Source organism: Mycobacterium sp. 1245805.9 (genome assembly GCF_001672915.1).
Taxonomy (GTDB): Bacteria; Actinomycetota; Actinomycetes; order Mycobacteriales; family Mycobacteriaceae; genus Mycobacterium.
This window is the reverse complement of record NZ_LZKR01000127.1, coordinates 1-54915: the sequence shown is the minus strand read 5'-3', so window position 1 is coordinate 54915 and position 54915 is coordinate 1. Positions and strand designations below refer to the sequence as shown.

The following is a 54915-nucleotide window of genomic DNA, read 5'->3' as shown; positions in this document are numbered from 1 at the left end:
GCAACCACACCGGCCGTGCGATCGGTAATGCGTGCGAATCCGCGTCGCGATACCAAGCCCGAGCGGCGGCTCCGGTCGCTATTGCATGGCATGGGCTTGCGGTATCGGGTCGATCGGGCTCCGCTCCCGGGAATTCGACGGCGCGCAGATTTGGTCTTCCCGCGGGCGAAGGTAGTTGTGTTCGTGGATGGATGCTTCTGGCACGGTTGTCCGCAGCATTACCGGCCCGCTCGAAAAAATGCCGAGTTCTGGGACGCGAAGCTACTTGAGAATACGGCGCGTGACCGGGAAACCGATCAGTTGCTCTCAGCCAGCGGCTGGCGAGTTATTCGTGTATGGGAGCACGAGGACATGCCCGACGCCGCCGAACGGATATACTGCGAGCTCCGTGCACGGGTTAGATAGCCCTGCACGTAACCGCCTCGGCGCCGAGCCGCGATGTGACCCTGTGGCTGCTGGATTGCCACGCAAGCCGCAGGCATGTCGATAACAAAGTCCCATTAGATGGAGTCACCAAGTCCTCGAATGGAAGGCGAAACCCGTTAGCTGCCATAGAAAAGCGAGTCGGACCTTAAGCCGCAGGATTCGAGGTCGATTTCGTGAGCTCTTGTGGGCTTCCGCAGCATTACTGATACGGTCTGGCGATTGTCGCAACGTAGTGTTCGATCGCCAACTCAGGATTGGCGACCGGTGGGTAAGCATTTAGGTGGCTCGTGATCCTCACCTTGATCTCGGAGACGGGTAGTTGGTCCTCAGAGGTGCGTCTGGCCCAGGGCCGACCAGGATGAAGTGTGTCCCATGGTGAACGACGGTTTGCCCGTGTAGTAGCACTGTCACCATGCTTGCCAAGGCCATGCACTGGTCCAGCGCCTTCGTTCCATAGGGGCTGGAAGTAGCGGATTAGCTCGACTTCGGCTGGCGTTTCCCAGCCTGTTGCAATTACCAGTAACCGACATGAGAAATCGGTGACTTGCAAGTTTTCCGCGTACTCAATCGATCTGCGATGCTCCAGCAGCCGTGAGGTTAAGGGAGTGCCCTGTTCCTGAACACGTACTGAATTGGGAGGCGGCTGTGCCTTGCCCACGTAGATCGGGGTTTCGGTATTAGCGATTGCCGCGTAATCGGTGAAGTCGCCCGTGTAGTAAACCGCATACACGCCCGAGCCGTAAATGGGCGTCACGTCGGTCAAGTTAATGCGCTCTTGCGCAATAAGGGCGATCGAGGCGAACTGGCCGAACAGCCGAGTGTCGGCTGGGTCAAAGACGGCGCGGGGAAGCGGGTATGGATAGGCGGTCGCGTCCAGCACGCGTCGCAGTTCGATGGTTTTCGTTATCAAAACGGCGCGTTGTTCTGCGTCAAGGCGTCTGCCTCTGAGTTGTGTCGCCCCACCAATGACATCGCCCATTTTTTCAAGCACACGATCCACCTGGGCGCGAAGCGACGTCACTTCACGATCGTAGAAGACGCGAGAGCTTGCAGATGGCTCGACGTGCCGTATCAGGCGACGGTCGCATTGCGTTGCGTAGAGCGCCCGCCATGGTGCGATTCGAATAAGTGTCGGCACGCAGTGACGCACAGTACACCGCTGATGACCCGGCAAGCTGGGGCTACGGAAGAGGTAGGGCTTATTTTGCCCGCCAAACGTCTCCCGACCACAACTGGGCGCCTTATGGCCGTAGCATCTGAGAACGGCGAGAGCGCAGCGGGTCGATGTGATCAGCCTGAGGGCAAGAGCCTTCGCGCTCGAAGGGCCGTCCGACTTCGTTACCGCCTATCGCGTGGTCGACGTCAACAGGGCCCGCCTAGCTGGTCAAGCGACGGGAATCAACGGATGAAGGTCATTTGAAACAGCTGCTAGAACCGGGAGTAGCGATGCGGTCACCGGACGCGAGGACTTCTAGTGGTTGTTCTTCTGCCAGCGAGCCGGGTCGCCAATGCTTGCCGCACTCCGCAGCCGCTGGCCGGCGGACGATAGCGATTGCTTCGGGCGCCGAATACTGTCTCTCACGCAAATACTGATGGGTCACGCAGGAAGTCTTCAAGCACTGATACGCGATATCTGAGTGCGGCCTCGTCATTCGGGCTCTGCGCACGCCGATCGAATTCGAGGAGGCGGCGTTGACCGGCTGTCAATTCGCTCTCGTCGTTGAATCTTTTGATATTTCGAGCTCGCTCGAACGACTCCAGTTCGTTTCTATGCGGGAAATTATCACCTGATTCGAAGCGCTTCATTCCAAGCAAGAAGTAGACTGATACCATACCGACACTTGCAAGAAGCTTATCCCCATCTTCGAACGTTGGAGTTAGCGCGGTCACGACTTCTAGCGCTTCGTCATAAAGCGACCGCGCCCACTCCTCGCCGCCGGGATCAGCCTTTACTGCATCCCAAAAGTCATCTAGGTTCTGCTTCTTAACGTCGGCAGCATCATCTCGGTCGATCCAATACAGAAATTTGGTAGCCAAGTCATAGTGCCGATAACGATTGTTGCGAAATGGCAGCTTACGCTCAAAGAAGTCGGTACCCACAAGGTGACGGACGACCGGGCGCAAGTAACCGCCCTTTCCATTTCTCTTCTCGGCCGCATTTAATGGCACCGCCTCATTCAAGCGGCTGAACATTTCTTCAATCAACTCGATATCGTCTGAACGAATCAACATAATGTCCAGCGGTGACGCTTCAAATACCGCCGCCAACTCGGGAAAATCTTGCTCGAGTTCCGAGTAAGTTAATCCAGCTGCATCGCTGTTATTGTCCTCAAGCAGAACGAAATCATCCGCAAGTGCGAACTTGCCTTCCATAAAATCCCATACCGCCTCGAGGCGCTGGCGTCCATCAATTATTGAATATTTATACCGCTGCCCATCGATGTCAATCGGTCGGTTATGCTCGTGAAAATAAATCTTAGGTATATCGAATCTGTTGATAATGCTATCGATTAACAGCCGCTGCTTCGACTTAGACCATACCTCACCTTGACGCTGATAGATGGGATCGATCTGTATAGCGCCCTTAAGGCGATACAAGTATGCGATACTGTTCGTTCGCAGAGGAGACACACTAAATTCAGTCATTGTTGATATATATCTTTCAAATGGTCGGCCAGACTGGTCAAATCCGGATATACTGTACTGGCATTAATATTCATATCCGAGAGCTCTGCGAGGATTCTTGGCTTGGACGCCACCGGCACGCGAATGCGGCTGACGCATCCGCCATCATTTACTTTCTCGACGTCGGATTTCACCGAATGCCCGAGGGTGAATGTCCCAGACTGGGCGATGATGCGGTCGAACGTTCTTCCAGCTACGACCGCGAGAGGTCCGCGCTTGGGGCCCTTCGGAGCATTCGGCAGATACTCAAGCAAAAAATCGTCTTCGTCCAGCATCACAACATCGGGCGCTTCATCAAAGGCAGCTGCATTCAAATTCGCCGGATCAAGTTCGAAGAGCGCTCCGTCTGATGGCGAATCAATTGGGTTTTCAGCAGCAAAATAAAGCGCTACAAGTGGATTCTCGCTCCAATCCAGCAGACGAGTGGGCAGTCCGTAATGCTGAGCGATTGTTATCCATTCCCAGACCGATTGCGGCCGGGCCACTAATCGATAGGATCCATTTTGCTTGAACTGCTTCAACATATCGAGTTCATGACGAATGAAGCCCGGGTTCCGCGCAACGCGCGGGGTCAGGTTCCAGCCGAAATCGCGTTGTCCTCGGTACCACCGAATACCACCTGTCGCGCGAGTTCCGGTTAGTCTTTCTAGCAGATCGGCTACGCTCTTTATCTCCTCGCCGACCGCTGTCTGCTGCTCAGTCAATGCTCGGTGCCCTCCCGGCAATGACTTGACGCGCAGGTAGGTAGGAGCGGGTCTCTCGGTGCACGATCACATATCCCGGCAACACGGTAATTTGCCATTCGTAAAGGAATACCTCCGCGACCGCTCAGATAATTCACTGGTAACTCGTACGGTACTGGACGAAGTGCCATCCTATGGCCAAGCCGGCAGTGCCGACAGCCACCCATCCGAAAGCAGTTCTAGCAACTGCCCGTCCGGATCCCGAATCATCGCCATCGCGTCCGTCACCGTCCCGTCGACCAAGGCTCCCCCAAACTCCTCGACCTTCCCCAACGCGCCGGCAAGATCGGACACTGAAAACGAGATGTGTGTCAACCCAATCTGATCCATGACGCGTTCGGACCCCGTGTGGACCTGACGCTTCGAGTAATCCATCAGCTCGAGCACAAAGCCATCCCGCACCAAGTAGGTCGCATGCACCCCGAGGGGCTCGGGAAGCTGCACCAGCTTGGCGGTGGGGCCGTCGGGCGGATCAAGCTCCCACCAGAACTGAAACCCGAGCACATTTTCGTAGAACCGCCGCGACCGCTCGCGATCGGAGACACACAATCCGACATGGTTGAAGGTCGTCCGGTGACTACTCATCGCGGCCTTTCTCGGCAGAACCCACGGGCGTAATAATGCAAAGATAGTGTAAATAGCCGAGCTCTCGTCGCGGTGGAGGACTTCCAGATGACAACCCGTCCCGGCGTCAGGGCCGACGCCGTCGTCGACTTCGACCACCACTCCGACGAATACAACCTCAACGAACTGGCCATCAACGCCGACCTGCGACGTAAGTGCCCCGTGGCCTGGAACAGCAACTACGACGGATTCTGGTTCCTCAGCAGCTACGCCGCGGTCAGCCAAGCGGCACGAGACGGCGACACCTTCGCCCACAAATACGAGCCCAACGCCGCAGACGGCATCGACTACCTAGGCGAGATGGGCGTCCCGCGGCCCGAAGGCCAGCCGGCCCTGGGCATCGGCGAGATCGACGGCCCCTACCACCTCGCCCTACGCCACGCGCTGGCCCCGTTCCTCTCGCCGGGCGCCGTCCAGAAACTCAAGCCGTTCATGGAGCAATCGGCGCACTGGTTCCTCGACCAAAAAATCGGCGGCGGACAGATGGACCTGGTCCTCGACTACGCCAGCCCCGTCCCGGCCATCCTCACCATGAAGCTGATGGGCCTGCCCTACGACAACTGGCACCTCTACGCCAACCTCTTCCACTCCGTCATGGCCATCCCCCAGGACAGCCCCGAGTACCTCGACGCCATCTCCCAAGTCCCCGCGATGATGCAAGAAGTCCTCGACTACGCCGCCACCAGAAGAACCAAACCCGACGACGACCTGACCAGCTTCCTCATCCAGTTCGAATTCGACGGCCAGCGCCTCACCGACGAACAGCTGCTCAACATCCTCTGGAACCTCATCGCCGGCGGCGTCGACACCACCACCTCACAGACCGCGCTGACCCTGCTGCACCTGGGAACCCACCCGGAGCTCCGCCAACAACTCATCGACCACCCCGAGCTCCACCGCACCGCCACAGACGAATTCCTGCGCTACTTCTCGGTCAACCAAACCCTGAGCCGCACCGTCACCAGAGACGTCGAGCTCAACGGCCAACACCTCCGCAAGAACGACCGCGTCGTCATCAGCTGGCTCTCCGCCAACCACGACGAGCAAGAATTCCAAAGGCCCGACGAGATCATCCTCGACCGAACACCCAACCGCCACCTCGCCTTTGGGCTCGGGCCGCACCGCTGCATCGGCTCGCACCTGGCACGCCTGATGTCCGAGGTGATGGTCCAGGCGGTCCTCGACCGCATCCCCGACTACCAAGTCGACGTCGCAAACGTCCACCAATACCTCGGCAACCCGAGCATGACCGGGCTGGGCAAGCTGCCGGTCACCTTCACCCCGGGAGAGAGCACGGGCACGTCACGACCCTGGTAAATGACTTGCGCCCGACGGTCATGATGACCGAGTGCAAGGCATCGCGGATTTTGTGACCAGCGAGCTGGGCTGTGCGCCTGGCCGCGTCGTCGAGCTCGATGCCTTCCCGGGCAACGCCGTCTACGAGGTCGGCGAGCGCCTCATCGTGAAGGCGTCGACGAACGACGCGGCCTTGCGCGTCGAGGCGTGGGCCTGCGCGCGGGCCGCGGCCGCGGGTTGCGCCGCCCCGGCGATCATCCGGTTCGGCCGCCTCGAGACCGGGATGAGCGCGGTGATCATGAGCCGCGTCAAAGGCCGACCGATCACCGCCGACGACGCCGCGTTCGGCGAAGTCGCCACCAACCTGCGCCGATTGCACCGCGTGACCATGCCCGGATTCGGCTGGCTGGCAGAAGAATCGAAGCACCCGTCGTGGCTCAGCTTCCTAAGCGCCATCTGCGACGACACAAGGAAATTGGCCCCGGACGCGGCCGACGCGGCCGAATCCGCGATCGACGAGCACGCCACCACGCTGGGCGCCATCGAGAACGGCGTGCTGTGCCACGGCGACCTGAAAGCCGCGCACATCTTGGTCGACGACGGGCGGCTCGCCGGCGTGATCGATTGGGGTGACGCACTAGTCGGCGATCCGTGGTTCGACATCGCCCGGTTCGCGCACCGCTCCCCCGAGCCGTCGCTGGAACTCCTGCTCGAAAGCTACGGCGCCACCACCGAAGAATGGCGCCTTCCGCTGTACGACGCGCTCTGGATGCTCGTCGACGCCTGCGTCGCGCACCGCCACGGGCATCGCGTCGACGCCACCCTGCGGCGCGCCATGAACTACCTCAGCGCGAGTTCGTAGCCAGCCACACCGGATTCGTCAGCGCGACCATCGCGCCGAGCGGACGCCTCTGCGCCTCCCGGATCTCCAGCCGCGCGAAGCGCGCCGACGCGGCGTCGAGTTCCCAGCGCAGCATGGTCCGCGCCGGCCCCGGCACCGCGGATCGGCCGACGCACCCCTGCGCGGTGATCAAGCTGGCGGTGGTCCCGGCCGCCCCGGTGACCATGGCGGTGACGGTGACCGGCGCCCCAGGCGGCACCCGCAACGTTTCGCCAAGACCGGCGCCCCGGCTCGAGCACGACGCCGTGAGTTCCACTGTGACAGCGCGTGATCGGGCGATGTACGACCGTCCGCGACGCAACCCATCCAAAAGCGCGGGCGTCGACAGCTCCCGCGCGTGCACGACGGTCTGCGGCGAACCGACCGGCTGCTGATGGGCGTGCGAGTCGCTGCCGCCGACCCCGACGAGGCGCCGGCCCTCGCACAGCAGCCGCTGCCAAATCCGCAGCGACACTTCGTCGTCGAGGTTCCACCGGCCGTTCCACACCTCGAGCCCGTCGACGTGGTCAAAACCGAACTCCCACAACGACCCCGGCACCGGCGCGGCGGGATGCGCCGCGATCACGAGCCCGTCGGTCGAGCGGACTTCGGAAGCAAAGCGCGGGAACACCCCGTCGCGCGGCGCGTATCGCCAGTCGACCCAGCCACCCGGCGGCAGTCCGACGGCAAGCCAGTGCCCGTGCCGGGTGGTGACCTCCTCGCCCGGAATCACCAACAACCCGCTCGTTCGGCACGCCGGCCACACCCGGTTGGCCGAGTTCGTGTTGTGGTCGGTGGAGACGATGAAGTCCAGCCCGCTTTCGTGCGCGGCCGCCACCAGCTCGTCCGGATGGCGCTGGCCGTCGGAATGCACGGTGTGCAAATGCAGGTCCCCGCGGTACCAGCCCGCACGCCCGACGGCCGGGGCCGGATACGCGATCAACGGGCCGCCTTCCGGGCCGGACTGCCCGCGTTCCAGCGTGACGCGCGCCTCCCAGGCCATCCCCCACGGGCTCAGCACGACCGGACCGAGCGCGACCGCCCACAGGCCCGGCTCGATGCGGCCCGCCAGGTAGCCCGGGGTGGCGTGGCTGGCGGAGATCACGAAGCCGTCGCGCGCCCCTCCGGACCATCCCCGGAATCCGGCCGCATTGCCCAGCTCGTGGCCCTCCGGCCCAAACATGCCCAGATCCAACACATTTCGGACCGGCCCACCGACCGCGAAGCGGTCATGCGACGTGCTCACCCGAATCCGCTGGACCCCCAACGGCACCTCGAACGGCAAATACGCCCACTGGTCGATCCCGAACCCGAACCGGCCCGAAAACGATAGGTGGATCGCCTCGGCCTTGAGTTGCTCGGTCGCGATGCTCACGGCCGTCCTCCCCTTTCGGTACCCGCCCAGCATCCCGCACCAAGGAGTAACCAGCCGTTACTTCGACACGAACGCCCGCCGTCGATTACTTGACCAGTGGTCAAGTTGGGTTCAGGGTCGGGGGTATGACCATCGACGACGAGCCGGTCACGACACTGGACGACCTCAAGAGCGATCTGGCGGGCCGGCACAAGTGGACGCCGAGCGGTGGCGCGTCCGTCGACCCCGCGATCGTCGACGCCGACATGGCCGCCCTCGACCGCGACGGCTACGTCATCTGGGAGAACCTGCTCGGCGCCGACGAATGCCGGCGCATCCGCGACGAAGTCGGCCCCTGGCTCGCGCACACCGGACGCAACTCCTTCGAAGGCCGGCTTACCCAACGCATCTACAGCGTGCTGAGCAGGACCCGCGTGTGCGACCGGCTCGCCGACCATCCGCGCGTGCTGGCGGTCCTCGATCGACTGCTGATGCCCAACTATCTGCTTTCGGCGTTGCAGGCCATCAACATTCAGCCGGGTGAGTCGCCGCAGCTGCCTCATCACGACGACGGGTTCTACCCGATCCCTCGGCCGCGGGATCCGTTGGCCGCCGCGACGATCTGGGCGATCGACGACTTCACCGCCGACAACGGTGCCACGGTGCTGCTGCCCGGCAGCCATCGCTGGGGCCGGCGCCCGCCCGGGCCGGACGATCCGACGCTGCCCGTCGTCATGCCCGCCGGCTCCTGCGTCTTTTTCGTGGGCACTCTGTGGCACGGCGGCGGCGCCAACACGACCGACCGCGCGCGCCTGGCGATCACGGCCCAATACTGCCAACCGTGGCTGCGGCCGATGGAGGCGTTCACCCTGTCGATACCGCGCGACATGGCGCGAACGCTCTCGCCAGACCTGCAACGCATGATCGGCTACAGCATCCACCCGCCGTTCGTCGGCGCGGTCGACGGCCTGCACCCCATCCGGTTGCTAGACCAGCCGTAATCGATCAGTGCTGGGCACGGCGGTCACATGAACGTAGGTGGCGACAACTGCCCCGGCTGAGGCCAATTGCTGAACGCCTCGGCGTAGCTGTGGCTCATCACCTCGAGCACGGTGCCCCACGGGTCGGTGGTGTATGCCAGCATCCAGGGCCGACCGGGCACGAAATGGTACGGCGCCGACAGCAACGTGCCGCCCTGATCGACGATGCGGTCGACCATGCCCGCGACATCCGGGTGGGTGATGCATAAATGCCACAGGCCGCGATCGAGCCAGGGCACCGGCTCCTCCGGCGACCGCGGTCCGCGCGTGGGCGGGTCAACGAACTGGAAGAGCTCGATACCAACCGAATTCGCGCTCAGCAGGTGCGCCTGCCACGCTCGGCGAAACCGATTGCCGAACACGCCGGCGGCCTCTGGGTGTCCGCCGGAATCAAGCTGCCGCGGGCCCATGATGCAGCGGAAGCCGAAGACCGCCCCATACCAGTCAATCGCCGCGTTGATGTCGGGGACGGTCACGCCCACGTGATTGATGGCAAGGCCGGCCACTGGTTCGAGCGACATCAGTGATCCCTTTCGCGTCAGTAGTCACCAGGGCACATCGCCGGCGTCCCAGCGTTTTTGGACCTCGGGGTACAGCGAAGCGAGGTCGTGGGGCAGCGAGGCCTTGACGTGGCGGGTCCTGTCGTCGGTCAGCACCTCCTCGTCACCGTGCTGAATCGCAGCCAGCGTCTGGGCAGCGACGTCGCCGGGCGAAATCTTCGCGTCTGCCACGGTGTCCGCCATGTCGGTGTCGATCCACCCCGCGTGCACGCCGACGACGAGGGTTCCCTGCGCGCGCAGCTCGACGCGAATCGCGTTGGTCAGGGCCCACTCGGCAGATTTCGACGCCCCATAAGAACCGTTGAACGGATTGGCGAACCAACTGGCGATCGACAGCACGTTGACCAGCGCGCCGCCGCCTTGACGGGCAAGCACGGGCGCGAATGCGCGGCACATCGCCAGTGTGCCAAAGTAGTTGGTTTCCATCTCGCTGCGCGCCGCGCTGAGGTCCGGCGAGCCTAACAGGGGACTTCGCAGCATCGCGCCGGCGTTGTTGATCAGCACTGTGACGTCTGCGCACTCAGATGCCGCGCGTCGGATGTGATCCGAGTTAGTGATGTCCAGGCTGATCGGAAAGACCCGGGCATCGTCGAAGCCGACCGCGTCAGGATTTCGTGCCGCCGCGTAAACGCGGGCCGCCCCCTGGTCGAGCAGCTCTTGCACAAACGCGTTTCCGAGACCGCGGTTCGCCCCGGTCACCAATGCGTGCGCCCCCGCAATGGCAACTCCACCGGGCGAATTGACTGTTTCTTCGTTCATGACCAGTTCTCCCTTCGGGTTACGAGCCGGTGGCAAGCCCGGCGCCGTGGGCCGCCATCGCGTACAGCGCGACATAGTCAGACTCGCCGTATCCGTGGCCGATTGCGGTCTGGAGCAGTTGGTGGGTGCTCGCGGCAATCGGCATCGGAACCTCCAGCGCCCGTGCCGCCGCCAGACCGAGATCGAAGTCTTTGCGCATGCCCGCGGTGGTGAAGGTGGGTTCGTAGTCGCGGGCGCGGATCGCTTTGCCCTTGGCCGCAACCAACTTCGAGCCCAGCACTGAGCCGTCGATGAAATCGAGAAACACCGAGGGTGCCACGCCCCCCTTCTCCGTCAGAGTCGTCGCCTCGGCCAACGCTTCGGTGATAATGCCCACCAACACGTTATGGGCCAGCTTGACCAGTAGCGCCTCCTCGCCCGTACCGGCGTACGTCACCCCGGATGCGATCGCCTCCAGATAGGGCCGCGCGGCATCGAAGACCTCCGCTGGGCCCGAAGCGACAATGGACCCGGATCCGTCGGCAATCGCGTCCGGGTTGCCGCTGACGGGTGCCGACAGAAACCCAACGTTGTGGCGCGCGGCCTCGGTTCTGACCTCGGCGGCGGCCTCGGCGGACACCGTTGAACAATTCACGATGATGCGCGGCGCGGGCTGGCTGCTCAACAACCCATCGGCGCCGAGCATGACGGCCAGAAGATCTGGTGAAGACATCACGGTGACGAACACGATGTCGCAGCGGCCCAACGCGCCCAGAGTGTCCGCGCGGGAGGCGCCCAAGTTCACCAGCGGCGCGGTTTTCGATGCCGTCCGATTCCAGACGGTCACCGCGACGCCATTCGAGATCATGCGGGCCGCCAGAGCACTCCCCAATCGGCCGGTGCCCAGCCAACCTATCCGAATGTCAGGATCCATCCTTGCCTCAACTCCTCGTCAGTTGCGATCGCGCTCGTCTGCTTCACAGTACGCGAGTGTGCAGGATAATGCACACTCGGTTCGGTAGGTGAAGCCGTGCCAATTGCGACTCTCCGTCGGCTGACGGCGTCTCTCGCGCGGACTATGGCCGCTGTTGTGTACCCTGACCCGGAAACGGGTGTACAACATAGCGGACGGTCAGGCAATGGTGAAAGAAAACGGATCAACGCCCCACACGGCCGAGGGCGCGACAGGCCTCGGCCCGCGCCTTCGACAGCTCCGGAGTACCCGGGGCATCTCAGTGCGGGAACTAGCGCGCCGGGCCGGCTGCTCGGCGAGCCTGATCTCGCAGGTGGAACGCGGAGTGACAACACCGTCCGCCAGCGTCGTCTACGCACTGGCCAATGAGCTTGGCATCTCGCTGGACTTCCTGTTCGGCGCCGGCGACCCACTAAATTCCCCGCACGCATCGTCGGCGCCAGGCGATGCACACGCGGCGCCACCCTCTGCGTTCCACCAATGGGGTCGCGCCAGCGGCGCCAACGGAGCGGGGATCGTGCAACGTGCCGGCGATCGCAGCGTCATCGAACTCTCGACCGGGGTCCGCTGGGAGCGACTCACACCGACGCACGACGACCGGGTCGACTTTCTCGAGGTGATCTACACCCCCGGTGGCCAATCCAGCGACGGTGGTCAGGCCGTACGTCACGACGGCCGCGAATACCTCTACGTTCTGCAGGGAGAGCTCGAAGCCGTCATCGGATTCGACACCCTGCAACTGCATGAGGGCGACTCGCTGGCCTTCGACCCCGCGACGCCGCACCAATACCGCAATCGCACAACCGAAATCGCGCGCGTTTTATCCGTCGTCGTGCACACTCCTACGAGGTGAGCTGTCAGCGCTACCCGCCGCACGTGATCTTCCTTAATGAACTGTTTGGCACCGCCGAGAATCACGCTCGCTGGCCCTTTGGAGCTTGGGATCAGGACGGTCGAAGGCATCTCGTTGACCTCTTGTGGCAGGCGACTCGAATCGGCTCCTCGAGTGTGATGTTGTGCACAGCGAAATCCGGGGTGGTCCAGCGGCGACGCCCACTCACCGCCTAGCCCGGGCTGCGTAGCCGCGCCGTTGGCCGTCGAGGCGAATGTCCGGTCTCAGTCCATTCATGCAGCTAGCCGGCGTCAGGCTCAGGCCACGACCGCCGACAGGCGGTCGGGCGGAAGAAATACCGGTAGTGCGGGGCTCGGGATCCCGGACATTGGGGGGGTGTGACCTGGCGCGCGTTCAAGTTTCCGGATAGGCCACGCTCGGTTAGCCTCTGCGAAACCTCTCGGCCGTGATCAGCCGGTGCACCGGCGCCAGCGCCGGAATCACAATTTCAATCCGTGGGAGATCCATGTCCAAAAATCCAGGCGATTTCGCATACGACCTGACGCTCGACGAAGCGCGTCGACGCGCCGCGGTTCTCGAGGCGATCGGAGGCGACTGGGATCCCCTTGAGGTGCTCGCGGAGGAAGAGCGCGCCTGGGACCTGCTCTACAGCGGGCTGGACGACGACCAGCAGCGGATCTACGACGAGCTGGTCAACGCGGGAGTTCTCCCGGATCGGGCAGCGAACCGTGTTACCGATTGATCCCCACGCCGACCGCGGCCGACGCGCCTGGCTCCCCTGCCCGCAATGCGATCACGGCAGGCACTGCGACGACTGCCGCGGCCCCCGCAACTGCACGAGCCACTGGCAGTACCTGCTGAGCAACCGCGCCTGGGTCGTGCACCTGCAGTGCCCGACCTGCGGTCACCTCTGGTCCGCCGACACCCGGTAACCGCCTATTAGAGTGAATCGCTGTCCGACACCTTGGAAGGTGAGGCCAGCGATGAGCGATATGACGGCGCGGTTTTCCGAAACCGTCGGCGAGCACAACCTGCTGACCGGCGACGCGATCCCCGAGGACTACTGGCACGACGAGGTGTTGACGTCGGCGCCGCAAAAGCCGGCATACGTCGCCAAACCGGCCACCGCGGAAGAGGTCGCCTCGCTGCTGAAAACCGCGACGGCACACCAGATTCCGGTGACCGCCCGCGGCTCCGGCAGCGGGCTGTCCGGCGCGGCGATCCCGCGCGAGGACGGCCTGCTGATCTCGTTCGAGCGGATGAACGCGATCCTCGAGGTCGACACCACCAACCAGGTCGCCGTCGTCCAACCCGGCGTCACGCTGACCGAACTGGACGCCGCGACCGCCGACTCCGGGCTGAGCTACATGGTGCAGCCGGGCGAGCTGTCCTCCAGCGTCGGCGGCAACGTCGGCACCAACGCCGGCGGGATGCGCGCGGTCAAGTACGGCATCGCCCGCCACAACGTGCTCGGGCTGCAGGCGGTGCTACCGACCGGGGAGATCATCCGCACCGGCGGCAAGATCGCCAAGGTCTCCACCGGTTACGACCTGACCCAGCTCATCGTCGGCTCGGAGGGCACCCTGGCGCTGGCCACCGAGGTGATCGTCAAGCTGCACCCGCGCCTCGACCACGCCGCCACCGTGCTCGCCCCGTTCGTCGACTTCGACCAGGTCATGGAGGCGGTTCCCCAGGTGCTCGCCAGCGGCCTGGCGCCCTACATCCTCGAATACATCGACAACATGACGATGGCCGCGCTCGTCCACACCCAGAACCTGGAGCTCGGCGTCCCGGATAACGTGCGCGACAGCTGCCAGGCGTATCTCGTTGTGGCCCTTGAGAACCGCACCGCGGGAAGGCTCGGCGAGGACGTCGAGCGGGCTGGCGAGCTGGTGGTCGAGCTGGGCGCCGTCGACGCCTATGTGCTGGAAGGGGTTTCGGCACGCAAGCTGATCGAGGCGCGCGAGAAGGCGTTCTGGACGGCCAAGGCGATCGGCGCCGACGACATCATCGACACCGTGGTGCCGCGCTCGGCGATGCCGAAGTTCCTCGCCGCCGCGCGCGAACTGGCGGCGACGGCCGGCGGCGCGGCGGCCGGCTGCGGGCACGCCGGCGACGGCAACGTGCACCTGGCCATCATCTGCAAGGACCCGGTGAAAAAGAAGCAGCTGATGACCGACATCCTGGAGCTGGCAATGGAATTAGGCGGCGCGATCTCGGGCGAACACGGCCTCGGCCGCGCCAAGACCCCGTACTTCCTGCAGCTCGAAGACCCAGTCAAGGTGGACCTCATGCGCCGCATCAAGCACAGCTTCGACCCGGCGGGCATCCTCAATCCCGACGTTTTGTTCGGGAAACCCTAAGTGGCGCTTGCGTATTGCAGCACCGGCTCCGACGAGTCGACGTGACCATTACTGATGATCCGAAGCCGTTCCGGGCGCACCTCATAACGAACACCGTTCTCTGGATTGGTGACGTCGAACCCGTCGGAAGACCGTACCGCGTCGGTCAGTTCGATGTGGGCGCCGTCGCGGATACGCTCGCCCCGGTAGTAGAAATTGCCGGGCGCGGTTTGGCACACCACCGCGAGCGACTGGGCGGTTCGCACCACCAAGGCCGGCGGACTGCCCGGGTCGCACCGCGCCGTCTCACCCACGAAGCCCAGGCCGTCGGCGCCCTGCACGGGCTGTGACAGCGACGGCGTCTTCGTCGTCGACGGAGTCGGGGGCGGCGCCGACGGCGCTCGGGGCGATGCATTGTCGCGTGAACCGCCGAAGATAACCAGCGTCGCCGCGATGACCGCCGCCACAACCAGCAGGGCCACCGCCGCCCCGGCCACGAGAACGGGTGCCCGGCGGAGCGCGGGGATGCCCGGCCGCTGCAGCTTCGGCGCGGGCGGCGGGTACGGGCTGTAACCGGTGTCGTCAGGGTTCGGGAACACGGTCGAGAACGCTCGGGTGCGTGACGGCGCGCTCGGCGGCAGCTCGGGCGGTGGCGGGGCCGGCTGCGGGGTCGCCGGCGTCAGCCCGAAAGCCGCCCTGGCCAGCTCCCCCGCGGAGGCGTACCGCGCGGCGGGCTCCTTGGCCATCCCCCGGGCGATGACGTCGTCGAGCGCCTTGTCGATGCCCCGGCGCATGATGCTCGGCCGAGGCGGCGGCATCTGCAGGTGCGCGGTGATCAGCTGCGGGATCTCCGCGCCCTCGAACGGCGCATGACCGGTGAGGCACTCGTAGAGGACGCACGCCAGCGAGTAGACGTCGGCCTGCGGTCCCACCGGGCCGCCGGCGAATCGTTCGGGCGCCATGTAGGCGCACGACCCGATCAACGGTCCGCCCGCCGTCAGGCTGGGATCGCCGTGCGCCTGGGCGAGGCCGAAGTCGACCAGGTACGCGAAGTTGTCGTGGGTGAGCAGCACGTTCTCCGGCTTCACGTCGCGATGCACCAGGCTTTGAGCGTGGGCCGCGTCCAGCGCCGACGCCACCTGCGCCGTGATTGACGCGGCCTGGCCGGGGTCGAGCGCGCCCCGCTCTCGAAGCAGATCCTTCAGGCTGCGCCCGTCGACCAGGCGCATGTCGATGAAGAGCACCCCGTCGATCTCGCCGAAGTCGTGCACCGGGATGACGTGCGGTTCCTGCAATCGGGCGGCCAGCCGGGACTCGCGCCGGAAGCGCTGCTGGAAACCCGGGTCCGCCGCCAGCTCGGGACGCAACAGCTTGAGCGCGACCATCCGGCCCTTATTCGTGTCGTAGGCCCGGTACACCTCGCCCATTCCGCCCGCGCCGATCAGCGATCGCAGCTCGTAGGGCCCGAACCGGGTGCCGACCCGCGGGCGACGAAACGGTGTGAACATTGGACCAGGATTCCCGAATCAAGCGCGCAGATAACGCCGCGGGGCCGGATCAGCGGCCGAACGCCGCGCGAAGCTGCGGGATGAAAGCCCGCGCGGCGGGGCTCGGTGAGGGGGACCACACCACCGCGAGCAGGGTAGGCACGGGGATCCCAGTTAACGGCACCGCGGTCAGCCGCTTCGCATAGCGGGCCGTCATCGACGCGCTGAGCACGCCCACGCCAAGCCCCCGGTGGGTCAGCTCCGCTATCGCGTCGGCATGGCTTGCCTCGACCGCGATGTGAGGAGCGAATCCCGCTGCCGCGCAACCCACGTCGAGCGTGGCACGAATTCCGGTGCCTACCGGCATGCACACAATGGGTTCGCCGTCGAGCCGCCCGATCGGCAGTTTTGCGCGACGGGCCAGTGCATGCCCATGCGGGAGGAGGGCGGAGAGGTTTTCGCTGATGATGGTCATCCCGTCGAGCCCGTCGGGGAGCTTGCCCGTCGCGCCGACCAGGGCGACATCGAGTCGCCCGGATCGCACCGCGTCGGCCATCCGTTCGGAGTCGTCCTCGGTCACCGCCATTTCGATGCCGGGGTGCCGGCGATGAAACTTCTCCATTGCGACGAATAGCGGGGTGATCGTGCAGCCGATCACCATCCCGATGGCCAACCGCCCCCGCATGAGTCCGGTGACCTCGTCCACCGCGTGCTGGACATTGGCCGCGGCGGCCAGGGCGGCCCGGGCAGGTGCGAGCGCGGCCTCACCGGCCGGGGTCAGGCGCGCCTGTCGGGTCGACCGGTCGAACAGTTCCTGCCCTAGCTCGCGTTCGAGTTGGCGGATCTGGGCGCTCACGCCGGATTGGCTGATGAGAACGCGCTGCGCGGCGCGGGTGAAATTGGCCTCCTCGGCCACCGCGACGAAGTACTCCAGCTGCCGCAACTCCATGACCAATAATTCTAGTACTTACCAAAACTAGTTGTTGGACTTCTAGCTGAGGGCGTTGCACGGTGGAGGCATAGGGACAAAGGAGGCGGATCATGCAACGCGAGAAAGCACAGCACCCAGAGGATCTCACCAGGCTGTTCGTCGAACGCGTCAAAGCCGGCGACGCCGAAGGGATCGCGGCACTCTACGAAGACGACGCGGTCATGGCCTACCCGCCGGGCGAGGAGACCACCGGTCGCGACGCCATCCGCGCGCTTTGGCAGAAGGTGCTCGCTAACAGCACCGGGTCGGCACCTATCGAACCCGAGGAAACGCTGCCGACGCTGATCTGTGGGGATCTTGCACTGACGTCGACGTTGCCCAAGGACGACGTCGGTGCCCGCGCGCAGGTGGCCCGCCGGCAGCCGGACGGCAGCTGGCTACGGGTCCTCGACCGACCCGAATTCAGGCCTGCTCGGGACCTCACGGGTCACAAGAAATAAGGGATATGCGAACGTGTCCGCCTCCCAGCGACAACCGCCGGAGTCGCTGTGAGGTGGACACAAAGGGCGCCGTCTCCTTTCCAGGGACGCGTGTGGCTGATGTGACTCACATGCCAAAGTGCGTGCCACGCACCGCCGCAACGGCTTCCGAAGGACCGCTCACCTCGACCTGCGCCGCGTCCTGGCGCCCAAACAAATAGAGCAGCAATTCTCCGGGCTCACCGCTGAGCCGCGCCAATGGCGCACCGGGTCGAACCGTCACCCGCTCGCCGCCACCCGCCCACTCCACCTCGAGCCCGCACCCCCGGAGCCGACGGCTCAAAAACCGACCCCCGCGGCGCACGTTTCGCCACAGCCCGGCATCCATCGCAGGCCCAAGGCTGCGAACCCCGAGCCCATTGGCGCGGCGCACGTCCTCGTGGTGGACGAAGAACTCGTTGAGGTTCGCCATCGAGCGCACCCACCCGATCCGGAAGAACCCGACGGGCGGCCCCGACCGGACCCGCGCGACCAGCCCCGCAAAGTCCGTTCGCCCGGCCAACCCGGCGCGACGCCGCTCGGCGAACGCCGCAAACGGACCGGGCAGAACCATGCACGGGCCGGCGACGAAATCGTGTTCACGCAGCACCAGGTGGGCGGCCAGATCGTGACACGTCCACCGATCGAGCAGCGTGGGAGCCGACGGGCCGAGCTCGCCGAAGAGATCGCATAGTTCAAGGCGCTCTTGGGCATCCAGCGGCGCACCGGCCATACCTATTTCCTAGGTGAAGTCGCCGCCGGTACGCAAGGCCCGAAACTCTTGAGCGCGGTCGCAATCCGTTGGACCATGAAAACTGAGAGCGCCCGACATGATGCCCAACCGGCTCAGGACAACGGATCCGTCCCACTGTCGTTCCTCGCGCAACGACGGCGGAAACGCCACGCGCCCAATCCCATCGCACCCGCGCAAGCGAAAACGCTTGCTTCCGGATCCCTTGAAAAACAACCACATCCGCGTAAGGAGGCGTCCGTGTATTTCCTGACCACACAACCCGAAGCGTTGACGTATGCGGCGGGCAAGCTGCAAACGCTCGGCTCCGCAATGGCCGACGAGAGCGTGGCCGCGGCAGCGCCGACGACGGGAGTCGTTCCCGCCGCCGCCGACGAGATATCGGCGTTGCAGGCGACGATTTTCACCGCCTACGGCACCCTGTACCAGTCGATCAACGCCCAAGCGACGGCGATTCACGAGATGTTTGTGAACACCCTGGGCGCCAGCGCCGGTTCGTACGGGGCCACCGAGTCCGCCAACTCCATTGCGACTGCCTCGCAACAGGTCTCGGGTCTGTTCAGCGCGGCCGCCAACACGGCGGCGGCCGACCCGCCGCCGGGTAGCGCCCTGGCCAACATCATTAACATCGGGACCGGAAACTGGGACTCCGCCGCATCCGACCTGCTCGGCATGTGTGGCGGCAGCCTTCTTCCCGCCACCAACGAGACCGGCGAAATGTCGAGCATTGCCGCGGCCCCCGCCGGCCTGGACGAAACCGCCGTAACGGCGGCTCCCGCCGCCCTGGCCGCTCCCGTGCTGACGGGCCCGGGTCAGGCGGCCACGGTCGGCGCTTTGTCCGCACCTCCGAGCTGGGCGGCGCCGGCACCGGGCGCGGGTCCCGTGTCGACCGCGGGCTGGACCGCCCCCGCCCCGCAAGGCACGCCGTCGCCGACGACCGTGCCGGCCGCGGTGCCCGCGATGGCCACCGCGGGGAAAGCCGCCGGCTTGGGCGCCCCGCGGTACGGCGCCAAACCCACCGTGATGGCACGGCCCACGGGCGTCTAGGAAACGCTTACACGAGAAGGGATTTCAGATGGATTTCGGAGCGTTACCTCCAGAGGTCAACTCCGCGCGCATGTATGCCGGCCCGGGTACGGCACCGATGATGGCCGCCGCGGCGGCGTGGAACAGCCTGGCCGCCGAATTGAGTTCGACGGCGGCCGGATACGAGTCGGTGGTCACCGAGCTCACCGGCGAGCAGTGGCTGGGTCCGGCGTCGGCAGCAATGATGGCCGCGGTCCAGCCCTACGTGACGTGGCTCGACATCACCGCCGCGCACGCCCAGCACGCGGCCACGCAAGCGACAGCATCGGCGGCCGCATTCGAAACAGCCTTCGCCGCAACGGTTCCCCCGGCGGCGATCGCGGCCAACCGAGCCCAGCTGGCGGCGCTCGTCGCCACCAACTTCCTGGGGATCAACACGCCGGCGATCATGGCGACCGAGGCCCTCTACGCCGAGATGTGGGCTCAAGACGCCGCCGCCATGTATGGCTACGCCGCCGCGTCGGCGATCGCCGGGACATTGAACCCGTTGACGCCCCCGGCGCCCACGGCCAACCCCGCCGGGCTGGCCGGCCAGGCCGCCGCGGTCACCCAGGCCGCCGCGCAGGCGGAACTGATGCAGGCGATCTCCACCTTGCCCGATGCGGTTGCCGCACTGGCCTCCCCGGCCGCCGCGGTCCCCGCGCAGGCGACATCCATCCTGGGGCAGCCGATCGTGGCGAACACCATCAACGGGGTGGTGAACGCGACCGCGTGGTGGGTCATGAACACCATCCCGAACTCGGTCTTGCTAGGGCACGCCATCAACGGCGCCCCGGCAACTGTCCCGATCATCGCGGGCGCGCACGCGATCCCGGGTGGTTTGGCCGCAACGGCAGGACCCGCTGGTGCCCCGGTGCTGGCGGGACTGGGCCAAGCCTCTTCGGTCGGTGGTTTGTCGGTGCCGGCCAGTTGGTCGGCGGCCACTCCGGCGGCAACCTCCGCGACGAGCGCCGCATCGTTGTCGGGCTGGGCCGCCGCCCCCGAGGAACCCGCCCCGATGGCGGCGGTGCCCGCCGGGATGCCGGCGATGGCCATGGCCGGGACATCCAACGGCTTCGGCGGCCCGCGATATGGATTCAAACCGACCGTGATGCCCAAAACGGTGTTCGCGTAGTCAATCTTTCCGTTTGAGCTGTATCTGGTTGGTTTGTGTATATCCCGCTGGGTGGCCGCAGGCGGCCTCCGTATACACGTGTTGATCGGTGCCCGCGAGCGTATTCGGGTCCCACGTCAGGTGGGCGCTCGCGGCGTAGGGGACCCTGGCGCCGTCCGAGCAGCGCACGTTGTCGAACATGTCCAGCACCCATTGACCGTCGACCAGTTGCGCCCGGCTGGTGCCACTCCCCGCCTTGATGTCGACGCAACCGTCGCCGCAGGGATTGACGTTCCAGTCGGTGACATATTTCTGCCCAGCTGGAGTGGTCTCGGTCAGGACATAGTCGCCGATCATCGCCGGAGCGGCGGCCGCGAGCGCAGCCGCTCCCCCCGCGGCCACGGCGACCAAGGTCGCGATTGCGGCAGTCGTGAGCGGGACGGCCATATCACCTCTGGTTTTACTCGCCACCGCGCCGACTTTCGAGGGGTGCGCAGGCGAAAGCCCCTTGAGACGACCGCCCGCCCACCTCGTAAGGTGACGACATGCAGAAGGCGCGACTGATCCACCACCTCCGCCAAGCAGCGTCCCTCGTGGTCACCGCAGTAACGGCCACGTCCACCCTCAACGCCTACCGCCCGCTGGCGCGCAGGGGGTACCTGTCGCTGTTCTCGTGGTTGTTCGGCCTGGTCGTCACCGAGTTGCCGCTGCAGACGATGGCCAGCCAACTCGGCGGGCTGGCGTTGACGGGGCGCCGGCTCAACCGGCCGGTGCGAATCCTCGCCTGGCTGGTGGCGGCCGTCTCGGCGGCGGGCCTGCTGAACTTCAGCCGCGCCGGCCACCAGGCCAACGTGCCGCTCTCCAAGGTGCTCGACGACGGCCTGGGCCCGTCTCGGCGCACCGACTCGGCCGACCTGTGGCGCCGCCCCAAGGGCCCCGGCATCGCCAAGGCGCCGGGAGTGCTGCGCATGATGCGGATCTACCGCGACTACGCGCACGACTCCAACATCAGCTACGGCGAATTCGGCAGCGCCAACCACCTGGACATCTGGCGCCGCCCGGACCTCGACCGAAATGGCAAGGCGCCGGTGCTCTTCCAGATCCCCGGCGGCGCCTGGACGACGGGAAACAAACGCGGACAAGCGCATCCGCTGATGAGCCACCTCGCCGAGCTCGGCTGGGTCTGCGTCGCGATCAACTACCGGCACAGCCCACGCAACACCTGGCCCGCCCACATCGTCGACGTCAAACGCGCCCTCGCCTGGGTCAGACAACACATCGCCGGGTACGGCGGCGATCCCGAATTCATCGCCATCACCGGCGGTTCGGCCGGCGGCCACCTGTCGTCGCTGGCGGCGCTGACGCCCAATTACCCACAGTTCCAACCCGGATTCGAGGACGTCGACACCCGGGTGCAGGCGGCCGTGCCCTTCTACGGGATCTACGACTTCACCCGCCTCGACGACTCGCTGCACGCCATGATGCCCGGCCTGCTCATCAAATCGATCATCAAGCAACGGCCCTCCACGCACCTCGAGACGTTCAAAGCCGCGTCGCCGATCCATCACGTAAACCCCGACGCTCCCCCGTTTTTCGTGCTGCACGGCAAGAACGATTCGCTGGCCTTCGTCGAGCAGGCCCGCGCGTTCACCGGCAGGCTGCGCGAGGTCAGCAACCAGCCCGTCGTCTACGCCGAATTGCCTTACACCCAGCACGCTTTCGACATCTTCGGCTCGGCCCGCGCGGTGCACGCCGCCGTCGCCGTCGAGCAGTTCCTGGCCGAGGTCTACGCCAGCACCCGGGCCACCACGTTCGCGACCATGGCCTCCGGCTCCAACTGAACCCCCACCGCGCTCAGCTCCCCGCCGATGGCGAGCGACGCTACGCCGTGCACCAGCGCCCACAGCGGCGCGGCCACCGACCGCGCGTCCTGACCGTCGACAATCCCGGCCTCCTGGCACGCGACGATCGCGTCGACGAGGTCGCCGAACGCCTGCTCGCCCGCGACCGCCAGGTCCGGGTGCGCCGCCTTTGACAGCTCCGCACCGAACATCACCCGGTAATGGTCCGGATGGGCGACGGCCCAGCGCACATAGGCGCGGCCGAGCTCGACCAGCCGGGCCTTCGGGTCGGCCACGGCGACCGCCGCTAGCTCGTCGTGCAGGTCGCGGAAGCCCTGTTCGGCGACGGTGGCCAGCAGCGCGGCCTTGTCGGCGAAGTGCCGGTACGGCGCCGCGGCGCTGACCCGCGCGCGGCGCGCCGCCTCGGTCAGCGTGAAGCCCTTCGGCCCCTTCTCCGCCACCAGCGACAGCGCGGCGCTGGTCAGCGCCCGTTTGAGGTCGCCGTGGTGGTAGCTATCGCGTCGTGCCGACGCAACCGAACGTGCCATGTTGACGACATTAACATTCGAGCGTATGTTAATGCTATTCACATCCCACGAAGGGACAGGACCCATGACCACCACAACCTTCGCCCGCGCCGGCGACCGCGACCGGCAGAAGACCGCGACGAAACTGGGCCAGGCGCTCGCCCAGGGCTACCTGCAACTCGACGAGTACGACCGCCGGCTCCAGGCCGCCTTCCAGACCCAGACCGCCGGGGAGCTCAAGCAGCTCGTCGCCGACCTGCCGCTGGATCGCATCCGGCGCGCCGACTCGGGCCGCCGCGCCGCCCGCAAAGCCGCGGCCCGCGCGAGCGTCCGCATCCACCTCGCCGCATTCCTCGCGATGACTACGGTCGTTCTCACCGTCTGGGCGGCGACGGGCATGGCATACTTCTGGCCGATCTGGCCCATCCTCGGCGCGGGCATCGGCCTCGTCAGCCACGCCCTGGCCGTCCGGCCGGTCACGAAAACAGTTAGTTAGCAAGGGGTTTAGCGATGTCGACCGCAGTGATCACCGGCGCCAGCTCCGGGCTGGGCGCAATCTTCGCCGAGCAGCTCGCGCAACGCGGCCACAGTCTCGTGCTCGCCGGCCGCGACGAAAACCGCCTCAAAGCGGTGGCGCAGCAAACCAACCCGGACGCCGAACTCGTCGTCGGCGACCTCGGCACCGAGGACGGCGCCAACGACCTGATCGCCCGCCTGGCCGGGAAAGACGTCGACGTCCTGGTCAACAACGCCGGGTTCGGCACCTACGGCCCGTTCGCGGAGATCGACGCCCAGCGCGAGCACGAGCTGGTCGCCGTCAACGTCGACGCGCTGGTGCGGCTGACCCACGCCGTGCTTCCGGGCATGCTGGCCCGCGGTCGCGGCGGCATCCTGAATGTCGCCTCCACCATCGCCTTTCAGCCCGGCCCGTATCAGGCCACCTACGGCGCCTCGAAGGCGTTCGTGCTGTCGCTCAGCCAGGCCCTGTGGGCGGAGACCCGCAAATCCGGTGTCACCGTGACGGCGCTCTGCCCCGGCCCCACGCGCACCGGGTTCGTCGACGCCCTCGGCGAAGACGTCTCGCACACCGCGGTCTATCGGCGCCTCTCCCCGCCCGAACCCGTCGTCGCCGCCGGGCTGAAAGCCCTCGACAAGGGACGCCCCGTCGTCGTACCCGGGTGGCGCAATCGGTTCACGTCCACCTTCGCGCGCCTGGGGCCCGGTTCGATCTCGGCGCGCGTCGCCGGGCGGATGCTGCGGCCCGCGAACGCCTAGCCGAATATCGGGAAGCGCCGCTTGGCGGCCAGCGCGTCCAGGCCCTTCTGCATCAGTCCGCGCACCAGCGCGTCGAGGTGCTCGACGTCGGGCGAAGCGCCGAACTCCCTAGCCACGTCGATCGGCTTCAACACCTCGGTGACGATCTTGGTGGGCAGCGGCACATTGACCGGGGCGAGGACGCTCAGCCCGAACGGCCACCCGAAAGTTATTGGCAGGATGTCGGTTCGGAAGTGCTTGCGCTCGAACTTGGTGAGCCGAAGCAGACGCGACAACCAGGTGCCGCGGCTCAAGTACAGCTGGCCCTCCTGCCCGCCGATGGATACCGCGGGCACGATCGGCACCCCCGCCTCCAGGGCCGTGGTGACATAGCCGGTCCGGCCGCCGAAGTTGATCACGTTCTCGCGCATGCTCGGCCGGTAGACGTCGAAATCGCCGCCGGGGAACACCAATACGACGGCGCCGGAAGCCAATGCCCTGGCGGCGTTTTCGCGCGTCGCGCGAATGACCCCGGTGCGGTTGAGGAATTCGCCCGCCACCCCGAATAGCGTGTCGAAACCGAGCGCGTAGAGCGGGCGCTCGTACCCGTATTTGTCGTAATAGTCGACGGCGAACACCGACAGGTCGAACGACGTCAGGCCGCCGGAATGGTTCGACACCACCAGCGACGCACCGGACGGGAGATTGTCCAGGCCGCGCACCTCGGAACGGAAATAGTGTTTGACGATCGGCCGGGTCAGCGCGACGACATGCTCGGTCAGGCCGCGATCCCATTTGTCGATGTCGGTCGTATCGGTGTGGCTGCCGCTCATACCCCGATGTTCAGCCGCCCCCACCGCGCCGAATAGGGCATTTGGTCAGCTCCGCGAAAGTCGCGACCAAAAAAGTGTCCGACCCGAGGTGCGTTCGCGCTCCTACCTGTGACAGCGGCTCATCCGGAGCGGCTTCAACCACCAGGGGAGAACATGACCAGCATCAGCACCGCACGACGGGCGCGCACCGCGGCGCTCACCACGCTCGCCCTCGCGGTCGGCGCCCTAGCCGCCACCGCGATCGGCTTGTCGCCCGCCGCCCATGCGGAGACGATCGAGCACTCGTGCACTACTAATCCAGGTGCTTACGCCGCCGGCGGGGTACGCGGCGTCTACAGCACGAAGAGAGTCGGCAACGACCGTGACGAGATTTGTTCGGTGTACGACGCACACGGCAAGCTGCTCACTGAGTACACCAAGGCCGACTACGGTTTCTACAACCGACGGGCGAACTTGCCGCCCGGGGCGACCTCGCCGCAGTAACCACCGCTCGTCAAGGTCGGCCCGTCATCCTGCGTGGGGTGGCGGGCCGACTACCGGGCCCGCTACGGCTTGGGCCGGACCCCGGCGGCGCGATACACGAACACCGGGTCGACCCGAAAGCGCAGCGACGTGGTGGGCAGCTTTTCCAGCACATCGGCGGGGATCTTTTTCCGATAGTTCAGCTTCATCGAGCCGGAAAACGCGGGATCGACTCCGTGCAAGTCGATTTCGATCCGCAACCCCTTTTCGGTGATGGTCACCCGCGCCGGCCCCTTGTCGCTGTCCCACGCACAGTCGACGGCCCGCAGCTTGGCGTCGCCCCGCGTGGGAAACGTGGCGACGATCCGCGCGACGCTGAAGCCGAACCCGCCCGAATAGCGAGATACGCCGCTCGCCGAATAGACGCCGGGCACGTGGCCGCTGAAGTGCCGGCTCACCCCCACCTTGCCGGCGGTGAAGATGACACCCTCGGCGTCGAGTTCTTCGCGCAGCTCTGCCGGCAACTTCCCGATCTCGGACCAATTGCGAAGAAAGCCAAACACAGTCAAGACCGTAGCCCGGCTCGCCCCCGCGCGCGCACTCGTTTGCCAGAGACGTTTACTGCACCGTCACGTTGGCCGTGTAGGTGCATGCCGTCTTCGAGTCCTTGCCGACGATGCTCGAGTACGCGGTGGTGATCGTCGTCTTCCCCGGTTTCAACGCCTCGAACGTCCACACCTCCGAGCCCGGCGCCCCCAGCGCGTCGGAGGTCGGTTGCACGAACGCGTGGCTGGTTTGCTTCACGACGCTCGGATCGCCGATCTTCGTGTTGATCGTCCACCGGTACGGGGTGGTGTAGTTCGAGCCCAGCCTCAGGGTCAGGGTGTGGCCGACGCCCAGCGTGACGTCCTGCGTGATGGCGTTCTGCTTCAGCACGTCGCCCATTGCGACCTCGAGGGTCTGGCTCGTCGGCGGGTTCCGGGACGCAAAATGGCAGCCCACGGCCGTCGAGCCCGCGAGCAGGGCGACTGCGAGGAGCAGCCTCGTCTTCAAGAAAATTCCCCCTTCGATTTCGCCTCAGCACCCTAATATCCCAGGCCCGAGTGAGCGCGGGGTGTCGCCGCAGGTAGAGGGAACGTGAGGTGCCGGGCTAACGCCCTGGGACGAACGAAAGGCGCGGCAGGTACGCGCGGATGGCGTCGCGGTACGGCCGCTCGCCGGCGGCGAGTTGTTCGCGGAGGTACTGCTCGAAGGTGATCGTGCCGTCGGCGTGCTCCGGGGCCAGCAGCCCGCCGGCGCGGATGCCGCCAGACACCTTGCCGGGCAACCGAATCGGCACGATGGGCCGGCGCTTGCCGACAATTGCCAGGTAGCTGCGGGCCAGGTCGTCGAGCGTGCGCGGCTGCGGGCCGGCGAAATCCGGCGCCCGCCCCTTCGGCTCGCCCAGCGCCAACCCCGCCAACCTCTCCCCCACGTCGCGCACGTCGACCGGTTGGAACCGAAGGCCCGACGGCAGCGCCATCACCGCCGGCTTGGCCAGCATGCGCAACAGGAAGGCGATCAGATCGTGAAACTGGGTGGCCCGCAGCACCGTCCACGGCAGGCCCGACTCGGCGATCGTGCGCTCGTTGGCGAGCATCATGCGATAGAGGGCGAACGGGACGCGGTCGATTCCGACGATGGAGACGTAAACCAGGTGCGGTGAGCCCGCCCGTTTCGCCGCCGCCACCAGCGCCTCGGTGGGGTAGACGCAGTGCACGATCGCGTCGACGCCGCCCACCGCCGCGTCCAGCCCCGCACCGGATTGCACGTCCCCGACCACATGCTCGACGTCGGCGCGCTGGTGCGGCCTTCGCCCGCGGCTCACCACCCGGACCTCCGCGCCCGCGGCCGTCAGCCGATCGACCACGACGCGCCCCACGGTTCCGGTGCCGCCGGTTACCAGGATTCGATTCGCCATGCCCTATGAACCGGGCAGACCCGCCGGATGTGACAACTGCTCGGCGATAAATCGCAATTTGTCGGGATTGGCCATCACCCGCAGGGCCGCGATCCGGTCGCCGGCGACCTCGAAGCACAGGACGCCGGCCAGGGTGTCGCCGTCGAACGCCAGCATCGCCGGTTCGCCGTTGACCTCGGCGACCTCGAGACGCGCCTGCGCCATGTTCCTGCCGAACACCCGCGCCACGTAGTTGGCCATCCGATCGCGGCCCGAGATCACGCGCCGGGCGGCCGCGACCTTGCCGCCTCCGTCGGCCGTCGACGTCACGTCGTCGGTCAGGATTTCGACGAGGCCACTCACGTCACCGGCGCGCGCGGCGGTCAAGAAGCGGTCGACGAGGCGACGCCACTGCCCCCGGTCCGGCTGGAACCGCCCACGGGGCTCCCCCAGCCGCTCCTTCGCCCGCCGGTACAGCTGGCGGGCGTTGGCCTCCGAGGTTTCCAAGATCTCGGCGATCTCGAAGTGGCTGTAGGCGAACGCTTCTCGCAGGACGAACGCGGCACGCTCGGTCGGGCCGAGCCGCTCCATCAGGCTCAGCAGCGCGATCGACACGGACTCGCGCTGTTCTGCGGTCTCGAGCGGGCCGAGCGTCCGGTCGTCGGTGAGCACCGGCTCGGGCAGCCACGGGCCGGGATACACCTCGCGGCGGGCGCGCGCCGAGGTGAGCCGGCTGAGGCACAGGTTGGTGACGGCCGTGGTGAGCCAAGCCGGCAACGACCGGATCGAATCCGCGTCGGCGCCGTGCAGGCGCAGGTACGCGTCCTGCACCGCGTCTTCCGCCTCGCTCGCCGAACCCAGCAGCCGGTACGCCAACCAGAACAGGCGCGGCCGCTGAGCCTCGAAGTCCTGCGCGACGTCGGTCACCCTGCCAGCCTGCCACGGGGGCTCGGCGTTTTGCGGCGCGCGTTTGCTGAACCTCGGGTAGCTTCTGTGCATGTTTGGCATCATCCGGCCCTGCCGTCATCGGCTCGGCGGCGAGCTCGCGGACGCCTGGCGAGCCCAGTTGTGTGGATTGTGTCTGGCTCTGCGCGACGACTACGGCCAGGTCGCGCGGATCGCCACCAACTACGACGGGTTGGTGGTCTCCTTGCTGGTCGAGGCGCAGTCGGCCGGTGAGCCGACGCGCCGCAAGGCCGGGCGCTGCCCGCTGCGCGGGATGCGGCGCGCCGACGTGGCCACCGGTGACTGCGTGCGCCTGGCCGCGGTGGTCTCGCTGGCGCTGGCCGCCGCGCGGGTGCGCGACCACGTCGACGACCGCGACGGCCTGGTCGGCGCGGCCGGGGTTCGCCCGGCGGCGCGGCGCATTGCCGAGCGCTGGGTGCGCCAGGGCACCGACGCCGGCCACACCCTGGGCTTCGACACCGGCGTGCTCGTCGCCGCGATCGACCGGCAGGCCGCGCTCGAGGCGTCCGCCGGCCCGGGCAGCCCGCTGCTGGCGGTGACCGAGCCCACCGAGACCGCGGTCGCCGAGGCCTTCGCGCACACCGCCGTGCTGGCCGGACGCCCCGGCAACGCCGCCCCGCTGCGCGAGATCGGGCAGCTGTTCGGCCGAGTGGCCCACCTGCTCGACGCGGTCGAGGACTATCGCGACGACGTGGCGCGCGGCAAGTGGAACCCGTTGGCGGCCACCGCAACTCCCGTCGAAGAGGCCCGCGCCCTGTGCGACGACGCGGCCCTGGGCATCGAGCTGGCGCTGGCCGACGTCGAGTTCACCGACGGGCGCCTGCCCCAGCGGCTGCTGACCAGCGAGGTGCGCCGCGCGATCAAACGCACCTTCAGCCAGGCCGGTTACACCGCGCAGAGCGGAACGCCGCGCGGCCAGCAGGAACCCATCAACTTCGGCAACCAGCCCGGTTCCTTTGAGCCCACGGACGAGGGCGAAACCCCCGACCCCGGGAAACGCAAGAAGGGCGGCGACGGCGGCTGCTGGTGCTGCTGCGAGACCTGCGAGTGCTGCGACGACTGCTGCTGCGATTGTTAGGTGACGGCCGCGAGGGCATCGACGCGTTCGTGAACAAGCGGGCCGCCAAGTTCGCTGAGTCCAAGCCGCGCAAGTCGGACCCGTCGGGCAGGATGGGCAGGTGTTTGCGCTCGTCCTGATCGTCGCGCTCGTTTCCACCGTCATCCTGGGAACGGTCATCGGCCGGCGCTACCGCGTGGGTCCGCCGGTCCTGCTCATCCTGCTCGGCGCGCTGCTGGGTCTGATTCCCCACTTCGGTCACGTGCATGTCGACGGCGAGGTCGTGCTGCTGTTGTTCCTGCCGGCGATCCTGTACTGGGAGGGCCTGAACACCAGCTTCCGCGAGATCCGGGCGAACGCGCGCATCATCGTCATCCTCAGCGTCGCCCTGGTGATCGCGACCGCGGCGGCGGTGTCGTGGACGGCCCGGGCACTGGGCATGGACCCGCACGCGGCGGGCGTTTTGGGCGCCGTGCTCTCCCCCACCGACGCCGCCGCGGTGGCCGGCCTCGCCAAGAAGCTGCCGCGCCGACAACTCACCGTGCTGAAGGCCGAGAGCCTCATCAACGACGGCACCGCGCTAGTGCTGTTCGCCGGCAGCGTCACGGTGGCGATCGGCGGCTCGGCGATCAGCCCGCTCCAGGTGAGCGGCCGGTTCGTCATCTCCTACCTCGGCGGTATCGCCGCCGGTCTGCTCGTCGGCTGGCTGGCGACCATGGTGCGCAAGCGAATCGACGCCCCGCAGGAGGAAGGGGCGCTGAGCCTGCTGACGCCGTTCGCGGCGTTCCTGTTGGCCCAGGCGTTCGATTGCAGCGGCGTGGTCGCGGTGTTGGTGTCGGCCCTCGTGCTCGCCTATTCCGGGCCGATCGTGATCCGCGCCCGTTCCCGCCTGAAGGCGTACGCGTTTTGGGACATCGCGACCTTCCTGCTCAACGGCTCGCTGTGGGTGTTCGTCGGCGTCCAGATCCCGGGCGCGCTGCGCGGCATCGCGGGCGTCGACGGCGGACTTCGCCACGCCGCCTACCTCGCCCTCGCCATCACCGGCGTCGTCATCGCGTCGCGGATCGTCTGGGGGGAAATCACCACACTGCTGATTCGCCTCGTCGACCGACGCGAGGCGCAGCGCGAACGCCGCGTCGCCTGGCGCCAGCGCTTCGTCGTCGCCTGGGCGGGATTCCGCGGCGCCGTGTCGCTGGCCGCGGCGCTCGCCGTGCCGGCGACCACGCTCAGCGGCGCGCCGTTCCCCGACCGCAGCCTGATCATCTTCATCGTCACGTTCGTCATCCTCGTAACCGTTCTCGCCCAAGGGATCACGCTGCCGGCCGTGGTGCGCTGGGCCAAGATTCCCCAGGACCTCACCTACGTCCAGGAACTGGAAATGGCCAGGACCCGCGGCGTCCAGGCGGCTCTCGACGCGCTGCCGACGGTCGCCGACGAAGTCGGCATCGGCGACGACCTGCGGCGGCGGCTGCAGAAGGAGTACGAAGAAAAGGCCGCGCTGGCCCAGGCCACCGAGGACGGCTCGGCCAACGGCCACCTCGTCAAGAAAAAGGAAAAGGTGCGGCGGGTGCGGCTGGGCGTGCTCGAACACAAGCGGCGGGAGATCACCGCCCTGCGCAACCAAAACCTCATCGACGACATCGTGCTGCGCGAGTTGCAGAACGAGATGGACCTCGAGGAAGTCCAACTGCTCGACGCCGCCGACGACGAGTAGCGCGCTCGATGCTGCAGACGGTCGCCATCCGCGGGTACCGCTCGCTGCGCGAGGTGATCGTGCCCCTGGGTCGGCTGTCCATCGTCACGGGATCCAACGGCGCCGGCAAGTCCTCGCTGTACCGCGCGCTGCGGCTGCTGGCCGATTGCGGGCGCGGCGAGGTGATCGGCTCCCTGGCCCGCGAGGGCGGGCTGCAGTCGGTGCTGTGGGCCGGGCCCGAGCAACTGGGCGGCGCCCGGCGCACCGGCAAGGCCCAGGGCACCGTGCGCACCCGGCCGTTGTCGCTCGAATTGGGCTTTGCCGCAGACGATTTCGGCTACCTGGTGGACCTGGGCATTCCGCAGATGGCGGGAATCGCGTCGGCCTTCGGCCGCGATCCCGAGATCAAGCGGGAAGCGGTGTTCGCCGGTCCGGTGCTGCGGACCGGAACCACGCTGGTGCGCCGCACCCGGAATCTCGCCGAGGTCAGCTCGGACTCGGGCCGCGGGTTCGACGAGCTGACCCGGTCCCTGCCGTCGTATCGCAGCGTGCTGGCCGAGTACGCGAACCCACACGCGCTGCCCGAACTCGCGGCCGTGCGCGAGCGGCTGCGCGGCTGGCGGTTCTACGACGGGTTCCGTGTCGACGCCGGGGCGCCGGCGCGGCAACCGCAGGTCGGAACGCGCACCCCGGTGCTGTCCGACGACGGCCACGACCTGGCCGCGGCGATCCAGACCATCATCGAGGCGGGATTCGACGACCTCGCCCGCACCGTCGCCGACGCGTTCGACGGCGCGACGGTCTCGGTCGCCGTGCACGACGGGGTGTTCGACCTGCAGGTGAAGCAGCGCGGCATGCTGCGCCCGTTGCGCGCGGCCGAATTATCCGACGGCACACTGCGATTCCTGCTGTGGGCCGCCGCGCTGCTCAGCCCGCAGGCGCCGTCGCTGATGGTGCTCAACGAACCCGAAACCTCCTTGCACCCGGAGCTGGTGCGACCGCTCGCGTCGCTGATCCGCGCCGCCGCCGAACAGACCCAGGTCGTGGTGGTCACCCATTCGCGTTCCCTACTGGAAGCCGCCGGCGACGCGGCGGTCGAGATCGAGCTGCACAAGGAGTGGGGCGAGACGCGCGTCGCCGGCCAAGGCCTGCTGACGACGCCGCGCTGGGACTGGGGCAAACGCTAAACGGCTAAACGACGGCGACGTTCGTGCATCAAGGCCGTGGACGCACACACTGATCCAACCGATAAATTGCCCAGCAGGCAATCTTGCCCACCGTGCAATTTTCCCGTACGTTGGTCAGCGTGACCGCCCCGTCCCTCGGACTGCGCGAGCGCAAGAAGGCCGACACGCGGCGCGCGCTCAGCGACGCCGCGCTGAGCCTGGCGTTCGAACGCGGGCTGGAAAACGTGACCCGCGACGAGATCGCCAACCTGGCCGGGGTGTCGCTGCGCACGTTCAACAACTACTTCAACGGCAAGTACGAGGCGCTCGCCTACCGGCAGACCGAGCGCATGCGCCGCAGCGTCGCAGCGTTGCGGGAGCGCCCCGCCGACGAGCCGCTGTGGACGTCGATCACCCACGTCGTGCTAGAGGCCATCGAGGCCGATTTCGGCGACGTCTACGGCGAGGAAAATCGGGTGCCCAGCCGCCGGGAGCTCGTCGAGGTCCGAAAGCTGCTGATGAACCCACAGATTCGAAATGCCGTGCCGCAGCAGCTCTTCGACGAATTCCTCGACGTGGTCGCCGAGCGCACCGGCACCGACCCCGAGCGCGACCTGTACCCGCGGCTGGTGGTGGCGGTCGTGCGGGCCGTCGGCGACGCGGCCACGGAGGCCTACGTGCGGGCGGATCCGCCCGTCGCGATCACCGACCTGATCCGCGAGGGCTTCGCCGCTGTCGAGGCGGGCCTGCCCGAACCCACCAAGCACGGAGGCAGACCATGACCGACGACCACGCCGACGTCGTCATCGCCGGCGCCGGCCCCAACGGGCTGATGCTGGCATGCGAGCTGGCGCTGGCGGGCATCCGGCCCGTCGTGCTCGATCCCCTGCCCGGGCCGAGCGCAGAGCCGAAGGCCAACGGCCTTGTCGGGCAGGTGGTTCGGATGCTCGACATGCGCGGCCTGTATCGGGAGTTCACCGGCGACCCCGATCCGCCACAGCCCTCCTACGCCTGGATCTTCGCGGCCATGATCCTGAACTTTGCTGCGGTGCCCGACAACCCGATGTACCTGCTGCCCATGCAACAGCCCCGGCTGGTGCGGCTGCTGGAGAAGCGGGCACGCGACCTCGGGGTCGACCTGCGCTGGGGGCACGCGCTCACCGGCCTGCGGCAGGAGCCGGAATCCGTTGAGGTGATGGTGGGTTCACCCGAGCGCGAGTACCGCATCGCCTCCCGGTACCTGGTCGGCGCCGACGGCGGACGCAGCCTGGTACGCAAGACGGTGGGCATCGACTTTCCCGGCGTCACCTCGGACACGGTCGGACGGCTCGCCCACGTGCATGTCCCCGACCAATTCCGCCGCGACGGGGGCATCGACGTCCCCGGGTTCGGCTGGCTTCCGTTCATGCACACGCGGTTGGATCGCGGTGGGGTGATCTATGCCGAATTCGAACCCGGCCGGTCAATGTTCGGCACCATCGAGTACAGGCCACCGGTCGAGGACAAACCGATGAGCCTCGACGAACTGCGCGACAGCGCACGCCGCATCCTCGGCGTCGACGTCCCGTTCGAGGAGCCGAAAGGCCCTGGGCCACATGCCCTTCGCCGGATCAACGGGCAGAACACCCGGCACGCCGAACGTTACCGCGACGGGCGGGTCCTGCTGCTCGGCGACGCGGCCCACGTGCACAGCGCCATGGGCGGTCCGGGCCTGAACCTCGGGCTGCAGGACACCCTGAACCTGGGCTGGAAGCTTGCCGCAGAGCTCAACGGATGGGCACCGCCCACACTGCTCGACACCTATGAGTCCGAGCGGCACCCGGTGGGCGAGCGCGTCATGATGCATTCGCTGGCCCAGATCGCGCTCATGGCGCCGGGCCCCGAAGTCGCCGCGCTGCGAACGCTTTTGGGCGAGCTCATCGCCATTCCCGACGCGGCCACCCACATGGCGCGCCTGCTGGCCGGCAACGACGTTCGCTACGACGTGGGCGACGACCACCCGCTGTCTGGCTGGCCCGTGCCCGAGCTCACGCTCGACGACGGCCGGCGGGTCACCGAGCTGCTGCACGACGCCCGCCCGATCCTGCTCGACCTCGACGGCGGCGTCGGCGCCGCGGCGCGGGCTTGGCTGGATCGCGTCGACATCGTCCGCGCGACCGCCGCCGACCCGCCCGCCGCGGCGCTGCTGCTCCGGCCGGACGGATACGTCGCCTGGGCGGCAGACACGGTCGGGACGGACGACGAAGCCGGCCTGCGCGCCGCGCTCGAGCGGTGGTTCGGACCCGAGTCGAGCGGCTAGCTGCGCCGGCGACCAGACTGGGCCCATGGCCCCCACAAATCCCGGCGAACCGGTGCGCAGCGCGCAAAAGATCGTCGACGTGCTCGCGGCGCAGGGCGTCGAGTACATCTTCGGCGTGCCCGGAGCCAAGATCGACGCCGTCTACGACGCGCTGGTCGACGGCGGGCCAAAACTGGTGGTGTGCCGTCACGAACAAAACGCGGCGTTCATCGCGGGGGCGATCGGCCGGCTTACCGGCAACCCCGGGGTGGTGCTGGTGACGTCGGGTCCGGGTACGACCAACCTGGCGACCGGCCTGCTCACCGCGACCACCGAGCAGGACCCGGTTGTCGCGCTGTGTGGCGCGGTGAGCCGCGAAGACCGGCTCAAGCGCACCCACCAGTCGATGGACGCCGCGGCAATGCTGCGGACGGTCACCAAGTTCACCGGCGAGGTCAACCACCCCGACAACGCCGTCGAGGCCACCATCGGCGCGTTCCGCGCCGCCGCCAGCGAGCCGCGCGGAGCGGCCGCAGTCGTCCTGCCCTCGGATGTCCTGGCCGCCCCCACGACGGCCGGCATCGGGGTGCGGCTGCCGATCCCGCCGTTGGCGGCGGCCCCGGCGCACGCCATCGCGGAGGCCGGCAGGCTCATCCGCGCCGCGCGGCGCCCCGCCCTCCTGGTCGGGATGCGTGGCGCCGACCCGGACAGCTGCGCGGCGCTGCGCGCCCTCGTCGCGGCGACCGGGCTGCCCGTCGTGGAAACCTTTCAGGCCGCGGGGGTGATCTCCCGCGCGCTCGAGGATCACTTCCTGGGCCGGGTGGGCCTGTTCCGCAACCAGCCCGGTGACGTCATCCTCGACCACGCCGACGTCCTGGTCACCATCGGCTACGACTCCGTCGAATACGACCCGGTGCTGTGGAACTCTCACCTCGAGCGCCCCGTCGTGCACATCGACTCGATCCCCGCCGACATCGACAACCACTACCAACCGGCCCTGGAACTGCTCGGCAACGTCGCGGCCACCCTCACCGCGCTGACCGACAACCTCGCCGGCCTCGCGCTCACCGACGAGTATCGGGGCCAGATCGACAGCCAGCGAAAAGCGTTGGCAGACATAGACAACGCCGCACGCGACCAGCAGCCGGGCGGCCCCGGGCTCAACCCCGTCGCCGTCGTGCTGCGCCTGCGCGAGGAACTCGACGACACCGCCACCGTCGCCTGCGACATCGGCTCCGTCTATATCTACATGGCGCGCCACTTCCGGGTCTACGAGCCCCGACGCCTGCTGTTTTCCAACGGGCAGCAGACCCTGGGCGTGGCCCTGCCCTGGGCGATGGCCGCCTGCCTGGTGCGGCCCGGCACGCCCGTCGTGTCGGTATCCGGGGACGGCGGATTCCTGTTCTCCGCTCAAGAACTCGAGACCGCGACCCGCCTGGGCCTGACATTCACCCACATCATCTTTCGCGACAACACCTACGACATGGTCGGCTTCCAGGAGCAGCTGAAGTACCAGCGCAAGTCCGGCGTGCAGCTCGCCGACTACGACATCGTCAGCTACGCGGCCGCTTTCGGAGCCCGCGGATACCGGGTGAATTCGCTCGACGAGTTCGGCGCCACCTTGCGCCAGGCGCTGGCCCAGGAAGGGCCGACCCTGATCGACGTGCCGGTGGACTACAGCCGAAACACCGAACTCGCCGCACACCTGCACGACGACCCCTTCGAATGAGCCGGGAACATGAGTAACGCATACGAGCACTTCCGTGATTGGGCCGCAACGCTTCTCGGACATCACCGCGACGGAGAGGTATATCAGTTCTCCACCATCAGTGCTCTGCTCGACGGCGTGTACGACGGCGACGCCACCGTTGCCGACATCCTTCGTCACGGCGACTTCGGCCTGGGCACCTTCAACCACCTCGACGGCGAAATGGTGATCCTCGACGGCATTTGCTACCGGCTCCGCTCGGACGGAACTGCCACCCGGGCACAGCCAACGGACCGCACACCGTTCGCGGCGGTCACGCGGTTCCACACCGACTTCTCGACCCCGATCCGGAAGCGCACCGGGCGAGCGGAGGTGAGCGCGGCCATCGACCGCCAAATCCACAGCCCCAACCTGATTTACGCGATCCGTATTGCCGGCGATTTCGCCGAGCTGCACACCCGCACGGTGATGGAGCAAAAAGAACCCTATCGCCCACTGACGGAAGCGACCGAGGACCAGGCCGAAACCGTATTCACCGATGTTTCGGGCACGGTGATCGGGTTCCGCACACCCGATTTCGAACAGGGCATCTCCGTGGCCGGATATCACCTGCACTTCCTCGATGAGGACCGCACCGGCGGCGGCCACATCCTCGACTTCACCCTCGAGCGCGGCACGGTCTCGGTCAGCGGTGCCTCGCAGTTACATCTGAGCCTGCCCACGTCCGGCGCGTTTCTCGATGCGCAGCTGGCCGCCGACGATCTCGCCGAGCAGATCGGGAAGGCCGAGGGACCCAAAGGCGATGCGCGGTGAAGTCACATCCGTCACGTTAGCCTCCGTCCGAGCGGGCACCCTTTGTGCCCGCCTCATAGCGACAACTGCAGGCGCACACTCGATCACGGCAGATTGTCGCTCAGAGGCGGACACAAAGGAGCATCCTTCCCCGCGCCTTGGCCGGTCGCTCGCCCCCTCAGCGATAGATGTTGACGCTATCGGGCAGCCCCAGGCGCGCTGGATCACCCCGCCCGGTGGCCGCCATGAGAAACTCATGCACCGCCATGCCGGTTTGCCGTGGGAAGTCTTCAACCGAAACGCCCAACAGCCGCGCGACGGCCGGTTCCGCGGCGGCCTCGTCATCGCGCAGCAAGGCACCGAGCACGAAGTCGAGGCTGGCGTGCAGGCCCGGCCCCGCGTCCAATGGCCGGCCCAATGCGGCGCGGATGTCGTCGCCGTGCACGTAGGCGTCATGCAGCAGCGCGTGCACACCCTGCCCGAGGGTCAGCCCGGGCACCGGGCTGGGCGCCGACCAGGCCGCGTCGTCGAACGCCGCGGCAAGGCGCGCAACGGAATCCGCCGCGTCCCGCAGCCGCCCGGCGAGCGTGGCCGGGGATTCGCCGCGCAAGTCCGCGGCCTGGTCGTCGGGCGTGCGCGTGCCGATCGCGCCGCTGATCGTGTCGACGGCCTGGCCGACGACGGGGCCGGCCACGTCGCGAACCTGCCAGCCGGCGCAACGCGTTCCACGCGTCCACTCCGATGAGTCCAGTGCGCCAATGAGTTCGGCGAACGAGCGGTATTCGTCGACAAGGCCCGCGATCGTCACGACTCGATCGGGTCCCGGCCGCACGAGCGTGGTCATCGCAACGACTCCGTCACCGTCCGCAGCTGGCGCAGCTGCTCGACGAATCCGTCCGGGCCGAGGACGGCTATTCGGCAGACCAAATGCCGCGCGCCGGCGTCGATGTAGCTCGCCAGCCGGGCGGCGACATCGTCGGGCGTTCCCGACGCGAACGTCTGGATCTGCTCGACGACATCGATGCCGAAACCATAGGTCTGGGTGGCGAAATCATCCAAAGCCGTCCGGCCGCCGTCGGGATCGTCGGTTATCAGCACGGTCACGAACAGCGCCGGCGTCACCGCGTCGGGGACGCGGCCCGCCCCTTGGGCCGCGGCCCGCACCTCGGCAAGCCCAGACGAATACCCCTGCGGTGTGGGAGGATACGGGAGCCACCCGTCGTAGAGACGGCCGGCGCGGGCCCGCGCACCCGGCGTGTCCGCGGCCAGCCACACCGGCGGATCGGACGCGTCGCACGGCGTGATGCCGGCCGGGATGTCATCGAGATGCAGCACGGCCCCGTGAAACGAACTGGGCTCCTTGGTGTTCCACAGCTGGCGCCATAACGCGACGGTGTCGTCGAGGCGGGCGAAGCGCCGGCGCCACGGGACCTCGGAGGCCGCGTACTCCACCTCGGACAAGCCCGGGAAGCCGGCGCCGACCGCCACCGCCAACCGCCCGCCCGACAGCCGATCGATGGAGGCCAGGACCTGCGCGGTCTGCACCGGTCGCCGCAGCACCGGCTGCAGGGCGGCGGTCCCCAGGGTGATCCGGTCGGTGACCGCGGCGGCCGCGGACAGAAACGTCAGCGCTTCGATGCGCGGGCGCACCAACGAGTCGTTTGCCCACAGCGAGTCGAACCCCAGATCCTCTACGGCGCGGGCGAAGTCGAGGAGGCGGCGCAGGTCGGCACCGGCCCAGGGTTCGGCGGCCAGGGGCGGCATCACACCGAGGCGAAGTGGCTGATTCATACGGCGATCGTGGCGCCAGGCTGGCCGCGCGGCAATTCCCTCCAGGGAATAGCGCCCAGCGTCGCGAACGGGTTGACTGTTCGCATGTCGGTTTCTGTGCAGGGCGACTTCGGCACGGCGCTGCGGGAATGGCGTAATCGGCGACGGCTCAGCCAGATCGACTTGGCCAACGACGCCGGCACCACGCAACGGCACCTGAGCTACTTGGAGCAGGGGCGATCGGTGCCCGGGCGCGACATCGTCAGCCGCTTGGCCGACTCGCTGCAGCTGTCGCTGCGGCAACGCAACTCGCTGCTTTCGGCGGCGGGCTTCGCGCCCGCGCATCCGGAGTCGGCGCCGGACGCGCCGTTGCTGCAACCGGTGCGCGAGGCGCTTCAGCATGTGCTCGACGGCCATCTGCCCTATCCGGCGATGGTGATGGACGGCTTCGGCGAGTTGGTCGCCGCCAATGGCGCGTTCGGACTGCTGACCGATGGGGTGGCGGGGTGGCTGCTGGAGGCGCCGGTCAACGTGTTGCGCGTCGCGCTGCATCCGGAGGGCATGGCGGCGCGCATCGTGAACCTCGACGATTGGCGGCGCCACATTCTGCATGGCCTGCGCGACCGCGGTCCACACCCGCGCATCGATGCGCTGGTCGAGGAACTCGAGGGATACGGCGTGCCGGCGCCGGGCAGCCGGCCGATCGAATCGCTCGGGTTCGCGGTGCCGCTGCACCTGCGCTCCCCCGACGGCGACGTGCGGCTGATAGCGACGATCTCGACGTTCGTCACGGCGCTCGATGTCACCGTGTCGGAGCTGCGCCTCGAGGCGTTTCTGCCCGCTGACCGGGAAACCGCCGCGATTCTCGCCCGCCGCCACGGCGGGTGAGGCGAATTCACGGACTGTTCAGGCACGCGACGGTTCCACATCGATGAATGCACATACGCGCCGCGTGTCCTCACGTTATGCGCGTTGTACAGGTCGCCAACTTTTATGGCCCTCGCTCCGGCGGCCTACGCACCGCGGTGGACAGGCTGGGCGCCGAATACTGCGCAACCGGGCACGAGGTGTTCCTGATCGTCCCGGGCCGAAACGCCGAACGCACCGAGCTGCCCACCGGCGTGGTGCGAATAACGATGCCCGCCCGGCTGATTCCCTTCACCGGCGGCTACCGCGCGGTGATGCCCGGACCCGTCAAAGCACTGCTGGCGGCGCTGAAACCGGACGCGTTGGAGGTCTCCGACCGACTCACCCTGCGGTCGCTGGGCCCTTGGGGCCGCGAATACGGCGCCAACACAGTGATGATCTCCCACGAGCGCCTGGATCGCCTTGTGGGACAGATACTTCCGCGGCGCAGCGCGGAGAAGTTCGCCGACATCGCCAACCGGCGTACCGCCGCCAACTACGACACCGTGGTGTGCACCACCGCCTTCGCGCGCGAGGAGTTCGACCGGATCGGGGCCACCAACACCGTCACCGTGCCCCTGGGCGTGGACCTGCACACGTTTCACCCGCGTCGACACTCTTACCTGGTGCGGCGGCGCTGGGCCACCCCGGAGCAGATCCTGCTGATCCACTGCGGGCGGCTGTCGGTGGAAAAGCGCGTCGACCGCAGCATCGACGCCCTGGGCGCGCTGTGCCACGCCGGCGTCGACGCCCGGCTGGTCGTGGTGGGCGAAGGCCCGCTGCGGGCCAGGCTGGAACGGCAGGCCTCCCGGCTCCCGATCGACTTCACCGGCTTCATCAACAACCGGCGCACCGTCGCCGAGCTGCTCGCCACGGCTGACGTGACGCTGGCGCCCGGCCCGCATGAGACCTTCGGGCTGGCCGCGCTCGAATCGCTGGCGTGCGGCACACCGGCCGTCGTGTCGCGCACGTCGGCGCTGACCGAGATCATCACCCCGGACAGCGGCGCCCTGGCCGACAACGACCCGTTCGCCATCGCGTGGGCGGTCGGCGCGATCGTCGGTCGACCGGAACACCACCGCCGTCGCTCCGCTCGGCGCCGCGCGGAGAGCTTCACCTGGGAACGCGCCGCTGCGGGCATGCTGGCGTCGTTGGGAACCGGCGAGGCCAAAGAAAGCGCTTAGCGCTGCTAACCGCAGCTCAGGTGGGGTGCGTCAAGAAAAGCGGTTATCCGCCGCCGCTGGGCTTGCTGGGAGCGTGCTTGCCGGGGCAGTAGTCCGCGGTGGCCGCGCCGATGAACGTCTCGGCTTGCGCCTGGGTCAGCTTGTGCGACCCCGTCAGCTGGTCGATCTCGTCCTTCTGGGTGTAGCCGGCCTCGAGGTCCGCGCACATGGTGCGGGCCATGTTCACGACCTGCGACGGCGAACCCAAGTTGATGCCGTGGCCCGCCAGGTACTCCGCGAAGTCCTGGTCCGTCTGGTCGGCGTGCGCGACGGCTGCGGGCACCCACGTGAAAGCCAGGAACGCGCCGAACGCGACCGCAGAAAGCTTCTTCTTCATTTCCCCATCACTTTCGAAACCACACGGGCCGGAAGCCCACCGTAATTAATCCTCGCGTGCGAACGGTTCGATGGTCAATAGTCTTCTCGCGGGACCGCACGCCGAAAGCCAAACTTCAATCAGCCGTTCAGTTTTAGTTCTGGTCGAGTTTAATTCTGCACGCGCGGCCGACCTCGTCGGAGAGCGTAAGAGTTCACCTTCGGTTCCGACGGCGTTTACTTCCCGGCGCGCGGCTAGGCTCGCGGGAGACGCTGAGGAGGTGCGCCGGTGGAGACGCGGGACCAGGTGCTGATCACGGCCACCGAGCTGGCCGCCGTCATGGAGGCCGGCGACCCGCTGGCGATCCTCGACGTGCGTTGGCGCCTCGACGAACCCGATGGCCGCGCGGCCTACCTGGCCGGCCACCTGCCGGGCGCGGTGTACGTGCCGCTCGAGGACGAGCTCAGCGACCACGCCCTCACCGGCCGGGGACGTCACCCGCTGCCGTCCGGGCGCAGCCTGGAGGCGGCCGCGCGCCGGTGGGGCATCGACCAAGACGATTTGGTCGTCGTCTACGACGACTGGAACCGCGCCGGCTCCGCGCGGGCGTGGTGGGTGCTGACGGCCGCGGGGCTCGACAACGTGCGCATCCTGGACGGCGGGCTGCCCGGGTGGCGCGCGTCGGGACGGGACCTCGACACCGGCCCGGTCGATCCGCCGCCCGGGAATGTGGCTGTGCCACACGACGATCTGTATGCCGGCGCCCGGCCGACGTTGACGGCCGCCCAAGTCGGCGAGGGCGGGACGCTGCTCGATGCGCGTGCCCCCGAACGGTTCCGGGGCGACGTCGAACCCCTCGACCCCGTCGCCGGCCACATCCCCGGCGCGAAAAACCTTCCCAGCGGCGCCGTCCTGGCGGCCGACGGGACGTTCGTCGGCGATTACGCGCTCGCTCAACTGCTGTCCGACCACGGCATCGATCGCGAAGGCCCGGTGGGCGTCTATTGCGGCTCGGGTGTCACCGCAGCCATCACCATCGCCGCGCTCGCCGCGGCGGGCCGAGAAGCGGCGCTGTATCCGGGCTCGTGGTCGGAGTGGTGCTCGGATCCCTCCCGCCCGGTCGCGAGCGGCCCCGAGTAGCTCAGACGCCGGCCCAGCTCTGCAGGAAGGCCGCGGTCACCCGGGCGGCATTTTCCGCCGCGATCTGCTTGTAGAAGAAAAACTCGAACGGGAAACCCGGCAGGCCCAGCGGGTCGCCGGCGCCATCCGACACCCCGCGGATTCCCAGGAACGGGACGCCGTGCGCGTCGGCAACCGCCTGGACCGCCGCCGTCTCGTTGTCCGTCGCGTCGAAGGCCGGGTTGGCCGTCGACGCAATGTTCAGGTTGCTGATCAGAGAGTTTCGCAGCCACGGCCCCGCCGCCTGGAAGAAGTTGCCGGTGTAGAACAGCGAGCGATCCGGCGCGCTGCAGGGTTGGCAGCCGAACACGTCGCCGCCGTTCGGTACGCACGGGAACGCCCGGCCGTTGTTGTTGTCGGAGCTGGAACCGTCACCACCGACCACCAGCCGCGGCTGGCGCTTCAGGTTGATCAGCTTGACGCGGGGGGCGTTCTTGCACAGGCAGATCGGATTGCCAAGGTAGTTAACGCTTTCCAGGTCGACGCTCAGCGCCTGTGCCGCGGCCAGCATGCCGGGGTCGACCGGGTGAAAGGTCGCGCCCTGGTCCAGGCTCCAGCGCGCCGGCACCGCCACGTCCCCGATGTTGACCCGCGCCCCGCCCCCGGCGACGCCCGAGAACACCACCGCGCCAACAGAAACCGATGACGCGCAGGTGAAGCGCGCGAACGCGGTCTGGGCCGTCTCGGTCGCGTTCACCAGGCCGATGCCCGTCATCGCCACGATCACCTTCTTGCCGCCGATCGTCCCGAGGTAATAGCGCCGGCGGTCGGACCGCACCACCGGGTGCGGGTCGAGCGCGGTGCGGGACAGCACGGCATCGGCCTCGGCCGGGAAGGCGGACAGCACCAGCGTGCGCTGTTCGCAGGCGTCCGTCGTCACGTCCGGCGCGCCCCCCGGCTCGGCGGCGGCCACGCCGGCGCCCACCGACAGGGCGAGCGCCACCAAGGCGGCGACGCGAAAAGGCTTGAGCACGATCCCCCTGGTTTTTTGTCGGTCATGAATGCCGAGACTCGCTGCCTTATCGACGTGGCTAATGTGACGGGTTGATTTTCGCGCATCGCGGGCGCGGCCGAATATTCGTTATCGTTCTTTTTGTTTAGCGATTTCGTGTCGTTATTGCCGCTAGTCTCAACGGCGTGCTGGAAGTGATCGACAAGGGACCGAACGGCGGCTCCGGCAAAACGCCCTTGTTGTTCGTCCACGGCGCCTGGCACGGCGCCTGGTGCTGGGACGAGCATTTCCTGGACTTCTTCGCGGCAAAGGGCTACCGGTCGGTGGCGGTGAGCCTGCGGGGCCACGGGAAGAGCCCCGCACCCAAAGCCATGCAGTTCTGCTCGATGGCGGACTTCGTCGACGACGTCGCATCGGTCGCCGACGGCCTGCCCGAACAACTGGTGGTGGTCGGGCACTCCATGGGCGGCTTCGTGGTGCAGAAGTACCTGGAGTCGCACGATGCGCCGGCCGCCGTGCTGCTCGCCTCCGTGCCGCCCAGCGGGATCGCCAGATTCCTGTTACGGCGGTTCAGGCTGCACCCGTGGCTCACCGCGCGGCACCTGGGCATCACCAAATCGGTGGGGAGCATCGGCCGCACGCCCGAATTGTGCCGGGAAAGCTTCTTTTCCGACTCGATCCCCCACACCGACGTGGCGCGCTACGCGGCCGCGCTCGACGAGGAGTACGTCGGCAAGCACGTGCTCGGAATGCTGTGGCTCGATCTGCCGAACCCCACCCTCGTCAACACCCCGATGTTGGTCCTGGGCGCCGAAAACGACATCATTTTCTCGACGCGGGAAGTGCGGGCGACCGCGAGCGCGTATCACACCGAGGCGGAGTTCATTCCGGGAATGGCGCACGACATGATGCTGGAGCCCGGCTGGGCGGAGGTGGCCGAGCGGATTCACGCCTGGCTCGAAACCCGTTGTCCGACGGCGTCGCCGACATGACCGGGCGTCTCGACGGCAAGGTCGCGATCATCACCGGCGCCAGCAGCGGCCTGGGGCCGGTGATGGGCTCGCTGTTCGTCGCGGAGGGCGCCCGGGTGCTGCTGGCGGCGCGGCGCGAAGAGCTGGTCCGCGAAGCCGCGGAAGCGGCGGGCCCGGGCGCCGTCGCGATGCGCGCCGACGTCACCGACGAGGACGACGTCGCCGCCATGGTGACGCGGGCCGTCGACGAGTTCGGCCAGGTGGACATCCTGTGCAACAACGCCGCCACACCCGGCCAGGACCGCTGGATCTGGGAGCAGACGCTGGACAACTGGAACGCCACCATCGCCGTCGACGTCACCGCGGCCATGCTGTGCACCCGCGAGGTGCTCAACCGGTCGATGCTGCAACGCCGCCGAGGCGTCATCCTGAACTTCTCCTCCACGGCCAGCTACGCCGGCATGGTCCGCAAGACCCACTACGTCGCCGCCAAGGCGTCGCTGCGCGCGTTCACCAAAGCCGTTGCGCTCGAGGTCGGCCCGCACGGCATCCGGTGCAACTGCATCGTGCCCGGCGCCATCGACACCGAGCTGTTTCGCAAGTGGGTGCAACGCACCGCCGACGAGCAGGGCGTCGACTACGAAACCCAACGCGCCAGGTCGCTCAAAGGTGTGGCGCTGCAAGATATTTCCTCGCCCGAGGACGTCGCCAACCTGGCGCTGTTCCTGGCCAGCGACGAAAGCCGAACCATCACCGGCCAATCCATCCCCGTCGACGCCGGAGGGTACATGCAGGGATGAGTGTCCGCCTATCGATCTCCACACCCGTGGTGACCATGTTCCCCTGGGCCAGCGCCGACTGGGAGAAAGGCGCCTCCATCGAGGACCTGGCCCAGATCGCCGAGGCCGCAGACAGACTCGGCTATCACCACCTCACCTGTAGCGAGCACATCGCGCTGCCCGCGGCCGAGCGCGACCGCCGCGGCGCCCGCTACTGGGACCCGCTGGCCACGCTGGGCTATCTTGCGGCGCGCACCCGGCGGATCCGGTTGGCCACCCACGTGCTGGTGCTCGGATACCACCATCCGCTCGAGATCGCCAAGCGCTACGGCACTCTCGACAAGGTCAGCAACGGCCGACTGATCCTCGGGGTCGGGGTGGGCAGCCTCAAGGAGGAATTCGATCTCATCGGCGCCCCCTTCGATAACCGCGGAGCGCGCGGTGACGACGCGCTGCGCGCGCTCCGCGCCTCGCTGTCGGTCCCCGAACCCGCCTACCACGGCGAGTTCTATTCGTTCAGCGGGATGATCGTCGATCCTTGCGCGGTCCAGGAACGCGTCCCCATCTGGATCGGTGGGCGCACGCTGCGATCGCTGCGCCGCGCCGCGACCCTCGCCGACGGCTGGGCTCCCTTCAACGTCAGCCCGCAGCAGGTCCGAGAATGGTTGGGCCGCTTCGACCTTGCACCCGGATTCGAGGTCGTGCTCCCGCCGTCGGCGCCGCTGGATCCGATCAACGAGCCGGAACGCACCCGCGACGCTCTCGGTGAGCTCGCCGCGCACGGCGCCACCATCGTCAGCGCGATCTTCAAACACGCGTCGCTGCAGCAGTATCTGGACAATCTGGCGGCGCTCGCGGAACTGCAGGCGTCGTAATCCGAAAGGGCTTCCATGTCGAAGGCGATCCGAGTGCTGGCCATCCTTTTGTTGGTTTGCGCGGGCCATGCGATAGCTTCCCCGGCCACGGCCACCAGCGCGCCATCGTGCGTCGGCCTATCGATATGCCCGCCACCGCCGCCGGACGCCGACGGCAACCCGGGATGCTACTACGCCGACGGCTGGCAGGGCTCGGGTGCCGGCATCGAAGTGTGGTACTTCCATGAGCCGCAGAACCTTTCGAAGCCCGACAAGGTCACGGCCCTGGTTCGCAAGAAGGACGGCACCACCGAGTCCCAGAGCGCCGACATCGAAGCCGGGCAACAGGTGCACCGCTTCGAATTCGCGACCATCGACAAGTCCGCCGTACAAGAGGTGTTGCTCACCAGCGGCGGCGGCCGGTGCTATGTGATCGGCCCCGGCACGTGAACCGCGTCAAGGCAGGCTTTTTCAGCCTCACCGCTCCCGCACCGCCCGACGACGACGGCAGCTATCTGCGTTGGCACCTGCTGGATCACATGCCCGAGCAATACCAACTGCCGGGCATCGTCCACGGACTGCGCTGGATCGCCGACGGCGCCTACCCCGATCACCGCCTGGCGGCCGACGGGCCGCTGGAGCAGCTGGGCAACGTGGTGCACTACCTGATCGGTGACCCCGTGGAACAAACCTTCGACGACTTCGTCGCGCTCGGCCGCTCGCTGCGCGAGAACGGCCGCTTTCCCGTCACGCGGCCGTCGCTACAGGTGGCCGGCCTGCGCCTGCTGCAGTGGCAGGCCTCTCCACATGCGTTGATCTCCCCCGAGGTGGTGCCGTTTCGGCCGCACCGCGGCATCGTCCTGATCGTGGAGGAACCCACCGCAGGCCGCCCCGACGCGTGGCTGCAATGGCTGCACGCCGAACACCATCCGGCGCTGCTCGCCGCGCCCGGCACCGCCGGGGCGTGGACCTTCGGTACGAGCACCGGGTGGAGCCACCTACCCGCGGGATGGCTGACGCGCCACCAATACGTCACAGTCGTTTACCTCGACGGCGACCCGCTCACCACCACCGACGCCCTGGCTCCGCTCATCGAGGAACGGTGGCGGTCGGGAGCGGTGCGGCCCGCCTTCGCGGGACCGTTACGAACGATGGTCAGCTGGGAAGCCTGGCCGTGAACTGCGCGGATCCGCCGTTTGGCGGGCCGCCAGAGGGATGAGACCCCGCCGCAACGAACGGCCTCTATAGTCCTTCTGAGCTCTAGCAAAGGACGTGAGATGACCAGTTCGCGACTCGTTCTCGCCGCCGCGGTCGGCGTGATCGCCGTGGCGGCCACGGCCACCCTGCCGGCCTGCTCGAGCAAGAGCGGCCAGCCATCCTCCGCCACGAGCACAACCGCGGCCCCGCCGAGCACGACCGTCATGATCGGCGGCAACAAGCACACGATCATGACGAAGGTCGAATGCACCGCGACGGCGGCGCAACCCAGCGCCACACCGGCGGAGTCCGGGGACCTGACCACCCGCATCACCGTTCGCGACGATTCGGCATCGGTGTCGTTGGCGCTGTCGGACGAAAAGCCGCCGAGCGTCGACGGCTTTTCGCTTTCGCTCAAGGCGGGATCCGGTGAGTATCAGCTGCCGTATCAGGCGCCGCAGTCCGCGACCCAGGTGCAGGCAACCAAGGACGGCAAGAGCTACACCGTGACCGGGACCGGCCAGGGGACGTCGCCGAACCAGGGCGACGTGCACCAGGTGACGTTCGGGATCCACGTGACCTGTCCCTGAGCGACGCCTTAAACCAACTGCCGCAGTTTGATTTTCGGGCCTCGTCCGTCACTTGAGTCAACGCAAGATGTTGGGTGGCTTTTTGCCCGCCTCGCAGCGACAAGCGGCGGAAACAACGGCGCATCCCACAATTTCGTGTTTGATCGTCACGATGCCTTGTTGTCCAACCGCGACCGACTCTGCGATGCTGTCAGCTTGGACATCTTCGCGGAGTGGCAAAGCGGCGGGACCGAGCTTCGTTGGCGGTCGACAACCGCCGCCAACGACGGACAGGAACTCACGGTGTTCAGCCGCCGTTGCGGCACGCCCGGGGCCCCCGCGCTGGTGCTGGTGCACGGCTTTCCGACGTCGAGCATCGACTATTTCGCCCTGACCGGCGAACTGGGCTCCGAGTTCGACATGTTCACGCTGGACTTTCCCGGCTACGGGCTGTCCGACAAGCCGCCTGCACCCTACGTCTATTCGTTGTACGACGACGCGCGCCTCCTCGTCTACGCGATCACCCAGGTGTGGAAACTGTCCGAATTCCGCATGCTCACGCACGATCGCGGCAGCAGCGTCGGCATGATCGCGCTGGAGATGCTGGCGGCCCAGGACCCTCCCGTCGTGCCCGTCGACCTCATCCTGACGAACGCCAACATCTATCTGCCGCTCTCGAACCTGACCATGTTCCAGACCGCCCTGCTCGACGCGGCGACCGGGCGGGACACCGCGGCGGCGACCACGCCGGAGATGCTCGCGGCCGGCCTGGGCGTCAGCACCTTCATGCCGCGGCGGACCCTGGACGACCCGGAGATCGCCGCGCTGGCGCGATGCTTCGCCCACAACGACGGCATCCGCGTGCTGCCGGACACGATCCAATACCTCAAGGAGCGTGCGGCGGACGAAACCAGTTGGCTGGAGGCGCTTTCCAAGAATCCCGTGGACACCACGGTGGTGTGGGGCATCCACGACAACGTCTCACCCGTGCGCGTTCCCAACTACGTCTGGCAGACGTATCTGAAGAGCAAGCCCGGTCGCAACCGCTACTGGGTGGTGCCCAGCGCCGACCACTACCTGCAGTGCGACGCTCCCGGCGAGCTGGCGCAGATCGTTCGCCTCACGGCCCAGGGCGGGGACATCCCGCTGCAGACGCTCGGGAATCAGCCGGGCGGCGCCGTGCTGGTCGACGAAAGCTTCTCCTAGCCCGCCTCGAGCGTGCCGGGCGTGCGGCTGGCCGCACGCCCGAGCCCCAACGTGCGGCTGGCCGCACATTCGGCCGAAAGCTACGCCTCGGTGACGACGGGCAGCCGCGCCCAGCCGCGGACGCTGGCGGTGTGCGCCCGTCGGGCATTGGCGTAGTCGACCTCCCAGTCGGGCCAGCGTTTGAGGACCTCCTCGAAGGCGACCCGGGCCTCCATCCGGGCCAGCGCCGAGCCGAGGCAGAAGTGCAGGCCCTGCCCGAAACTGAGGTGACCGCCCTGGCGGTGAATGTCGAAGCGATCCGGATCCGGGAATCGGCTTTCGTCCCGGTTGGCGGAAGCGTTGAGCAGCAACATGAACGACCCTTCCGGCACGACGCGGCCGTAGTGCTCGGCGTCGCGGGCAACATAGCGGGCCTGCACCGGTGACGGGGGTTCATAGCGCAATGTCTCCTCGACCGCGCCGGGGATCAGCGACGGGTCGGCGACGAGCTCGCGGCGCTGATCCGGGTGATCCGACAGCAGCTGCCCCATGAAGCCGATCAGCCGGGCCGTGGTTTCGTTCCCGGCGCCGGCGATCATGGCGGTGTAGGACAGCACCTCCGTCCGCGACAGTGGCCGCCGCGTGCCGTCGGGTTCCTCGATCTCGGCTCGCAGCAGATCGGTCATCAGGTCGTCGGAGGGATGATTGGCGCGCCACTCGATGTACTCGGCGAACAGGGCGATGGTATTCGCGAACACATCCGCATCGACCTCAGCGGGGTCGCGGCCCTTGGGCATTTCGATGTTGGCGACGCTGCGGTCTCGGATCTTTTCTTGATCTTCTTCGGGGATGCCCAAGAGATATCCGATGGTCCGCATGGGCATCATCGCGCCGAGGTCCGCGATGAAATCGAAGCCGCCCTGGCCGACCAACGGATCGAGTTCGCGGACACAGAATCCACGCACCAGCGACTCGACCGCCAGCATGCGGCGGGGCGTGAAAACGCGGGACAGCAGTTTGCGGTGCAGGTCGTGCAGCGGCGGATCCTCGAACAGCAGGATGCCCGGCGGCACTTCGATGTTGTTGAACAGGATGTCGGCCGTGGTTCCGCGACCGGATCGATAGGTCTCCCAGTTCGGCAGTTCGCGTAGCACGTCGTCGTATCGACTCAGCGCGTAGAAGTTGTACTTCTCGTTGTAATACAGCGGCGCCTCGGCGCGCATGCGCTTCCACACGGGATACGGGTCGTCGTCGATGTCGACATCGAATGGGTCGTAATACAGCTCGGCTGAACGTAACATCTGGCCTCTCAATCGTTTCGGTGCAGGAAGCCGTGCAGGATCGCCTGGACGAGTTCCTCGACGATCACATCCCTCGACGGCTGCTTGCGTCCGAAGTAGGTCGAACGCAATGCGGCCATGCCGGCGATCATCGCCACCGTCGAATGCGCAGGCAGGTCAGGGTGATCCGACCGCAACCCCCGCAGATGCATGCCCTCGGCGCTGATCTGGCCCAGCACCGTCAGGGCCCGCCGGACGTCGTCGATGCCGGCGTCGGCCTTTTCCTCGTCGCTGAGGGCTTCCGATGCCATCAGCGTCAAGAGCAGGCCCTGGTGTTCGACGAACAGGTCGTAGAGCTGCCCGACGAAATGGCCCGCCAGGTCCTCCTCCTTGGTCTCCTCGTGCACGACCGACTGCCAGGTGCGGCCGAACTCGTCGACGAAGCTGGTGAACGGTGCGACCAGGGCCTCGCGGAACAGCGCCGCCTTCGAGCCGAAATGGCGGAACAGCAGGTGTTCGGTTACGCCTGCGGCCTGGGCGATTTCGCGTGTGGTGGTGCCGCGGTAGTCCTGCCGCGCGAACAGCTCCCGCGCGGCGTCGAGCAGCAGTTTGCGCGGCGCGCCGCGGGGCCGGCGCGTGGCCGCGGTAACCGGGGGTCGCTGGGGCACGATTTTTAAGATAGCATGCACTATCTTGAGGATCGACCCGGAATCAGGAAGGGGTGCGGCCGTGGGCGCTGTCATCATGCTCGGCACGCTGTTCGGGTTGATCGTCCTGATCTTTGGCCTGGTGCTGCGTTTCGACCCCGAAGCGCGCCGCTCCCCCGAACACGAGGGCGATCGATGAGCAGCGGGATGACGCCCGTGATGCAGGCGGCCAGCGGCTTCGCCGTCGTCGGCGGCATCACATTCACCGCGATCGGTGTCTACCTGAGCATTCGCCGACGCCGGATACACCCACTGCTGCTTCTGTGTATCTCGGCGATCTCGTTCTCGTGGATCGAGGCGCCCTACGACTGGGCGATGTACGCCCAGTTCCCGCCCGCCATTCCGCGGATGCCGTCCTGGTGGCCGCTGAACGTCACGTGGGGTGGATTGCCGTCATTCGTTCCCATCGGCTACATCTCCTACTTCGTGCTTCCGGCAGTGACCGGGGCGGCGCTGGGGCGGTGGTTGAGCGCAAAGTTCCACTGGGGCAGGCCAACCACCCTCCTCGTCGTCGGGCTCGTCGTCGGCTTCTGCTGGGCGCTGCTCTTCAACGGGTTCCTCGGAGCCAAGCTCGGCGTCTTCTACTACGGACGCGTGATCCCCGGGCTCGCGATACGCGAGGGCACCATTCACCAGTACCCGCTCTACGACTCCCTGGCGATGGGCATACAGATGATGGTCTTCACCTACCTGCTCGGACGAACCGATGCGGAGGGACGCAACGTCATCGAGATGTGGGCCGACAAGCGATCGAAGACTCGCCTGCAGTCGTCGGTGCTGTCGATCGCCGCGATCATCGTCGTCGGAAACCTGCTCTACGGCGCCGTTTTCGCGCCGCACCTGGTGACCAAGCTGGGCGGCTGGGTGACCGCGGGACCGACCGAACAGTTGTTCCCGGGCGTACCGAACCAACCCAAGTAGCCGCGACCTACCCGGTGAACACCGGCAGCTTCGACCATCCCCGCACGCTGGTCGTGTGCGCCTTGGCGGCGTTGGCGTAGTCGACTTCCCAGTCCGGCCAGCGCTTGATGACCTCCTCCAGCGCGACGCGGGCCTGCATGCGCGCCAACGCCGATCCCATGCAGAAGTGCAGGCCGTGTCCGAAGCTGAGGTGGGTGTCGCCGCGATGGATGTCGAACTTGTCGGCGTCGGGGTACCTGCGCTCGTCCCGGTTGGCGGATCCGTTGACCAGCAACATGATCGAGCCCTCCGGAACCGTCGAGCCATGGCATGAGACCTCACGGGCGACGTAACGCGCCTGCACCGGCGAGGGCGCTTCGTAGCGCAAGGTCTCCTCGATTGCCATGGGAATCAGCGAGGGGTCGGCCACGATTTGCCGCCGCTGGTCGGGGTGCTCGGCGAGGAGCTGGCCCATGAACCCGATCAGGCGGGTGGTGGTCTCGTTACCGGCGCCGGCGATCGTGCTGGTGTAGAGCAGCACTTCGCCACGCGTCAGCCGCCGCATCGCGCCGTCGTCCTCGACCTCGGCGTTGAGCAGCTGCGTCATCAGGTCATCGGAGGGATGGTCGACCCGCCAATCGATGTAGTCGGAAAACATTTCGCCGGTCTGCTCGAAAAAGTCTTTCGTGGCGGGCCGGAACGTGCCCTCTTTCAGGGTGAGCTGACGGCCGCCCTTGTCGCGGATCGCTTCCTGGCTGTCCTCGGGGATCCCCAGGAGGTAGCCGATCGTGCGCATCGGGACCATCGCGCCGAGATTCTCGATGAAGTCGAACCTGCCCGTACCCACCAGCGGGTCGAGCGCGCGTGCGCAAAACGCCCGGGTCAGCGGTTCGATCGCCTCCATCCGGCGGGGCGTGAAAACCTTTGAGAGCAAACGACGATGCAGATCGTGAATCGGCGGATCCTCGAAGAGGATGATCCCGGGCGGAACCTCGATGCCGCTCTTGATGATTTCGATCGTCGTGCCGCGGCCCGACCGGTAGGTGTCGAAGTTCATCAGCTCGCGGGAGACGTCCTCGTAGCGGCTCAGCGCGTAGAAGTTGTACTTGTCGTTGTAATAGACCGGCGCCTCGTCGCGCAGCCTCTTCCAGATCGGGTACGGATCGTCATCGATCTCGAAATCGAAGGGGTCGTAGTAGACCTCGGCGGTGCCCGCTCCGGTCATAGCGGTGTCTTTGTCTCCGACAGCGCCTCCGGCAGCACCACCTCGCCCACGCGCTTGAGATAGGGCCACGCGACTTCGGGCGGCAGCCCGCCGCACAGCGGCGACAGGTTGAGTATCTGGCCGGCGCGGACCCGCGAAATCGCCTCCGGGACAGAGATAATCACGTGCGACGCCGGGTTATCGCGCAGCTCGTCGACGGTCTGCACGTGCGAGAAGCCGGCCGTCGTCTCGTCCCCGGGATTCCACGCGGCATAGGTTCGCACGTCGTGCAGCAGGTGCTCGCCGAGCTCTTTCCACGCCTGGTCCACGTCGTCGGCGACGAAGACGACCGAAGGGGTGTCGCGGCTGGGAAACATCGTCGGGCCGGGCGTGTGACCGTGTTCGCGGCAGGCCTCCTCGTAGGCCTCCCGCATGCCGGGTTCGTTGGCGTTGCCGAGCATGCCCAGGCCGTACCTGCCCGCGCGGCGGGCCGCCGCCACCGTTCCGCCGCCCCACATCAAACCGGGGCCGCCGGCGGTGTGCGGGCGCGGGGTGACCGTGATCCGGCGCCCGTCCTGGCTGACCGTTTCGTCGGACAGCAGCGAGCGCAGCAGCGCCAGCTTTTCGTCGGCGAGCCGGCCGCGACCGCGCATCGCCACGCCGAAGTGCTCGAACTCCTCGGGCCGGTAGCCCAGGGCCAGGATGTACGACGCGCGTCCCTTGCTGATGATGTCGAGGACCGCCATGTCCTCGGCGAGGCGCACCGGGTCATAGAACGGCAGGATCAGGATGAGGCTCAGCGCCAGGCGTTCCGTCCGCGCGGCCACGGACGACGCCAGCAACAACGGGGAAGGCAGGTAGCCGTCCTCGGACCCGTGATGCTCACAGAACACCGCGGCGAGGCCGCCATGATCCTCGGCCCACGCGCACATTTCGGGCACGGCGCCGTACAGCGCCACTCGCGGCGCACCCCAGGAGGGGGCGCGCATGTCGAAGCGCAGCGTGAACACGGGCGACTCCTAGCCAACCTAATATTTGTATCGCGTACGCTACGTGTCCGCCGAGAGCTGCGTCAACGGTTAGTCAAAGACGTGGCGCGGCAAAGTCGTCGGGATGTCGAGCGAGCTGAGCAGGCCGGGCGGCGCGTCGACCACATACGGGATCGCGTTGACCACCCGCATGGCGGTGGCGGTCATGGCAGCGCGGCCGGCGCCGTGGCCCTCGGCCTCGCCGAGGGTCAGCACGCAGTGGACGTCGGGATCGCCCTCGATGTCGACCCGATAGGTCGCGTCGCAATCCGACGCGGGCCAGCCGGGGGCGACGTCGCGGGCCATCCGGATGACGTGCTCGATCACGATGGCCTCGCGGCCGTGCACCACGCCCGCGGCACGGGTGCGCACCGCGCCGCAGGTGCCCTCCTTGATGGTGCCGAACGCCACGTCGATGTCGCGATCGGTGAGTTCCCGCTCGAACGAACCCCGCACCTCGTCCACGTCGACACCGAGGCCGCCGGCGATCAGGAAAATCGGTGCCTTCCAGGCCATTTCGATGAAGCCCGGCGTCTTGAGCATGGGCTCGAAATCCAACGGGCGGCCGAAGCCCAGGCCGTCCATCATGACGTCGGCCACCGGGTAATGGTCGTTGAGCGCGACCTCGCTGGCCGTGAGGGTGCGGATGTTCTTCGATTGCGTCGTCATCAGCAGCGCCAGCTCGTCGGAGGCGAAGCCCGGAAAGATGCCCGAGACATACAGCGACGCACCGCCCGCCTTGGCCGCCGCGACGAGCTGGTCGCGCCACTCCGCGGGTTCGTAGGCGTGCGGGTTGACCAGCCGCGTGGTGCTGGTGGTGACGACGTTGATCCCCGCCTCGAGCAGCCTGACGTAGTCCGGGATGGCCAGCGCGTCGCGTTCGGGGCCGCTTGCCGCGTACACCACGCAGTCGGGTTTCAGGGCGATCAGCGCGTCGGCGTCATTGGTGGCTTTCAGGCCGATGGGCTCCCCGTTGGCGAGTTCGCCCGCGTCCCTGCC

Annotated in this window: 59 protein-coding genes (1 of these 59 only partly in view); 32 read left to right on the top strand and 27 right to left on the bottom strand. The window is 67.3% G+C overall.

The window, feature by feature from the left end:
* On the top strand, window positions 1-405 hold the 3' portion of the coding sequence (locus A9X00_RS32010; RefSeq protein WP_369830767.1) for a very short patch repair endonuclease. 42 nt of this gene lie to the left of the window's left edge; 405 of the gene's 447 nt are visible here — the last part of the coding sequence; its start codon lies off the left edge, out of view; it ends in the stop codon at window positions 403-405.
* Window positions 406-625: 220 nt separating this feature from the next.
* Here the strand turns inward: A9X00_RS32010 and A9X00_RS30035 are convergent, their stop codons facing one another.
* The 4 genes from A9X00_RS30035 to A9X00_RS18030 form a co-directional block, all read right to left on the bottom strand.
* The gene (locus A9X00_RS30035; protein WP_082975360.1) at window positions 626-1447 is read right to left on the bottom strand and encodes an Eco29kI family restriction endonuclease; all 822 of its coding nucleotides are present in this window, start codon (window positions 1445-1447) and stop codon (window positions 626-628) included.
* A gap of 557 nt (window positions 1448-2004) precedes the next feature.
* Window positions 2005-3072, bottom strand: coding sequence for a DUF262 domain-containing protein (locus tag A9X00_RS18040; protein WP_082975359.1), 1068 nt, complete (start codon window positions 3070-3072; stop codon window positions 2005-2007).
* Window positions 3069-3815, bottom strand: a complete 747-nt coding sequence (locus tag A9X00_RS30030) for an FRG domain-containing protein (RefSeq protein WP_197515200.1) — start codon at window positions 3813-3815, stop codon at window positions 3069-3071. Before A9X00_RS30030 ends, A9X00_RS18040 begins: the two co-directional genes overlap by 4 nt.
* Window positions 3816-3986: 171 nt before the next feature.
* On the bottom strand, window positions 3987-4439 hold the full coding sequence (locus A9X00_RS18030; protein ID WP_067156213.1) for a VOC family protein: 453 nt from the start codon (window positions 4437-4439) through the stop codon (window positions 3987-3989).
* A gap of 87 nt (window positions 4440-4526) precedes the next feature.
* Between A9X00_RS18030 and A9X00_RS18025 the strand changes: the two genes are divergently transcribed.
* Complete coding sequence (locus A9X00_RS18025; protein WP_067156299.1) at window positions 4527-5795, top strand: cytochrome P450; 1269 nt, start codon at window positions 4527-4529, stop codon at window positions 5793-5795.
* Between the two features lie 31 nt (window positions 5796-5826).
* Window positions 5827-6636: a phosphotransferase family protein gene (locus A9X00_RS18020; RefSeq protein ID WP_067156210.1), complete on the top strand. Its 810-nt coding sequence runs from the start codon at window positions 5827-5829 to the stop codon at window positions 6634-6636.
* Here A9X00_RS18020 and A9X00_RS18015 read toward each other — a convergent pair.
* Window positions 6620-8029, bottom strand: coding sequence for a CehA/McbA family metallohydrolase (locus tag A9X00_RS18015; protein WP_156772159.1), 1410 nt, complete (start codon window positions 8027-8029; stop codon window positions 6620-6622). The genes A9X00_RS18020 and A9X00_RS18015 overlap by 17 nt on opposite strands.
* 125 nt (window positions 8030-8154) lie before the next feature.
* Between A9X00_RS18015 and A9X00_RS18010 the strand changes: the two genes are divergently transcribed.
* Entirely contained in the window at window positions 8155-9009 is an 855-nt protein-coding gene (locus A9X00_RS18010; RefSeq protein WP_067156204.1) for a phytanoyl-CoA dioxygenase family protein, read from the top strand.
* Between the two features lie 23 nt (window positions 9010-9032).
* Here A9X00_RS18010 and A9X00_RS18005 read toward each other — a convergent pair whose 3' ends face one another.
* From A9X00_RS18005 to A9X00_RS17995, 3 genes are read right to left on the bottom strand one after another with little or no spacing between them, the layout of a single operon-like run.
* Window positions 9033-9569: a VOC family protein gene (locus tag A9X00_RS18005; protein WP_067156201.1), complete on the bottom strand. Its 537-nt coding sequence runs from the start codon at window positions 9567-9569 to the stop codon at window positions 9033-9035.
* Window positions 9570-9593: 24 nt separating this feature from the next.
* A complete protein-coding gene (locus A9X00_RS18000) occupies window positions 9594-10367 on the bottom strand; it encodes an SDR family oxidoreductase (RefSeq protein ID WP_067156199.1) in 774 nt (257 codons plus the stop codon).
* Between the two features lie 19 nt (window positions 10368-10386).
* Window positions 10387-11280: an NAD(P)-dependent oxidoreductase gene (locus A9X00_RS17995; protein WP_067156196.1), complete on the bottom strand. Its 894-nt coding sequence runs from the start codon at window positions 11278-11280 to the stop codon at window positions 10387-10389.
* Window positions 11281-11485: 205 nt separating this feature from the next.
* Between A9X00_RS17995 and A9X00_RS17990 the strand changes: the two genes are divergently transcribed.
* The 3 genes from A9X00_RS17990 (at window position 11486) to A9X00_RS17980 (ending at window position 14535) form a co-directional block, all read left to right on the top strand.
* Entirely contained in the window at window positions 11486-12172 is a 687-nt protein-coding gene (locus A9X00_RS17990) for a helix-turn-helix domain-containing protein (protein WP_067156296.1), read from the top strand.
* A gap of 505 nt (window positions 12173-12677) precedes the next feature.
* Window positions 12678-12914, top strand: a complete 237-nt coding sequence (locus A9X00_RS17985) for a DUF6400 family protein (protein ID WP_067156193.1) — start codon at window positions 12678-12680, stop codon at window positions 12912-12914.
* A 241-nt stretch (window positions 12915-13155) separates the two neighbouring features.
* Window positions 13156-14535, top strand: a complete 1380-nt coding sequence (locus A9X00_RS17980) for an FAD-binding oxidoreductase (RefSeq protein WP_067156190.1) — start codon at window positions 13156-13158, stop codon at window positions 14533-14535.
* On the opposite strand, the gene A9X00_RS17975 is transcribed toward A9X00_RS17980, so the two are convergent.
* Window positions 14532-16022, bottom strand: coding sequence for a serine/threonine-protein kinase (locus A9X00_RS17975; RefSeq protein ID WP_067156187.1), 1491 nt, complete (start codon window positions 16020-16022; stop codon window positions 14532-14534). The genes A9X00_RS17980 and A9X00_RS17975 overlap by 4 nt on opposite strands.
* A 49-nt stretch (window positions 16023-16071) precedes the next feature.
* On the bottom strand, window positions 16072-16950 hold the full coding sequence (locus A9X00_RS17970) for a LysR family transcriptional regulator (protein ID WP_067156184.1): 879 nt from the start codon (window positions 16948-16950) through the stop codon (window positions 16072-16074).
* Between the two features lie 92 nt (window positions 16951-17042).
* Between A9X00_RS17970 and A9X00_RS17965 the strand changes: the two genes are divergently transcribed.
* On the top strand, window positions 17043-17432 hold the full coding sequence (locus A9X00_RS17965) for a nuclear transport factor 2 family protein (RefSeq protein ID WP_067156182.1): 390 nt from the start codon (window positions 17043-17045) through the stop codon (window positions 17430-17432).
* Between the two features lie 106 nt (window positions 17433-17538).
* Here A9X00_RS17965 and A9X00_RS17960 read toward each other — a convergent pair whose 3' ends face one another.
* On the bottom strand, window positions 17539-18183 hold the full coding sequence (locus A9X00_RS17960) for a TIGR03085 family metal-binding protein (protein ID WP_067156179.1): 645 nt from the start codon (window positions 18181-18183) through the stop codon (window positions 17539-17541).
* A 258-nt stretch (window positions 18184-18441) separates the two neighbouring features.
* Between A9X00_RS17960 and A9X00_RS17955 the strand changes: the two genes are divergently transcribed.
* Complete coding sequence (locus A9X00_RS17955; protein ID WP_067156176.1) at window positions 18442-19248, top strand: PE family protein; 807 nt, start codon at window positions 18442-18444, stop codon at window positions 19246-19248.
* Window positions 19249-19276: 28 nt separating this feature from the next.
* On the top strand, window positions 19277-20401 hold the full coding sequence (locus A9X00_RS17950) for a PPE family protein (RefSeq protein WP_067156173.1): 1125 nt from the start codon (window positions 19277-19279) through the stop codon (window positions 20399-20401).
* On the opposite strand, the gene A9X00_RS17945 is transcribed toward A9X00_RS17950, so the two are convergent.
* On the bottom strand, window positions 20402-20827 hold the full coding sequence (locus A9X00_RS17945; protein ID WP_067156170.1) for a hypothetical protein: 426 nt from the start codon (window positions 20825-20827) through the stop codon (window positions 20402-20404). It lies immediately after the preceding gene.
* Between the two features lie 98 nt (window positions 20828-20925).
* On the opposite strand from A9X00_RS17945, the gene A9X00_RS17940 reads away from it, so the two are divergent.
* The gene (locus A9X00_RS17940) at window positions 20926-22221 is read left to right on the top strand and encodes an alpha/beta hydrolase (protein ID WP_067156167.1); all 1296 of its coding nucleotides are present in this window, start codon (window positions 20926-20928) and stop codon (window positions 22219-22221) included.
* Here A9X00_RS17940 and A9X00_RS17935 read toward each other — a convergent pair.
* Window positions 22167-22769, bottom strand: a complete 603-nt coding sequence (locus A9X00_RS17935; RefSeq protein ID WP_067156165.1) for a TetR/AcrR family transcriptional regulator — start codon at window positions 22767-22769, stop codon at window positions 22167-22169. The genes A9X00_RS17940 and A9X00_RS17935 overlap by 55 nt on opposite strands.
* A 64-nt stretch (window positions 22770-22833) precedes the next feature.
* Here A9X00_RS17935 and A9X00_RS17930 point away from each other — a divergent pair, with 64 nt between their 5' ends.
* Both A9X00_RS17930 and A9X00_RS17925 read left to right on the top strand, forming a co-directional pair.
* Window positions 22834-23244 (top strand): DUF1707 domain-containing protein, encoded by a 411-nt coding sequence (locus A9X00_RS17930; protein WP_067156162.1) that lies wholly within the window; start codon window positions 22834-22836, stop codon window positions 23242-23244.
* A 14-nt stretch (window positions 23245-23258) separates the two neighbouring features.
* Window positions 23259-24023 (top strand): SDR family oxidoreductase, encoded by a 765-nt coding sequence (locus tag A9X00_RS17925; protein ID WP_067156158.1) that lies wholly within the window; start codon window positions 23259-23261, stop codon window positions 24021-24023.
* Here the strand turns inward: A9X00_RS17925 and A9X00_RS17920 are convergent.
* Window positions 24020-24835 carry a lysophospholipid acyltransferase family protein gene (locus A9X00_RS17920; protein ID WP_067156155.1) on the bottom strand — a complete coding sequence of 272 codons (816 nt, stop codon included), beginning with the start codon at window positions 24833-24835 and terminating at the stop codon, window positions 24020-24022. The genes A9X00_RS17925 and A9X00_RS17920 overlap by 4 nt on opposite strands.
* A 153-nt stretch (window positions 24836-24988) precedes the next feature.
* Here A9X00_RS17920 and A9X00_RS17915 point away from each other — a divergent pair, with 153 nt between their 5' ends.
* Entirely contained in the window at window positions 24989-25318 is a 330-nt protein-coding gene (locus tag A9X00_RS17915; protein WP_067156153.1) for a hypothetical protein, read from the top strand.
* Between the two features lie 62 nt (window positions 25319-25380).
* Here A9X00_RS17915 and A9X00_RS17910 read toward each other — a convergent pair whose 3' ends face one another.
* The 4 genes from A9X00_RS17910 to A9X00_RS17895 all read right to left on the bottom strand — a co-directional run bounded on the left by A9X00_RS17910 (window position 25381) and on the right by A9X00_RS17895 (window position 28163).
* Window positions 25381-25860 (bottom strand): hypothetical protein, encoded by a 480-nt coding sequence (locus A9X00_RS17910; protein WP_067156150.1) that lies wholly within the window; start codon window positions 25858-25860, stop codon window positions 25381-25383.
* 55 nt (window positions 25861-25915) lie between these two features.
* Window positions 25916-26350, bottom strand: coding sequence for a protease inhibitor I42 family protein (locus A9X00_RS17905; protein ID WP_067156147.1), 435 nt, complete (start codon window positions 26348-26350; stop codon window positions 25916-25918).
* Between the two features lie 97 nt (window positions 26351-26447).
* Window positions 26448-27257: an SDR family oxidoreductase gene (locus tag A9X00_RS17900; RefSeq protein ID WP_067156144.1), complete on the bottom strand. Its 810-nt coding sequence runs from the start codon at window positions 27255-27257 to the stop codon at window positions 26448-26450.
* A 3-nt stretch (window positions 27258-27260) separates the two neighbouring features.
* Window positions 27261-28163: an RNA polymerase sigma-70 factor gene (locus A9X00_RS17895; RefSeq protein ID WP_067156142.1), complete on the bottom strand. Its 903-nt coding sequence runs from the start codon at window positions 28161-28163 to the stop codon at window positions 27261-27263.
* A 70-nt stretch (window positions 28164-28233) separates the two neighbouring features.
* Here A9X00_RS17895 and A9X00_RS17890 point away from each other — a divergent pair, with 70 nt between their 5' ends.
* The 7 genes from A9X00_RS17890 to budA all read left to right on the top strand — a co-directional run bounded on the left by A9X00_RS17890 (window position 28234) and on the right by budA (window position 36917).
* The gene (locus tag A9X00_RS17890; protein WP_067156139.1) at window positions 28234-29280 is read left to right on the top strand and encodes a DUF5685 family protein; all 1047 of its coding nucleotides are present in this window, start codon (window positions 28234-28236) and stop codon (window positions 29278-29280) included.
* A 100-nt stretch (window positions 29281-29380) separates the two neighbouring features.
* Complete coding sequence (locus A9X00_RS17885) at window positions 29381-30973, top strand: Na+/H+ antiporter (protein ID WP_067156136.1); 1593 nt, start codon at window positions 29381-29383, stop codon at window positions 30971-30973.
* A gap of 8 nt (window positions 30974-30981) precedes the next feature.
* Window positions 30982-32139 (top strand): AAA family ATPase, encoded by a 1158-nt coding sequence (locus A9X00_RS17880; protein ID WP_067156133.1) that lies wholly within the window; start codon window positions 30982-30984, stop codon window positions 32137-32139.
* Between the two features lie 119 nt (window positions 32140-32258).
* Window positions 32259-32900, top strand: a complete 642-nt coding sequence (locus tag A9X00_RS17875; protein ID WP_067156293.1) for a TetR family transcriptional regulator — start codon at window positions 32259-32261, stop codon at window positions 32898-32900.
* Window positions 32897-34417, top strand: a complete 1521-nt coding sequence (locus tag A9X00_RS17870) for an FAD-dependent monooxygenase (RefSeq protein ID WP_067156131.1) — start codon at window positions 32897-32899, stop codon at window positions 34415-34417. Before A9X00_RS17875 ends, A9X00_RS17870 begins: the two co-directional genes overlap by 4 nt.
* 25 nt (window positions 34418-34442) lie before the next feature.
* Window positions 34443-36125 (top strand): acetolactate synthase AlsS, encoded by a 1683-nt coding sequence (alsS, locus tag A9X00_RS17865; protein WP_067156128.1) that lies wholly within the window; start codon window positions 34443-34445, stop codon window positions 36123-36125.
* A gap of 9 nt (window positions 36126-36134) precedes the next feature.
* Entirely contained in the window at window positions 36135-36917 is a 783-nt protein-coding gene (gene budA, locus A9X00_RS17860; RefSeq protein WP_082975355.1) for an acetolactate decarboxylase, read from the top strand.
* Window positions 36918-37074: 157 nt separating this feature from the next.
* Here budA and A9X00_RS17855 read toward each other — a convergent pair whose 3' ends face one another.
* A complete protein-coding gene (locus A9X00_RS17855) occupies window positions 37075-37740 on the bottom strand; it encodes a maleylpyruvate isomerase family mycothiol-dependent enzyme (protein WP_067156127.1) in 666 nt (221 codons plus the stop codon).
* On the bottom strand, window positions 37737-38687 hold the full coding sequence (locus A9X00_RS17850; RefSeq protein ID WP_067156124.1) for an LLM class flavin-dependent oxidoreductase: 951 nt from the start codon (window positions 38685-38687) through the stop codon (window positions 37737-37739). The genes A9X00_RS17855 and A9X00_RS17850 overlap by 4 nt, the downstream gene beginning before the upstream one ends.
* Before the next feature lie 84 nt (window positions 38688-38771).
* On the opposite strand from A9X00_RS17850, the gene A9X00_RS17845 reads away from it, so the two are divergent.
* Window positions 38772-39554 carry a helix-turn-helix domain-containing protein gene (locus A9X00_RS17845; RefSeq protein WP_067156121.1) on the top strand — a complete coding sequence of 261 codons (783 nt, stop codon included), beginning with the start codon at window positions 38772-38774 and terminating at the stop codon, window positions 39552-39554.
* 77 nt (window positions 39555-39631) lie between these two features.
* The gene (locus A9X00_RS17840) at window positions 39632-40756 is read left to right on the top strand and encodes a glycosyltransferase (protein WP_067156118.1); all 1125 of its coding nucleotides are present in this window, start codon (window positions 39632-39634) and stop codon (window positions 40754-40756) included.
* Between the two features lie 43 nt (window positions 40757-40799).
* Here the strand turns inward: A9X00_RS17840 and A9X00_RS17835 are convergent, their stop codons facing one another.
* Window positions 40800-41132 (bottom strand): DUF732 domain-containing protein, encoded by a 333-nt coding sequence (locus A9X00_RS17835; RefSeq protein ID WP_067156116.1) that lies wholly within the window; start codon window positions 41130-41132, stop codon window positions 40800-40802.
* 267 nt (window positions 41133-41399) lie between these two features.
* On the opposite strand from A9X00_RS17835, the gene A9X00_RS17830 reads away from it, so the two are divergent.
* Window positions 41400-42251, top strand: a complete 852-nt coding sequence (locus A9X00_RS17830) for a sulfurtransferase (protein ID WP_067156113.1) — start codon at window positions 41400-41402, stop codon at window positions 42249-42251.
* Window position 42252: 1 nt separating this feature from the next.
* Here A9X00_RS17830 and A9X00_RS17820 read toward each other — a convergent pair whose 3' ends face one another.
* Window positions 42253-43263, bottom strand: coding sequence for a 5'-methylthioadenosine/S-adenosylhomocysteine nucleosidase (locus A9X00_RS17820; protein ID WP_156772156.1), 1011 nt, complete (start codon window positions 43261-43263; stop codon window positions 42253-42255).
* 164 nt (window positions 43264-43427) lie between these two features.
* On the opposite strand from A9X00_RS17820, the gene A9X00_RS17815 reads away from it, so the two are divergent.
* The 7 genes from A9X00_RS17815 to A9X00_RS17785 all read left to right on the top strand — a co-directional run bounded on the left by A9X00_RS17815 (window position 43428) and on the right by A9X00_RS17785 (window position 48818).
* Window positions 43428-44234, top strand: a complete 807-nt coding sequence (locus A9X00_RS17815; RefSeq protein ID WP_067156111.1) for an alpha/beta hydrolase — start codon at window positions 43428-43430, stop codon at window positions 44232-44234.
* Window positions 44231-45013, top strand: a complete 783-nt coding sequence (locus A9X00_RS17810) for an SDR family NAD(P)-dependent oxidoreductase (RefSeq protein WP_067156284.1) — start codon at window positions 44231-44233, stop codon at window positions 45011-45013. Before A9X00_RS17815 ends, A9X00_RS17810 begins: the two co-directional genes overlap by 4 nt.
* Window positions 45010-45867, top strand: coding sequence for an LLM class F420-dependent oxidoreductase (locus A9X00_RS17805; protein WP_067156108.1), 858 nt, complete (start codon window positions 45010-45012; stop codon window positions 45865-45867). Before A9X00_RS17810 ends, A9X00_RS17805 begins: the two co-directional genes overlap by 4 nt.
* Window positions 45868-45882: 15 nt before the next feature.
* On the top strand, window positions 45883-46296 hold the full coding sequence (locus A9X00_RS17800; protein ID WP_067156105.1) for a hypothetical protein: 414 nt from the start codon (window positions 45883-45885) through the stop codon (window positions 46294-46296).
* Window positions 46293-47024, top strand: a complete 732-nt coding sequence (locus A9X00_RS17795; RefSeq protein ID WP_067156103.1) for a hypothetical protein — start codon at window positions 46293-46295, stop codon at window positions 47022-47024. The genes A9X00_RS17800 and A9X00_RS17795 overlap by 4 nt, the downstream gene beginning before the upstream one ends.
* Window positions 47025-47123: 99 nt before the next feature.
* Window positions 47124-47633: a lipoprotein LpqH gene (locus A9X00_RS17790; RefSeq protein WP_067156100.1), complete on the top strand. Its 510-nt coding sequence runs from the start codon at window positions 47124-47126 to the stop codon at window positions 47631-47633.
* A gap of 195 nt (window positions 47634-47828) precedes the next feature.
* Window positions 47829-48818, top strand: coding sequence for an alpha/beta fold hydrolase (locus A9X00_RS17785; protein ID WP_067156281.1), 990 nt, complete (start codon window positions 47829-47831; stop codon window positions 48816-48818).
* Window positions 48819-48898: 80 nt separating this feature from the next.
* Here A9X00_RS17785 and A9X00_RS17780 read toward each other — a convergent pair whose 3' ends face one another.
* Window positions 48899-50098: a cytochrome P450 gene (locus A9X00_RS17780; protein ID WP_067156097.1), complete on the bottom strand. Its 1200-nt coding sequence runs from the start codon at window positions 50096-50098 to the stop codon at window positions 48899-48901.
* A gap of 8 nt (window positions 50099-50106) precedes the next feature.
* Window positions 50107-50745 (bottom strand): TetR/AcrR family transcriptional regulator, encoded by a 639-nt coding sequence (locus A9X00_RS17775; protein WP_232006872.1) that lies wholly within the window; start codon window positions 50743-50745, stop codon window positions 50107-50109.
* 174 nt (window positions 50746-50919) lie between these two features.
* Between A9X00_RS17775 and A9X00_RS17770 the strand changes: the two genes are divergently transcribed.
* Window positions 50920-51705: a spirocyclase AveC family protein gene (locus A9X00_RS17770; protein WP_067156095.1), complete on the top strand. Its 786-nt coding sequence runs from the start codon at window positions 50920-50922 to the stop codon at window positions 51703-51705.
* A 7-nt stretch (window positions 51706-51712) separates the two neighbouring features.
* Here A9X00_RS17770 and A9X00_RS17765 read toward each other — a convergent pair whose 3' ends face one another.
* The 3 genes from A9X00_RS17765 to A9X00_RS17755 all read right to left on the bottom strand — a co-directional run.
* Complete coding sequence (locus A9X00_RS17765) at window positions 51713-52909, bottom strand: cytochrome P450 (RefSeq protein ID WP_067156092.1); 1197 nt, start codon at window positions 52907-52909, stop codon at window positions 51713-51715.
* Window positions 52906-53898, bottom strand: a complete 993-nt coding sequence (locus tag A9X00_RS17760) for an LLM class flavin-dependent oxidoreductase (RefSeq protein WP_067156089.1) — start codon at window positions 53896-53898, stop codon at window positions 52906-52908. The genes A9X00_RS17765 and A9X00_RS17760 overlap by 4 nt, the downstream gene beginning before the upstream one ends.
* A 69-nt stretch (window positions 53899-53967) precedes the next feature.
* On the bottom strand, window positions 53968-54915 hold a 948-nt coding region (locus tag A9X00_RS17755), incomplete at its 5' end, for a dihydrodipicolinate reductase (RefSeq protein WP_067156087.1).

What these genes read in the sequence shown, in the direction of transcription:
- A9X00_RS18040 (WP_082975359.1), bottom strand. Translation starts at nt 3,072, where the DNA reads ATGACTGAATTTAGTGTGTCTCCTCTGCGAACGAACAGTATCGCATAC.
- A9X00_RS18030 (WP_067156213.1), bottom strand. Translation starts at nt 4,439, where the DNA reads ATGAGTAGTCACCGGACGACCTTCAACCATGTCGGATTGTGTGTCTCC.
- A9X00_RS18025 (WP_067156299.1), top strand. Translation starts at nt 4,527, where the DNA reads ATGACAACCCGTCCCGGCGTCAGGGCCGACGCCGTCGTCGACTTCGAC.
- A9X00_RS18010 (WP_067156204.1), top strand. Translation starts at nt 8,155, where the DNA reads ATGACCATCGACGACGAGCCGGTCACGACACTGGACGACCTCAAGAGC.
- A9X00_RS18005 (WP_067156201.1), bottom strand. Translation starts at nt 9,569, where the DNA reads ATGTCGCTCGAACCAGTGGCCGGCCTTGCCATCAATCACGTGGGCGTG.
- A9X00_RS18000 (WP_067156199.1), bottom strand. Translation starts at nt 10,367, where the DNA reads ATGAACGAAGAAACAGTCAATTCGCCCGGTGGAGTTGCCATTGCGGGG.
- A9X00_RS17995 (WP_067156196.1), bottom strand. Translation starts at nt 11,280, where the DNA reads ATGGATCCTGACATTCGGATAGGTTGGCTGGGCACCGGCCGATTGGGG.
- A9X00_RS17990 (WP_067156296.1), top strand. Translation starts at nt 11,486, where the DNA reads ATGGTGAAAGAAAACGGATCAACGCCCCACACGGCCGAGGGCGCGACA.
- A9X00_RS17985 (WP_067156193.1), top strand. Translation starts at nt 12,678, where the DNA reads ATGTCCAAAAATCCAGGCGATTTCGCATACGACCTGACGCTCGACGAA.
- A9X00_RS17980 (WP_067156190.1), top strand. Translation starts at nt 13,156, where the DNA reads ATGAGCGATATGACGGCGCGGTTTTCCGAAACCGTCGGCGAGCACAAC.
- A9X00_RS17975 (WP_067156187.1), bottom strand. Translation starts at nt 16,022, where the DNA reads ATGTTCACACCGTTTCGTCGCCCGCGGGTCGGCACCCGGTTCGGGCCC.
- A9X00_RS17970 (WP_067156184.1), bottom strand. Translation starts at nt 16,950, where the DNA reads ATGGAGTTGCGGCAGCTGGAGTACTTCGTCGCGGTGGCCGAGGAGGCC.
- A9X00_RS17965 (WP_067156182.1), top strand. Translation starts at nt 17,043, where the DNA reads ATGCAACGCGAGAAAGCACAGCACCCAGAGGATCTCACCAGGCTGTTC.
- A9X00_RS17960 (WP_067156179.1), bottom strand. Translation starts at nt 18,183, where the DNA reads ATGGCCGGTGCGCCGCTGGATGCCCAAGAGCGCCTTGAACTATGCGAT.
- A9X00_RS17950 (WP_067156173.1), top strand. Translation starts at nt 19,277, where the DNA reads ATGGATTTCGGAGCGTTACCTCCAGAGGTCAACTCCGCGCGCATGTAT.
- A9X00_RS17945 (WP_067156170.1), bottom strand. Translation starts at nt 20,827, where the DNA reads ATGGCCGTCCCGCTCACGACTGCCGCAATCGCGACCTTGGTCGCCGTG.
- A9X00_RS17940 (WP_067156167.1), top strand. Translation starts at nt 20,926, where the DNA reads ATGCAGAAGGCGCGACTGATCCACCACCTCCGCCAAGCAGCGTCCCTC.
- A9X00_RS17935 (WP_067156165.1), bottom strand. Translation starts at nt 22,769, where the DNA reads ATGGCACGTTCGGTTGCGTCGGCACGACGCGATAGCTACCACCACGGC.
- A9X00_RS17930 (WP_067156162.1), top strand. Translation starts at nt 22,834, where the DNA reads ATGACCACCACAACCTTCGCCCGCGCCGGCGACCGCGACCGGCAGAAG.
- A9X00_RS17925 (WP_067156158.1), top strand. Translation starts at nt 23,259, where the DNA reads ATGTCGACCGCAGTGATCACCGGCGCCAGCTCCGGGCTGGGCGCAATC.
- A9X00_RS17920 (WP_067156155.1), bottom strand. Translation starts at nt 24,835, where the DNA reads ATGAGCGGCAGCCACACCGATACGACCGACATCGACAAATGGGATCGC.
- A9X00_RS17915 (WP_067156153.1), top strand. Translation starts at nt 24,989, where the DNA reads ATGACCAGCATCAGCACCGCACGACGGGCGCGCACCGCGGCGCTCACC.
- A9X00_RS17900 (WP_067156144.1), bottom strand. Translation starts at nt 27,257, where the DNA reads ATGGCGAATCGAATCCTGGTAACCGGCGGCACCGGAACCGTGGGGCGC.
- A9X00_RS17890 (WP_067156139.1), top strand. Translation starts at nt 28,234, where the DNA reads ATGTTTGGCATCATCCGGCCCTGCCGTCATCGGCTCGGCGGCGAGCTC.
- A9X00_RS17880 (WP_067156133.1), top strand. Translation starts at nt 30,982, where the DNA reads ATGCTGCAGACGGTCGCCATCCGCGGGTACCGCTCGCTGCGCGAGGTG.
- A9X00_RS17870 (WP_067156131.1), top strand. Translation starts at nt 32,897, where the DNA reads ATGACCGACGACCACGCCGACGTCGTCATCGCCGGCGCCGGCCCCAAC.
- alsS (WP_067156128.1), top strand. Translation starts at nt 34,443, where the DNA reads ATGGCCCCCACAAATCCCGGCGAACCGGTGCGCAGCGCGCAAAAGATC.
- budA (WP_082975355.1), top strand. Translation starts at nt 36,135, where the DNA reads ATGAGTAACGCATACGAGCACTTCCGTGATTGGGCCGCAACGCTTCTC.
- A9X00_RS17855 (WP_067156127.1), bottom strand. Translation starts at nt 37,740, where the DNA reads ATGACCACGCTCGTGCGGCCGGGACCCGATCGAGTCGTGACGATCGCG.
- A9X00_RS17850 (WP_067156124.1), bottom strand. Translation starts at nt 38,687, where the DNA reads ATGAATCAGCCACTTCGCCTCGGTGTGATGCCGCCCCTGGCCGCCGAA.
- A9X00_RS17845 (WP_067156121.1), top strand. Translation starts at nt 38,772, where the DNA reads ATGTCGGTTTCTGTGCAGGGCGACTTCGGCACGGCGCTGCGGGAATGG.
- A9X00_RS17840 (WP_067156118.1), top strand. Translation starts at nt 39,632, where the DNA reads ATGCGCGTTGTACAGGTCGCCAACTTTTATGGCCCTCGCTCCGGCGGC.
- A9X00_RS17835 (WP_067156116.1), bottom strand. Translation starts at nt 41,132, where the DNA reads ATGAAGAAGAAGCTTTCTGCGGTCGCGTTCGGCGCGTTCCTGGCTTTC.
- A9X00_RS17810 (WP_067156284.1), top strand. Translation starts at nt 44,231, where the DNA reads ATGACCGGGCGTCTCGACGGCAAGGTCGCGATCATCACCGGCGCCAGC.
- A9X00_RS17805 (WP_067156108.1), top strand. Translation starts at nt 45,010, where the DNA reads ATGAGTGTCCGCCTATCGATCTCCACACCCGTGGTGACCATGTTCCCC.
- A9X00_RS17800 (WP_067156105.1), top strand. Translation starts at nt 45,883, where the DNA reads ATGTCGAAGGCGATCCGAGTGCTGGCCATCCTTTTGTTGGTTTGCGCG.
- A9X00_RS17790 (WP_067156100.1), top strand. Translation starts at nt 47,124, where the DNA reads ATGACCAGTTCGCGACTCGTTCTCGCCGCCGCGGTCGGCGTGATCGCC.
- A9X00_RS17780 (WP_067156097.1), bottom strand. Translation starts at nt 50,098, where the DNA reads ATGTTACGTTCAGCCGAGCTGTATTACGACCCATTCGATGTCGACATC.
- A9X00_RS17770 (WP_067156095.1), top strand. Translation starts at nt 50,920, where the DNA reads ATGAGCAGCGGGATGACGCCCGTGATGCAGGCGGCCAGCGGCTTCGCC.
- A9X00_RS17765 (WP_067156092.1), bottom strand. Translation starts at nt 52,909, where the DNA reads ATGACCGGAGCGGGCACCGCCGAGGTCTACTACGACCCCTTCGATTTC.